The organism is Sinorhizobium americanum (assembly GCF_001651855.1).
In the GTDB taxonomy this organism is placed as follows: Bacteria; Pseudomonadota; Alphaproteobacteria; order Rhizobiales; family Rhizobiaceae; genus Sinorhizobium; species Sinorhizobium americanum.
Genome location: NZ_LNQC01000034.1, coordinates 1 through 57671, shown reverse-complemented (window position 1 = coordinate 57671; position 57671 = coordinate 1). Strand labels below are relative to the sequence as shown.

Below are 57671 nucleotides of genomic sequence, written 5' to 3'. Positions count from 1 at the left end.
AATGACGCCGTTCACCGCGACGCGCTCCAGCGTTTCCACGAAGCCGGGCTCAAGATTGCCGGTGACGCCCTGGTAGACGCGGGAGGAGTCCATGAAGCGGTCGCAAAGAACGATCCTCCCCTGCTCCAAGGCGGGACGGATGACTTCTTCGACATGGTCGCTGCGCGCCGCCGCGAAGAGAATCGCCTCCATGCGGACGCCGAAGGGTTCCGCCGCGCCTGACAGCAGGACGTGGCGGACCGCCTCCGCCCCGATGGAGCCACCGGGCTCACGGGTGGTCAGCACGTCATAGCCTCGGGCGCTGAGCGAATCGGCAAGAAGGCGCATCTGGGTCGATTTTCCCGCCCCTTCTCCACCCTCGAATGTTACGAACAATCCCTTTGTCAGCGACACAAGTTCTTCCAGATCGGCGTGCATACCGGTTCTGTTTAGCCGATTGATCTGGCGGAAGGAACCGCCAAGCGCCGCATTTGTCACAGCCAGAAGAACAGAAGTTCCTGCAGGGCGTCGAGCGCCCGGCTGCTGAGCGTCCCGGGCCCGACCGCCTCGGCAGTTCTGACCGGCACTTCCCTCAAAAGCTTGTCTCCGTTCCAGAGCTTGACGACGCCAACCTGCTGGCCGGCTGCCACCGGCGCCGTCAGCGGCCATTTATAGACGATCCTCGCCATCAGCCGTTCCGGATTGTTGACCGGCAGCAGCAGGTCGACCGGGCCGCCCGCGACCAGCGAGACACGAGACGCCTCGCCGCCATAAACGCTCGCCTCGCCGATCGTCTCGCCTTCGGCGAAGATGCGCCGTTTCTCGAAATTCGTCATTGCCCAGTCGAGCACGCGGCGGCTTTCCTCAATCCTCTCCTTGTCTGTTTCGAGGCCGGCCATCGCCAGGTAAACCCGGCGGTCGCCGCGCTGCATGGAGGCGGCAAGCGAGAAGCCGAACCCTTCTGCAAAACCGGTCGCCAGTCCATCGACGCCAGCATTGGCGGCAATCAACGGGTTCTTGTTGCGCTGAAGGATCTTGTTCCACTCGAATTCAGGCTGAGCATAGAGACGGTAGAATTCCGGATGCGCCTCGCGCAGATGGCGTGACAGGGTGACGAGTTCACGCATTGTGATGCGGTTTCCCGGATCCGGTAGTCCCGTCGCATTCTTGAACGTCGCAACCGGCATGCCAAGCGCGCGCGCGCGTTCGTTCATCCGTTCGGCGAAGGCAGCCTCGCTGCCGGCCATGCCTTCGGCTAGGATGATGCAGGCGTCATTGGCCAGCTGCACCGTTGCGCCTTGAATGAGCTCTGCAACGCGGATCTGGGATTTGATCGCGGCGAACATCGTGGCCGTGCCGGAGGGCGCGCCGCCGGTTCGCCAGGCATGCTCGGTAACCGTGAAGGTCGTCTCCGGCGTCAGTTCCCCCTTCTCCAGCGCCTCGAAGACCACGTCCATTGTCATCAGCTTGGCAAGCGAGGCGGGCGGCACCGGATCGTCTTCGCCGCGCGCGAAGAGCACGGTGCCGGTTTCCGCATCGACGAGGTAGATTTGCTTCGCCTTCGTATTGAAAGCCGCCGTCTGCGCTGCCGCCTCCCCCTGAGCGATCGCCGCCAGGATGCCCACGATCGCGAACCACTTCATGCGCATGAGAAACTCCGGTTTCTCACACGGGCATAGCAGTGCGGAGACCCCCGTTCAATCGGCATCGAGCGGATCAGATGGCGCCTTAATGCCGCTTTGCATAGGCAAGGATCGACTCGGGAGTGAGCGGATTGGAATCGACCATTATCGCTTCGAAGGGAGAGGCCTTGTCGCTGACACGCACTTCGACATAGGCGGCCGCATAGGCCATGCTGCCATCCGGCAGCGGGATCAATTCGGGCCGCTCGGTCGGAACCGGTCCGATTTCCGGCAGGAGCACGAATTCGGTCATGGCACGCGGCGTCGGGAAGGCTTGCGCCGGTGCGGCCAGAGCGTTCACAGGGACGCCTGTGCCGCGCATCGACTTGGCCGGGACCGGGACGATGCCGAGGTCTTGTGCCTGATTGCGCAGCGGTTCGTTCGAGGCGACCATGACACCCGTCGCAATCTGTCCCTCCGGCCTCACACCCGGGCTGCGATCGCCTTTGGTGACGTAGGACGCCATGAGATAGGGCATGTCGTTGCCCTCGAGCGGCGCCCGGCCGACATATTGAACGCGGACCTTGGCGCTCCCCTTGCGCTTGATGTCCAGCATGTCAGCCGTCTTCGAGGAGACATCGATGATCCGGCCGTACTCATAGGGACCACGGTCGTTGACGCGGACGATGACCGACGTGCCGTTCTCCATGTTGGTGACCCGGGCATAGCTCGGCAGCGGAAAGGTCGGGTGCGCGGCCGACAAGTGATACTTGTCGTAGACTTCGCCGTTTGCCGTCAGGCGCCCGTGAAAGGCTGATCCGTACCACGACGCTACGCCGGTCTTGTTGTAACCGAAATCCTCTTTCGGCTGGTACCACCTGCCCTTGACCTGATAGGCCTTGCCCACCTGATAGCGGCCGCCCCCCTTTGGAATATTGCGTCCGGTCGCGACCCGCGGACTGGCTTTGACGCCATAGACGGATTCGGCGAAGTATTCCTTGCTTCGCGACTTGCTCTTCTTGACACTGGATGTCGTCGATCCGCAGGCGGCAAGTGCCGCGCACAGCAACGGAACTGCAGCGAGCCGAATTCCCCTCGCAATGTATGCCGCTTTTCTATCAGATGTCATCTGTCCCACAAGATCATTCGCAATGCCGCACCGAAATGATCTGCACTAGCCCCCGCGCAGAATTCCGCGTTCCGAAACGGAACAATCAAAGTAATCATGACAACAACAAGGCGAAATTGCGAACTGGATGGCGAAAGCGCGATAGAAATCTCGCCTTATGGTTTACGAAGGGTAAATTTCAGGGCTGCAGGAATGCGGAGCGCCCGGCCTGCCACCTCAACAAAATCAGGGATGGTTCATGCTAAAACTTGCAAACCTCTTTTGCTTCGGGCAATAACGCGGCTGCCCGGAGGAGTGGCCGAGCGGTTTAAGGCAGCGGTCTCTATATAAGACGGATCGTCATCACCGCTGCATTTGAAGGGCAATGCCACAGCGATGTGGCAAATTCGGCATCGATTCGGCACTCTGAACGCATCGATGTCAAAACGGGCAAGGACAGGTGGCCGAGTGGTTTAAGGCTCTGGTCTTGAAAACCAGCGTACGGGAAACCGTACCGTGGGTTCGAATCCCACCCTGTCCGCCATCTAGCTCCAGATACGACTTGCCATCTATTGGAGCTCCCCAATGCCGCGAACCGCAATGGCCTTTGAGGCAGAAATCGTCCATGATCTGCCTGACGAGTTGGCCGCACTTGTTGGCCGCGTGGTTGTGACATTCGCAAAGCTTGAGCACAAACTGACGGCATTGAGCGGGCTGCTGCTGCAATTGAATAAGGCTGAAGCTCGAATTGTGCTGAAGACGCCCCGGGCCGCGGAACGTCTTGATATGGCGCCAGACCTCTTCGCCGTTAAGGATATCAGTATCGAGACCGACTCTGTATGGCTGCGCAAGTTGGTGCAGGAGGTGAACGAGGAACGCGATTTGATCGCGCACAGCATATGGCTCAAGCACCCAGTTACAGGCGAGCTATTCTTGCGCAGGACACGCGGGCGGTGGCCACGGCACCTAGCTACACAAGGCCCGGTGAAGTGGGTGATATTTCCGCAGTCGGAGGCCAATGGCGCGGCTGAGTGCCAAGAAGCGCTCGATAAGATCGTACAAGCCATGGCGGCTGTTGAACAACTCGGAGCCGAACTTGATAAGGCGATTGCAACCTATCCTGACCGCTTTCGGCCGCCGGCCCCTATTGTCAATCCCTTGGGCATCTCGGGTAGTAAGCGCTGACGACATCGACCCAAGCGAGAAACGATAAAGGCAAGTCTTGCCGCTTTCGCGGGCGATAGTGCACGTGAAGGCTATTGTATGATCTCGCGCCGAAAAAACGGTCGCCGGTGCCCGATATCCTGCCATGGCACGGTCGCCGGTGTTAATTGTCGGGACCGACTATGATGGAGCCGACCGCGCCTCCGACGCAAACTAGCTGTTCTGTACCTGCTCGACCGCTTGCGCCAGGAATTCCAGCATGCGGACGCGGATTTCGCTTTCAGACTGAGCCACTCCGGCTACTTCGAAGTCGGTTCTGATCTTGTGCACGATGTCGTCATGGCTCGCATCGTCGATATCGGCGGCAATCAGGTCCCGGGCGTAGGCTTCCGGATCCGATTTGTTCAAGAGACCGGCTGCCCAGAGGCCGAGCATCCTGTTGCGGCGCGCCAAGGCCTTGAACCTCAACTCCTCGTCCAAGGCAAATTTCGCCTCGAAAGCCTTCTCGCGATCCTGCATCGTCGTCATCAATCGATCTCCCTGAAAGTTCCTGCAGAAGCATTCTCACATAATCCGACAGGGCGGTGAATGTGCAACGCGCCTTTTCGTCTTTGGCGACTTTCATGATACCCTAATCTAAATTCGGGGACGAAAAGATACGCCGATTGTGAAATGCGTTCTTTTCAGATATGGACCCGCTGAGAAAATTCCATATGCGCGACCCAAGAGCGCCAACAACCACAGAGAAAAGTCCATGAATCGTCGCCGCCGTATCTACGAGGGCAAGGCCAAGATCCTTTATGAGGGTCCGGAACCGGGCACGCTGATCCAGTTCTTCAAGGATGATGCTACCGCCTTCAACAAGAAGAAGCATGACGTCATCGACGGCAAGGGCGTGCTCAACAACCGCATTTCCGAGTACATCTTCACGCATCTGAACAAGATCGGCATTCCCACGCACTTCATCCGCCGCCTCAACATGCGCGAGCAGTTGATCAAGGAAGTGGAGATCATTCCGCTCGAGATCGTCGTGCGCAACGTTGCTGCCGGTTCGCTGGCTAAGCGTCTCGGCATCGAAGAAGGCACTGTTCTGCCGCGCTCGATCATCGAGTTCTACTATAAGGCCGATGCGCTTGACGATCCGATGGTTTCGGAAGAGCACATCACCGCCTTCGGCTGGGCCAGCCCCCAGGAACTCGACGATATCATGGCACTCGCCATACGCATCAACGATTTCCTGTCCGGCCTCTTCCTCGGCGTCGGCATCCAGCTCGTCGACTTCAAGATCGAGTGCGGCCGCCTCTACGAGGGCGACATGATGCGCATCGTCCTGGCCGACGAGATTTCGCCCGACAGCTGCCGTCTGTGGGACGTCGAGACCAAGGAAAAGATGGACAAGGATCGGTTCCGCCGCGACATGGGCGGGCTGGTCGAGGCCTATCAGGAAGTGGCCCGCCGTCTCGGCATCATCAACGAGAACGAGCCGCCGCGCGGTTCCGGTCCCGTGCTGGTCAAGTAATTTTCGAGGAAGCTTAAAGTGATCAAGGCACGCGTAACCGTGACGCTGAAGAACGGTGTTCTCGACCCGCAGGGCAAGGCAATCGAAGGCGCGCTCGGCGCGCTCGGCTTCGACGGCATCGGCCAGGTTCGTCAGGGCAAGGTGTTCGACCTGCAGCTCGAGACCGCGGATAAGGCAAAGGCCGAAGCTGAGCTCAAGGCAATGTGCGAGAAGCTGCTGGCGAACACCGTGATCGAGAACTACAGCATTTCCCTCGCTTGACAGCGAGGGAAATCACCCGCCGGTCGCCTCGATCGAACGCAACCGCAGATCGGTTCACCGGCGTTTCCAAGCATTGAAAAATCGCCCGCGCCGCTCATGCCCGTGGGGTCTAGGCAAGGTATTTGCGCCATGAAGTCAGCCGTCGTTCAGCTTCCAGGCCTCAACCGCGATCGCGACATGATCGCGGCGCTCACGAAGATCTCCGGCAAGGCTCCGGTCACCGTGTGGCAGACCGAGACGGAAATGCCGGATGTCGACCTGATCGTCATTCCCGGCGGTTTTTCCTACGGCGACTACCTGCGCTGCGGCGCGATCGCCGCGCGCATGCCGGTGATGCAGGCGATCAAGGCCAAGGCCGAGCAAGGCGTGCGCGTCCTCGGCGTCTGCAACGGCTTCCAGATCCTCGTCGAGGCGGGTCTGCTGCCGGGCGCTCTGATGCGCAATGCCTCGCTGAAATTCGTCTGCCGCGAGGTCAAGCTCGAGGTCGTCAACGCGGACACGGAGTTCACTCGTGCCTATGCCAAGGGCCAGGTGATCCGCAGCCCCGTCGCGCACCATGACGGCAACTATTTTGCGGACGCAGAAACCCTGAAGGCGGTCGAGGGCAATGGTCAGGTCGTCTTCCGTTATGCAGAAAGCACCAACCCGAACGGCTCGATCAACGACATTGCCGGCGTGGTGAATGACCGGGGCAATGTTCTTGGCATGATGCCGCACCCGGAAAACCTGATTGAAGCGGCCCATGGCGGCTCGGATGGCCGCGGCATCTTCGCCTCGGCGCTCGACGTAATCGCTGCTTAACCATATCGCTGCTAGAAGGCGACATCGATCGTTCCCGCGCGAGGCCGCCTATGCCATCCATGAAACGCAGACATTTCGCAGCGCTCGGCTGCGTCGCCGCAAGCCTCGTGCTCGTCGGCGGCTGCCAATCCAACCGCCCAGCCTCCGCGCCCGCGAGTTCCGCCGCGCTCCCGACGATGGAGCGCGTTGCGCTTGGCGCCAATGGCTGCTGGTTCAAATCAGGCGACCCGGCCTTCAAAGCCTATCGGCTGGCGCCGGAACTCAACTCCTTCTCCGGGCGCCCGCGCATTCTGCTCGTGCCGCGCAAGTCGCCCGAGTCACGCCCCCTCGCGGTCATTCAGGCCGAAGGCCACCCTGCCCGGCTGCAGGCATTCGGTCCGCTTCTCAGCGAGCCGGTGGGCACGCGCATTGCGTCGGACGTGCGGCGCTGGGCCGCGGGCGGCCAAGGCTGCAGTTGAGCTTGGGCGACTACCCGATCTGGGCTCGCCTGCCTTGCGCAACCAGCGCCAAACTCCACAGTCACCCGACTCCCAAAGGCAGCAGTCATGCGGGCAGCGGCTAGCGCCAGAATGGCACGGCAGCCTCCCGCCGCGCTTCGGCCTCGCTGATCCCGATGTCTTTCAACTGGTGGGCGCTCAAGTCGCCAAGCACCAGACGGCTGCGCCTTTTCGCAGCCAGCGCGCAGTAGAAGCGCCATAGCCAAGTGAGAATATTCAAGTTGCTGCGTCGCCCCCGACGGCTGGGGCTCTCGGCATGCTGCGGCGACAGCTGGATTGTATTAATTGTATCCATTGCACCTAACCTCAACGCCGTTTTGTCGCGTAATCTTGTGATAATTGACACGGCAATTGAGGCAATATAGATAATTGTCACTATGACAACTTGGCTTCCGGACATACAGCAGGGATACGGACCGCTTTACGCGCGCATCGCCGACCAGATCGAACAGGCGATCGGCAACGGGGCGCTGCCCGTCGGTACCAAGCTGCCGCCGCAACGCAATCTGGCATTCGACATCGGCGTGACGATCGGCACGATCGGCCGGGCCTACAATATCGTGCGCGAGCGCGGGCTTGTGAGCGGCGAGGTCGGCCGCGGCACCTATGTGCTGGACCACCCGGAGAGCAGACCGCCAGAACAGGCCGACCCGCTCACCACGTCGCTTGCCGGCACCCGCCCGATTGTCGCGCCTCCCGGCAAGCTGCGCTTCGACAGCACGGCGGCGCCGGACATCGGTCAGGGTGACATTCTGGCAAAATTGCTCGGCGACATCAGCCGAGAGCATCATGCGGACATTGCAAGCTATGCCCGCAATTTTCCGGATCATTGGTTCGAAGCAGGTGCACAATGGCTGGCGAGCGGCAGCTTTCGTCCGGCACCGGAATGCATCGTGCCGACACTCGGCGCGCACGCCGCCGTCATTGCCGTGATTTCGGCAGTCACCTCGCCGGGCGACCGCATCGCCTTCGAAACGCTTACCTATTCGCAGGTAAGCCGCAGCGCCGGGCTGATCGGGCGGCGGATCGCGCTGATGGCAAGCGACGAGTCCGGGCTGATCCCGGAGGATTTCGAGCGCGTTTGCGCCCAGCAGCATCCCAAGCTCGCCTTCCTGATGCCAAGCGCGCAGAACCCGACGGTGGCGATCATGCCGCTCGAGCGGCGTCAGGCTGTCGCCGAGATCGCGCGCAACTACGGCGTATGGCTGGTCGAGGACAATCTCTATGGCTCGATGACCGGTGATCCCATTCCGCTTCTCGCCGAACTAGCGCCGGAGCGGACTTTCCTCGTCGGCGGCCTGTCGAAGTCCGTTGCCGCCGGTGTCCGTGGCGGCTGGGTGGCCTGCCCGCCGCATTTCAGCCAGCGCATCCGCATCGCCCACAAGATGATCAGCGGCGGCCTCCCCTTCCTGTTGGCCGAGCTCTGCGCGCGTCTGGTCCTTTCGGGAGCGGCATCCTCCTTGCGCAGCCGCGGCGTCGAGGAAATCGGCGAGCGCGTCGCGATGGCGCGCGAGATCTTCGCGGGCTTCGAGTTCAACGACCATCCGAAGGTGCCCTTCCTCTGGCTGAAGCTCCCGGAGCCCTGGCTGTCGGGAACCTTCAAGCAGGCAGCCCTCCAGGAAGGCGTGCTGATCGATGACGAGGACGAATTCAAGGCGGCCCGGTCCGACCGCGTCTTCCACCGCATCCGCGTCGGCTTCTCCTCGCCGGCCAAGCGGAGCGACGTGCAAACCGGGTTCCAGGTCCTGCGGCGTCTGCTCGATAGCGGCCGTACTGGATACGACAGCTTTGACTAAATCCCTGCCAGACGACTTTCGCGCAAGCGACGACGATTTATAGTTGTCAGCGTACCGCCTGAGTCGATTCGTCTTTCCAAGGGATCTGGCATGCTCTCTTCAACTTGGCTTGCTGCCCGAAACTCGATACTCGGTTCCGTCGGAGCCTTCGCGCTCCTGGCATGTCTTGGGGCAACACCCGTCCACGCAGCAGAGCCGATCTTCGACGAACTCCGTTTCGGTGCGACGACCTCCATCGGCGACGGCGACAATCAGGAGAACGGCGTGTTCCCATCCGTGACCGTCTTTTTCGACCCGTTCGGTGCAGACAGTGCTACTGGCTTTATTGAAAAGGTCCTGCGGCCACGGGTGCATGCCGGAGCCTCGATCGCAACCGGGTCGAACGGCGTCAACCAGGTGTATGGCGGGTTCAGTTGGGACGTCGACATCACCGAGCGTTTCTTTGTCGAGCTCGGTGCCGGCGGCACGGTTCACGACGGCGATCTGAACGATGACGGAACGAACGGGCCGAAGCTTGGCTGTCGGCTGATGTTTCACGAATATGCCGCCGCCGGGTTTCGCTTCGACGATCACTGGAACCTGTCGGCAACGGTGGAACACTCCTCCAATGCCAATCTTTGCAACGGTCCCAACGACGGTTTGACGCGTTCGGGACTGATGCTCGGCTACAAATTCTAACGACTTCCAATCGGAAATTTCGGTCAAGAGCGCGTCGACCGGCTCCTGTTGATCTGTGGTATTTTTCTGTCGCGCCGCGGCGCGGCATAGGCTAAAGAAGCCGCAAAGCGCCCCCTGTTTGTGTTGCGGTTCGCACGCGCCGTGTCCCTGTCGGAAGGGGTGCGCGCCGCCCGAAGGATTGACGGTCGACGATGACGATTTCCAACACCCGCCCCATCACCCCGGACCTCATCGCCTCGCACGGGCTGAAGCCCGACGAATACGAGCGCATCCTGAACTTGATCGGGCGCGAGCCGACCTTCACCGAACTCGGCATCTTCTCGGCCATGTGGAACGAGCACTGCTCCTACAAGTCTTCGAAGAAATGGCTCCGCACGCTTCCGACCAAGGGACCGCGCGTCATCCAGGGGCCGGGCGAGAATGCCGGCGTGGTCGACATCGATGACGGCGATTGCGTCGTCTTCAAGATGGAGAGCCACAACCATCCTTCCTATATCGAGCCATATCAAGGCGCCGCCACCGGCGTCGGCGGCATTCTACGCGACGTCTTCACCATGGGCGCCCGCCCGATCGCCGCGATGAACGCGCTGCGTTTCGGCTCGCCCGATCATCCGAAGACACGCCACCTCGTTTCCGGCGTCGTCGCCGGCGTCGGTGGCTACGGCAATTCCTTCGGCGTGCCGACGGTCGGCGGCGAGGTCGAGTTCGACGCGCGCTATAATGGCAACATCCTCGTCAACGCCTTCGCGGCGGGTCTCGCGAAGAGCGACGCAATCTTCTATTCGAAGGCGGAGGGCGTCGGCCTCCCCGTCGTCTATCTCGGCGCCAAGACCGGCCGCGACGGCGTCGGCGGTGCCACCATGGCATCGGCCGAGTTCGACGAGTCGATCGAGGAGAAGCGCCCGACCGTGCAAGTCGGCGACCCCTTTACGGAAAAATGCCTGCTCGAAGCCTGTCTCGAATTGATGCAGACCGGCGCCGTCATCGCCATCCAGGACATGGGCGCCGCCGGTCTCACTTGCTCCGCGGTCGAGATGGGCGCAAAGGGCGATCTCGGCATCGAGCTCGATCTCGACAAGGTGCCGGTGCGCGAAGAGCGCATGACCGCCTACGAGATGATGCTTTCCGAGAGCCAGGAGCGCATGCTGATGGTGCTGCGCCCGGAAAAGGAAGAGGAAGCCAAGGCGATCTTCGTCAAGTGGGGCCTCGACTTCGCGATTGTAGGCAAGACGACCGACGACCTGCGCTTCCGCATCCTGCACCAGGGCGACGAAGTGGCAAACCTGCCGATCAAGGAACTCGGCGACGAGGCACCGGAATATGACCGCCCCTGGACGCCGGCCAAGAGCCCCTCGCCGCTCGCGACCAACGACATTCCCCAGTCCGATGTGGCCGAAGCGCTTCTGAAGCTGATCGGCTCCGCCAACAATTCTTCGCGGCGCTGGGTTTACGAGCAATACGACACGCTGATTCAGGGCAATTCGCTGCAGTTGCCGGGCGGTGACGCCGGCGTGGTCCGCGTCGAAGGCCATGAGACGAAGGCGCTCGCCTTCTCCTCGGACGTCACCCCGCGTTATGTCGAGGCTGATCCGTTCGAGGGCGGCAAGCAGGCGGTGGCCGAATGCTGGCGCAACCTGACGGCAACCGGCGCCCTGCCGCTGGCCGCAACGGATAATCTGAACTTCGGCAACCCGGAACGACCGGAGATCATGAGCCAGTTCGTGCACGCCATCAAAGGCATCGGCGAAGCCTGCCGGGCTCTCGATTTCCCGATCGTCTCGGGCAACGTATCGCTCTACAACGAAACCAACGGCCAGGCCATCCTGCCGACCCCGACGATCGGTGGCGTCGGATTGGTCAAGGACTGGTCGAAGATGGCGCGCATCCGCTTTGCCGCGGCGGAAGAGACCATCCTGCTTGCCGGCGCGCCGGAAGGCCTGGGCAGCCACATCGCCCAGTCGGTCTATATGCGCGACGTTCACGGCCGCACCGATGGTCCGGCGCCACACGTGGATCTGGCGCATGAGCGCAAGGTCGGCGACTTCGTTCGCGACCTGATTTCGGACGGACTGCTCACCGCCGTGCACGACTGCTCTTCGGGCGGCCTTGCTCTTGCCGTCGCGGAAATGGCGATCGCCTCGGGCATCGGCGCGACGATTGCGGCTCCGGAGAACGATCCGATTGCGGCCTTCTATGGTGAGGATCAGGGTCGCTATGTCGTGACGGTCACTGCCGATAAGCTCGATGCGGTCGCCGCTCGGGCGGCAGTCGCCGGCATTGACCTGCCGGTTATCGGCAAGACCGGAGGCGAAGCCGTGAAACTCGGCGATGCAAAGGCGGTCTCGGTAGACGAATTGCGCTCCGCGCACGAAGCCTGGTTCCCCGCCTACATGGGCAGCGATCTGGCTCCGGACAATTGACGGCAGACGGGGCGGAAAACCGTCAAATCATCATTTGCGTTCCGCCCCTGAATCGTGGTTCCCTTGAGGCTACGAGCGGTGATGGGCCCCTGCCCCCGCAGAAGAATAACAAAGGGAGTTGGCATATCATGCCCATGACACCAGGCGATATCGAAGACATGATCAAGGCCGGAATCCCCGGCGCCAGGGTCACGATCCGCGATTTGGCCGGTGACGGCGACCACTATGCCGCCGAAGTCGTGGCCGAAGCGTTTCGCGGCAAGACCCGCGTGCAGCAGCACCAGATGGTCTACAACGCCTTGAAGGGAAATATGGGCGGCATACTACACGCGCTCGCCCTGCAGACGAGCGCGCCGGAGTAAGTCCCCATGGCGGACCTGATCAAGGAACTCGTCAGCGGTGTCGTCGACAGTGCGCTGAAGGAGATTCTGAAAAAAACCGGCGCCAGGAAAACCGCGACGCGGCGGACGAAGCGTCGGTCCAGGCAAGCGCCAGGCGCCGGCGGCATCCTTGCCGAGATCATCGAGGCCGCCATCCGCAAGCCGGCAAAGAAGCAGGTGAGCCGTCGCCGCAGCGCTGCATCCCGGAGCAAGCTGCGCCGCCGCTCCGCCTGAGGTGGTTTGAAAGCCACATTTTGAGGACCATCAACATTTTTGCGAATTGGGTGGGTGAAAACCGCACCCATGCGTGCTATTTAAGCAGCAAAGCGACATCCGGTCCTTGAAACCGGCCAGGAAGGAAGACAACATGAGCGGAATTCACGATTTCATCGACAACGAGATTAAGACGAACGACGTCGTTCTCTTCATGAAGGGCACGCCGCAGTTTCCGCAGTGTGGTTTCTCCGGACAGGTGGTGCAGATCCTCGATTACATCGGGGTCGACTACAAGGGCATCAACGTGCTCGCCGATGCGGATCTGCGCCAGGGCATCAAGGATTACTCCAACTGGCCGACCATTCCGCAGCTCTATGTGAAGGGCGAATTCGTCGGCGGTTGCGACATCGTGCGCGAGATGTTCCAGGCAGGCGAGTTGCAGGAGCATCTTCAGGGACAGGGCATTTCCGTAAAGGGCGCTGCGTAGCATCCGCAATAGTAAACAGGTCACGGAAAAGGCGGCCTGACCGCCTTTTTTGATTCCGGAACTATATGCCGTCCGGCTAAATTTCGATGCACTCCTTGAGCAGGCGGCGAAATTCACCGGCTCCGGATGGGTCGCCTACGGCTGCGCACCAGCAGATTTTCGACCGCCCCACGGGGCGATCGATGCAGCCGTTGCCCTGGTGCGCACGCTCGCAACCCGCCTATTCATAGCATCGAGGTCGGTGCAGGCTCGACCTAGGACTGAATTTTTACAGACAGATCAATGCATTGAAGAACTCTGCGCCTGCATACCGGCGGCGCATTCTGTGCCGGACGCCGAGCGGACGGTCAGCGGGATTCACGAAATGACAAAACCGATAGATCAAGCGGCCATGCTTTCCGGCCTCAGCAAGAGCCAGTTCATCGCCCTGATGGCGATGCTGATGTCCATCAACGCGATTTCCATCGACATCATGCTCCCGGGCCTCCAGGAGATTGGTGCAAGCCTCGGCGTCACCAACGAAAACGATCGCCAATATATCCTGTCCGCCTATCTGTTCGGCATGGGGTTTGCGCAGCTTTTCTTCGGACCGCTTTCCGACCGCCTCGGACGGAAGGCGCCGCTCCTCGGCGGCCTGGCGCTCTATGCCCTGAGCGCGATCGCGATTGTCTTCGTGCCGACATTCGCGGCGCTGCTGTTCTTCCGCTTCGTTCAGGGCGTCGGCGCGGCTGCCATTCGCGTCGTGACCGTGTCGGTCGTCCGGGACATCTATGGCGGACGCCAGATGGCGGAGATCATGTCGCTGGTCATGATGGTGTTCATGATCGTCCCGGTCATCGCTCCGAGCATCGGTCAATTGATCATGATTTTTGCAGAATGGCACATGATCTTCGTCGTGATCGCGTTCTACGCGCTTGCCGTCACGGCGCCTGTCGCCGTGCGCCTGCGGGAGACTCTCGCCCCTGAGAACCGGCGCCCATTCACGGCGTCTGCGATTCTGGACGGCTTTCGTATCGTCGTGACGAACCGAATCGCCCTTTTCTATACGCTGGCAACGTCCGTGATCTTCGGCGCGCTCTTCGGCTTCATCAATTCGGCACAGCAGGTCCTCGTCGGCATTTACGGTCTCGGCGTGTGGTTCCCGGTCGTCTTCGCGGCCTTTGCCGGCCTCATGGCGGTCGCGTCCTTCACCAATTCGCGTCTCGTGCAGCGGTTCGGCATGCGGGCACTCTCACATGCCGCCCTTCTCGGCTTCACCTTGGCGAGCTTCGTCTGGATGGGCGCATCGCTCGCGGGACCGCTGCCGCTGCCGATCTTCGTGGTCCTCTACGCCGCGGCAATGTTCCAGTTCGGGGTAATCTTTGCCAATTTCAATGCCATGGCCATGGAGCCGCTCGGGCATGTGGCCGGTACCGCCTCATCGGTCCTCGGCTTCGTGCAGACGATCACCGGTGGCGTCATCGGTGCCTTCATCGGCCAGGCCTTCGACGGCACCGTGACACCACTTTCCGTCGGCTTCTTTACGGTCGGCGTTCTTGCGCTCCTCTTCGTGCTCATTGCAGAGGGCGGCCGGCTTTTCAAACCGCACAATCCCGCCGGCTAGCCGGATGCCCGGTGTGGCACGACGGTCGGATTGTTCCTCCCAAATCTGCCTATTGTGGATATTCCAATGACTTCAATCTTAGAAGACACCCTCAACGCCCGACAACAACCGGAAGATACCAACCCGGTTTCCGGTGCGGCTCGTATCGGCATGGGCCTGGTCGAATTCATCGTGACGATTGCCGTGATGACGGCAAGCGTGGCGCTCGCAATCGACAGCATGCTGCCGGCGCTTTCCAGCATCGGTCAGTCCTTCGACGTTGCCAATGCCAACGACGCGCAGCTCGTCATCGGCATCTTTTTCCTTGGATTCGGTTTTTCGCAGATTTTCTTCGGCAGCCTTTCGGATGCCTTCGGCCGCCGTGTGGTGCTGCTCGGCGGCTTGGCCTTCTTCACCGTCTCGAGCTTTGCCGCCTCGCAGGCGACAAGCTTCGAAGCGCTACTCGTGCTGCGCTTCATCCAGGGCATCGGCGCCGCGGCGGTGCGCATCACCACCATGGCGGTCGTCCGCGACTGCTTCGGCGGTCGCGAGATGGCGCGCGTCATGTCCTATGTGATGATCGTCTTCATGATCGTGCCGATCGTCGCTCCGTCGCTCGGACAGGTGGTCATCGTCTATGCCGATTGGCACTGGATCTTCATTCTGATCGGCGTGATCGGCCTCGTTCTTTTCCTTTTGGCACTGACACGCATGTCGGAGTCGCTCCCGGCCGAGGAGCGCCTGCCGCTCTCCGTCGGCGCAATCCTTTCAGGCTTCCGCACGGTCCTGACGAACCGGATCACCTGCGGTTACATGATCGGCCTGACGCTGTTCACGGCGGTCATCTGCGCCTACATCGTCAGCGTGCAGCAGGTCTTCGGCGAAATTTACGGTCTCGCCGACTGGCTGCCGATCGCCTTTGCCGGAACGGCCGGCGGCATCGCGGTCGCGAACTTTGCCAATGGCTTCTTCGTCCGCAGCTTCGGCATGCGCCGCATCTCGCATGCCGCGCTGATCCTGTTCACGCTGCTTGCAGCCGCGGGTTACGCGCTGTCGCTGGCCGGCACGCCGGCCTTCGTCGTCAGCTACGTGATGTTCTCCGTGCTGCTGATGTTTTTTGCCGTGATCGCCACCAACTTCACCGCCATCAGCCTCGAGCCGATGGGACATCTCGCCGGCACGGCAACGGCAATTACCGGCTTCATCTCGACGACCGCCGGCGCCCTCATCGGCAGCGCCGTCGGCCAACTTTTCAACGGAACGCTGCAGCCCTTGTTCGGCGGCTTCGCGCTTTTCGGAATTCTGACCATTGCCGCTACGCTCTGGGCGGAAAAAGGAAAACTCTTCACGCATCCGGGCGACCAGGCCGCAGGTGGCGATCACGGTGGCGGACATATGTAACAACAAAGCCCGCTCGGCGATCCGGGCGGGCTTTCTCTATTGTGACGTCTGTAGCGTCCTTGATCAAACGGTGAAAACCTCGCGGCGCAGCGCCTCCCAGCTTTCCTTGTCGGTGGCGAGAAGCAGCCCGCCATTGGTGTGGGCCGGCAGATAACGCGATCCATCGAAGCGGGCCGCATAGGCGCCGGCCTCTTCAGCGATCAGCGTGCCTGCGAGGTGATCCCACGGCATGAGCTTCTGGTACATCAGGAAGTGCAGATGGCCGGCTGCGAAGATGCGATACTCATGCGCGGCGCAGCGATAGCTCGTGGCGATCCTCACCTTGGCCAAATTGCCCATGACGACCCGGCGGTCAGCTTCCTGGTAGAATGCCGTCGAAGCGCCGCCGACCATGCTGCCAAGCGGCACGCCGGCGGTGACCGACAGTCTCTCCTGCGACCCGTTCGGGCGGCACATCCAGGCGCCGGAACCTTTCTCGGCAATCACCCAATCATTGCCGAGCGGATCGTAGATGATGCCCGCAACGGTCTCGCCGTTGGCGACGACGCTCGCCATCACCCCGAAGAGCGGCAGGCCGGCGGCGAAGTTGAAGGTGCCGTCGATCGGATCCACGACGATGGCAAGATCGGCATCCGCCAGCTTGTCGAGGAGAGCGGGGTCGGCCGCGACCGACTCCTCGCCGATGAAGACTGCGCCCGGCGCGATCGTATCGATCTTCGCCTTGATCAGCCTCTCGGCGGCCTCGTCGCCCTCCGTCACCAGATCGATCGCCTCGGACTTCGTCCGCACATCGCCCGATTCTAGATTCCGGAAGCGAGGCAGGATTTCCTTGACCGCCGCCTCCTGCAGAAGATTGGCAAGGGCGGCGATATCGACGGGCTGGCTCATTCTTTGGGCTCCGGAGAAAGGGACTGGAAATCGAAAAGCTTCGGATCGAGCAGGTGCGACGGGTTCACATGGCCGAGGGCGCGCAGCATCGTGTCTTTGCGGCCAGGCATGCGCCGCTCGATGTCGGCAAGCATCGCCTTCATGGCATTACGCTCGAGACCGTCCTGCGAGCCGCAGAGATCGCACGGGATGATCGGGAATTCCATCGCCGCGGCGAATTTCGAGAGATCGTCCTCTGCCGCATAGGCAAGCGGCCGCAAGACCGTCAAATCGCCCTCGTCATTGAGAAGCTTCGCCGGCATCGACGCCAGCCGTCCGCCATGGAAGAGGTTCATGAAGAAGGTTTCGAGAATGTCCTCGCGATGGTGCCCGAGCACCAAGGCGTCGCATCCTTCTTCCCGCGCGACGCGATAGAGATTGCCGCGTCTCAGCCTGGAACAGAGCGAACAATAGGTCGCGCCCGTCGGCACCTTCTCCTTCACGATCGAATAGGTATCGCGATATTCGATCCGGTGCCTCACGCCGATTGAGGCGAGATAGTCCGGCAGGATGTGTTTCGGAAAGTTCGGCTGGCCCTGGTCGAGATTGCAGGCGATGAGCTCGACCGGCAGAAGCCCCCGCCACTGCAGATCCATCAGCAGCGCCAGCAAGCTGTAGCTGTCCTTGCCGCCGGAAACGCCGACAAGCCAACGCCTCGACCCTTTGAGCATGCCGAAATCGTCGAAAGCCTGACGCACCTGGCGCAGCAAGCGCTTCCTCAGCTTGTTGAAAGAGACGGAAGTCGGCATCCGCGCGAACAGCGGATGAGCACCGGTGTCTACGGCATCTTCCGCATTGGGAGCAGCGTCCATTATCTCGCGCTCGGACGATAGTGAGAATTCCATGGGGGCAATCTCGGAATCTGCGGGCGCAATGCAGCGCCCAACGGTCTCCACCAGCACTTGCCCCGTCCAGTCGGGAAGATCAAGGAAAAACGGGAAACCGCTCCTTCGTCACGACCCAAATACCGACCAGCCGGTACGGGCCGCGAGCATCTCGAGCGCCAGCGAGCCCAAAAGCGAATTGCCGTTCTCGTTGAGGCCTGGCGACCAGACCGCAATCGAGGCTTTGCCGGGCGCAACCGCCATGATGCCGCCGCCGACGCCGCTCTTGCCGGGCAGACCGACGCGATAGGCAAAGTCACCGGATCCGTCGTAATGGCCGCAGGTGAGCATCAGCGCATTGATGCGCCGGGCCCGCAGGCGCGATACGACGGAATGGCCGGTCAACGGGTTGGTGCCGCCCGCCGCCAGAAACAGGCCCGCCTTGGCAAGCTGACTGCAGGTCATGGCGAGCGCGCAGTGATGGAAATAGACGCCGAGCACATGCTCGACCGGGTGATCGAGCCGTCCGAAGGACCGCATGAAACTGGCAAGGGCGAAATTGCGGAAGCCGGTGGCCGTCTCGGAACGGGCCACCTCGTGGTCGATGACGATATTCTCGTCGTCGGCCAAGTAACGGACGAAGCGCACGATCTCGCCGATCAGCTCCCTCGGCGTGTGGCCGGCGAGAATGAGGTCGCTGATCGTGATCGCCCCCGCATTGATGAAGGGGTTGCGCGGTTTTCCGCCCTCATGCTCCAGCTGCACGATCGAGTTGAAGGCCGACCCCGACGGTTCGCGCCCGACACGATGCCAGATATTTTCGCCATGCTTGCCGAGCGCCAGCGTCAGCGTGAAGACCTTCGAAATGCTCTGGATCGAGAACGGTACTTCCGCATCGCCGACCCGATGCACCTCGCCGTCCGTCGTGACGATCGCCATGCCGAAATGCTGGGGATTTATGCGGGCAAGCTGGGGAATATAGTCGGCAACCTTGCCTTCGCCCAGCCGCGGCGTCAGCTCGCGATAGATGTCGTCAAGGATCTGTTGCAGATCCTGAGGCGCTTTCTGCTCCGGCATGCGGCACTCCTCGATCTGGGTCGCTCCGGCAAATTTCTACAAAAAAACCGCCCGTCTCCGGGCGGTTTTCGAATTCACGAGGCCGAGCCCGGATTAACGCGAATAGAATTCGACGACCAGGTGCGGCTCCATGACGACCGGATAGGGAACGTCGGTCAGAGCCGGAACGCGGACGAAGGTCGCGACCATCTTGTTGTGATCGGCTTCGATATAGTCCGGAACGTCGCGCTCAGCGAGTTGGACCGATTCGAGGACCGAAACCAGCTGCTTCGACTTGTCCTTGACTTCGATGACGTCGCCCGGCTTGCAACGGTAGGAACCGATGTTGACGCGAACGCCGTTGACCTTGACGTGGCCGTGGTTGACGAACTGGCGGGCGGCAAAGACGGTCGGAACGAACTTGGCGCGGTAGACGATCGCGTCGAGGCGCGACTCGAGCAGGCCGATCAGGTTTTCCGGGGTGTCGCCCTTGCGGCGGGAAGCTTCTGCGAAGATCGCGCGGAACTGCTTTTCGCGGATGTCGCCGTAGTAGCCCTTCAGCTTCTGCTTGGCGCGCAGCTGCACGCCGAAGTCAGAGAGCTTGGACTTGCGGCGCTGGCCATGCTGACCCGGGCCGTATTCACGACGGTTGACCGGGGACTTCGGACGGCCCCAGATGTTTTCGCCCATCCGGCGGTCAATTTTGTACTTGGACGATTCGCGCTTGCTCATCGCATTTCCTTTCAATCGGTTACACCGGTTTGTTGCCAAGCCGGATCAAGGAAACACGCCCTCCTCTGAACTCATTTTGGGAGTTCTGACAGGCTTCTCACGATCACGCTGCCGGAGAAACCACGGGACATGTCAAATGAAACACCGGGCATCGCTGCCCGGCGTTGGGCGGGTCTTTACGCACTGGGCGGGGAATTGTCAAACGGATTTACGCAAGAAACGCAGGGATTTCCGCCAATCCCCTTCCGAGAAAAATCACTCCGCGGCCGCGCGCTCCGACATGCCGGCATCCGGCGCATTCGCATCACCCGGACGGGTCTCTTTGCCGAGGTCAGGGAAAGCGACGATTCGTTTGCCAGCAAAATCCGCATGCACGACGATCAGCCCCTGCTCTTCAAAATAGCCCAGCAACCGTCGCGCCCGCCGGGCGGAATGCGTGCCGTAAGCGCGCGCGATCATCGCGTCAGAAGGGCATGGCGAGCCACGCACCGCCGCCTGCGCCATCATCAGGAACACGCCCTGCAGGTCCTCCGTCACCCGATCGGCGAGCCGGAGAGCCGATGCCCAGCTTTCGGTCGCCGCCGTTTCGGCATCGACTCCAGACCGCGCCACGGCCATCTTGCGACGAAAAGCACTAAGTGACGGCGCAGACCCGGGCACGCGGCGAATCCGGCAGCGAACAAGGAAATCCTGGTACAGCTCGGCGTCTGGCCGGAATGCCGCTTCCGGGTTTGCAAGAATCTCGCCGAACACGCCATCGAGCAACGCCTCCCGCTCCTCGACGGAGAGTTCCGGCTGGGCGGGTTTCGATTCGACCGGTGTCCCAGGTTCCGGCCGCGGCCGCGACAATTCCGCGAGAATATCGCTTGCCGGACGCGGCTGCGGCGCTGCGCGGCGAACGATCGGCCGGCTCAATTCTTCCGGATCGGGCGTGAAGATCAGCTCCTCGACGTCCTGCGGCGCCTCCGGCAGCGGCATCAGCTTCGGGCTCGTCGAGCGCGCCGAAGTCTCGACCGCTCCGATGGTGACCTTCAGCGGTCGACGGGAAAGGGCCGGGCCGAGCGCCACGAAGGAGCCGCGCTTCAGGTCGCGGAACATTTCGGCGGTGCGCCGGTCCATGCCGAGCAAATCGGCGGCGCGCTGCATATCGATATCGAGGAAGGTGCGCCCCATCAGGAAGTTCGACGCTTCCGCCGCGACATTCTTGGCAAGCTTCGCTAGGCGCTGCGTGGCGATGACCCCGGCCAGCCCGCGTTTGCGGCCGCGGCACATCAGGTTGGTCATCGCCCCGAGCGACACCTTGCGCGCCTCTTCCGTCACGTCGCCACCGACGGAAGGCGCGAACATCTGCGCCTCGTCGACGACGACCAGAACCGGATACCAATATTCGCGATCCGCATCGAACATCGCATTCAGGAACACGCCGGCGCTGCGCATCTGCTGCTCGATGTCGAGTCCTTCAAGCGAAAGGACGCAGGAGACGCGATGCTGGCGGATGCGCGTGGCGATGCCGATCAATTCCGCATCCGTACGCTCACCCTCGACCACCACATGGCCGAACTTGTCGGCAAGGGTCACGAAATCGCCTTCCGGATCGATGATGCACTGCTGCACCCAGGTCGCGGACTGCTCGAGCAAGCGGCGCAACAGGTGCGACTTACCGGAGCCGGAATTGCCCTGCACTAGGAGACGCGTCGCCAGAAGCTCTTCGATATCGAGCGAGGCCGAGGTCCCTTCGGACGTCGTTCCCATGTCGATGCCGACTTTCATTCCCACCTCTTCGCACGGATTGATTCGCGATCCGCCGGGATCGTCAAACCAGCGACACCTAGCACGGTTTTGGCCCCGGTCAGGACAGCCATTCAGACAACTCACAGGAATACGCTAGGGAGTTAGCAGAAATTGCTTCGTTGAAAAAAGCGCGCAAAAGTTGAAAGCGGATAGATTCGCTCCTATGTCAAATGAGGGTCGCCTGATGACAGGGCCCAGATAGGATGTGAAGAAGCTGATGTCCCAGTACGAAACCGAGAACCACTTTCAGTTCGACAGGCAATTGCGCGAGGCGGGCAAGCGCCCTTACTGCGTCATTTCGCGGGCGGAAGCGCGGCGCTCCTGGATCAGCCTCGCCCTTGCGATCGCTATCGTCCTTGCAGTCGCCGCTTTCATCCTGCCGACAGCGTTCTGACGCTCATGCGGAATGCACGGTGAGCCCAAACCCTTGCATCAACCGTCGCGTTGCGAAATTCGGCGTGCCGGAGGTGAAGATCGCCGGATCCTCGCCGTTCAACGGTGCGAAACCGTTCGGCAACGGCACGAGCGAACGCGCCCGCCGCGCGATTGCCTCGGCTGGATCCAGCCAATCGACCGGCCAGGGCGCCAGCCGCCGGAAGACGTTCGCCATGAACGGATAATGCGTGCAGGCGAGCACGACGATGTCGGTCTTCCGGCCGTCCATCTCGACAAAGCAGGGGGCGATCTCCGCCAGCACGGCCTCGTCCTCCAGCTTATCGCCGCGGATATAGGCTTCCGCCATGCGTGCCAGCTTCTCCGAGCCGACGAGACGCACGTGACACTGCGAGGCGAAGGACTGGATGAGATCACGCGTATAGGCGCGTTTCACCGTACCGGGCGTTGCCAGAACAGAGACGAGACCTGAACGTGTCCGTTCGGCCGCCGGCTTGATTGCCGGTACCGTGCCGACGAAGGTCATTTGCGGATAGGCGCCACGCAAATCCGCTCCGACCAGTGTGAAGGCCGTATTGCAGGCTATGATGCAGATTTCCGGATCGTGCTCTCTGAGCAAGTCGCCGAAGAGCGCGATCACCCGCTCCTTTAGCGCCCCCTCCTCCCAGCCGCCATAGGGAAAGCCGGCATCGTCGGCGACATAGATGAAGTGCCGCTCCGGCATTAGCACGCGCGCCTCGCGCAGCACCGTCAGACCGCCGATGCCGCTATCGAAGACGAGGATGGGTTTCAGCTCAGTCGTCGTCACCGTCGCCTTGCACTTTCCTGCTGCCGGCCGGCGCGCCCGAGCCACGCGGGTTTTCGCGCGTGAACCGGTCGAGCGATGAGATGACGCCGCGCAGCACCTGGATTTCGGACTCGCTGAAGGATGGCCTTGTCAGAACAGCGCGGAGATTTTCCACCAATTTCGGCTTTTTATCGGCGGAGCGAAAATAGTTGCGTGCCTCGAGCGCCCCCTCGAGATGGTCGAACAGCCCCTGAAGATGTTCCTTCGTGGCCGGCCGCTGCTCGATCGCCTGGAACGAAGTCTCGTCCTCGGACTCCATGCCGGTCTTCATCCACTCATAGGACATCAACAGTACGGCTTGGGCAAGATTGAGCGAGGCGAAAGCGGGATTGACCGGGAAGGTTACGATCTCGTCTGCGAGCGCCACTTCCTCATTGGTCAGCCCCGTGCGCTCGCGGCCGAATATGATGCCGACCGCCTCTCCGGTCTTGAAGCGCTCGCGGAGCGAACGGGCAGCAACGATCGGCGAGCGGACGGGCTTGTAGCCATCCCGATCGCGGGCTGTGGTGGCGTAGACGAAGTTGAGGTCGGCGATCGCCTCCTCGAGCGTGTTATAGAGTTTGGCCCCGTCGATGACATGATCGGCGCGGCTGGCGGCCGAACGCGCCTTTTCATTCGGCCAGCCATCGCGCGGATTGACGATCCGCAGTTCCGACAGGCCGAAATTCGCCATGGCGCGAGCAACCATGCCGATGTTCTCACCCAGCTGCGGATAAGCGAGAATGATCGCCGGACCCTCCGTCAAAAGTTCGCGCTCGCTGTTAGTGCCTGCCATTATGATCCCTTGACTCTATTCGCCGCTTCCCTCGCACAAAAACCGTCGAAATTAAAGCCGGAACACCAAAGTTGGCGACGCCCCTGCTGCACCCAAAGTTTCGGCCAACTATGCTTTGCCTTGCCGGTCCACAGTGCTATAGGGCTGTGGATTTTTCCACCGCAGGGGCGTCGGCCACGGCGTCTCAGAAAGCACGAGGCATATTCATGGCAAAGATCAAGGTCGCCAATCCGGTCGTTGAGCTCGACGGCGATGAGATGACCCGCATCATCTGGCAGTTCATCAAGGACAAGCTGATCCACCCCTATCTCGATCTTGATCTCGAATATTACGATCTCAGCGTCGAGAACCGCGATGCGACCGAAGACCAGGTGACGATCGATGCCGCGAACGCCATCAAGAAGCACGGCGTCGGCGTCAAATGCGCGACGATCACGCCGGATGAAGCACGCGTCGAGGAATTCAATCTGAGGAAAATGTGGAAGTCGCCGAACGGCACGATCCGCAACATCCTCGGCGGCGTCATCTTCCGCGAGCCGATCATCTGCAAGAACGTGCCGCGCCTCGTACCCGGCTGGACCAAGCCGATCATCGTCGGTCGCCACGCCTTCGGCGACCAGTACCGCGCCACCGATTTCAAGTTCCCGGGCAAAGGCAAGCTGACGATGAAGTTCGTCGGCGAAGACGGCAAGGAAATCGAATACGACGTCTTCGACGCACCGTCGGCCGGCGTTGCCATGGGCATGTACAACCTCGACGATTCGATCACCGAATTCGCCCGCGCCTCGTTCAACTACGGCTTGCAGCGCAAGGTTCCGGTCTACCTCTCGACAAAGAACACTATCCTCAAGGTCTATGACGGCCGCTTCAAGGACATCTTCCAGAAGGTGTTCGACGAGGAATTCGCCGAAGAGTTCAAGGCCGCCAAGCTCTGGTACGAACACCGCCTGATCGACGACATGGTCGCCTCGGCGCTCAAGTGGTCCGGCGGCTACGTCTGGGCCTGCAAGAATTATGACGGCGACGTGCAGTCGGACATCGTCGCTCAGGGCTTCGGCTCGCTCGGCCTGATGACCTCGGTGCTGATGACGCCGGACGGCAAGACGGTCGAAGCCGAAGCCGCACACGGCACGGTAACCCGCCACTACCGCCAGCACCAGAAGGGCGAGGAAACCTCGACCAACTCGATCGCCTCGATCTTCGCCTGGACCCGCGGCCTTGCCCACCGCGCCAAGCTCGACGGCAATGCCGAGCTCGCCAAGTTCTCCGAGACGCTGGAACGCGTCTGCGTCGAAACGGTCGAAGCCGGCTTCATGACCAAGGACCTGGCGCTGCTGATCGGTCCCGACCAGCCGTGGCTCTCGACCACCGGCTTCCTCGACAAGATCGACGAGAACCTCAAGAAGGCAATGACCGCTTAAGCGGTCAGCCCAACAGCCCCCCAACTGCGAAACCCGGCCTTGTGCCGGGTTTCGTATTTGAAGCGTCGAAATGAAACGAGGCCGCATCACTTGAGCGGCAGATAGATTTCCGTGAGCAGCTCGGTCGGGGCCACTTCGCGCGGGTTGTTCAGATACTTCTCGAACATGATGCTGTCGCGGATTTCACGGCCGGAATTCGGCAGCCAGGTCCCATAAGCCATTGATAGGCCCTCGGCATGTCGGCATAGGGCCCCCTGTGCCGCAGCACGGCATAGTGCCCGCCGTCGATCCTTTGCGCGTAAGCGGCGCCTCGGCCGCCTGCTGACCGTTTACCGTTACGCAGGCGAAGGATCGGAGCTTGTCCGTTTTCACCAGTTCCGCGTCATCCAGGTAGATTCCGATCATCTCCATGTCCGGCCGGAACAGGTTCCGCTCGAATAGGGTGGCGTAAAGCGTTTCGAAGGCCTCCCCGATACCCATATAGGAACCGGAATGGGCGACACCGGCCAGGAACAGAGGCTCTATGGTCCTCAAGTCAACATCGTACATGACAGCATTTCCTTCCATGGAAGCGGTTTCAAAGGCCTTGTGGCTCCCCTCCTTCCTGTAGCGCGCCGGCGGAAGGTCATAGGCGGCCTTGAAGGTGCGGTTGAAGGACTGAACATTCGGGTAGCCCGAGCGTCGCGCAATCGCTTCGACGGAAAGACCGGTCTGGACGAGTTCTGCCGCCGCCCGCTGCAGCCGCAATCGCTTGACGGTGGCCGCCAAGGTTTCGCCATGCACCGCCCTGTAGATGCGGTGCCAATGGTGCGGCGAAAGACAGGCGATCTCCGACAGCCGATCGAGATCCAGTTCCTCATCGAGATGCCCGTAGATATAGGCCGAGACGCGGTGAAGCCGCTTCTCATATGTCGCCCAAGCACCGCCCGTCATATCGAACCTTTCGCGCTTCGCTCGACCACGTTCAAACCACGTATCGATTTGACAAATCCTGCGGACCTGAATGCTGCCCGCTCAGCTTGTGCGGCATGGCGACTCAGATAGGCTGAGAATGCCGGCACGTACGATCCAGCCAACGTGGCGGATCTCGAAAGTTCGCCGATGTCCGATTCTCTTATCCCGAAAACTCTGAGCGTGTTCGCCGAGGGATACGGCAGCGCCAGGCTGAAAGCGGACGCTTTGGCCGGCCTGACCGTCGCCATCGTCGCCCTGCCGCTTTCGATGGCCATTGCCATCGCCTCCGGCGTAACCCCCGACCGCGGCCTCTACACCGCAATTGTCGGCGGATTTCTCGTTTCGCTCCTCGGCGGCAGCCGGGTCCAGATTGGCGGTCCAGCCGGTGCCTTCATCGTTCTCGTCGCTGCGACCGGCGCCAGGCATGGTATCGACGGCCTGTTGCTTGCGACGGCGACGGCCGGCCTCATGCTCGTTGCGGCCGGCTACTTGCGCCTCGGACAGTACATCAAGTTCATCCCCTACCCCGTCACGGTCGGCTTCACGGCCGGGATTGCTGTGATCATCTTTGCCAGCCAGCTGCGCGATCTTTTCGGGCTGACATTACCAGGCGGCGAACCGGGGCCGATTGTTGAAAAGATCGTGGCACTCGGCCGGTCCGCCGATACGGTCAATCGGGCCGCGGTGCTGACCGCCACCATGACCGTCGGCATCATTCTCGCGCTGCGCCGGTTGCGGCCGCATTGGCCCGGAATGCTGATCGCCGTCGGCGCCGCATCGGTCGTCGTCGCCGTCCTGCACCTGCCGACGGACACGATCGGCACTCGCTTCGGCGGTATTCCGCGGGGACTGCCGCTTCCGACCTTGCCGCCATTCTCACTTGAAAAAGCCGTTGCGGTGTTCCCGGATGCGGTCTCGTTGGCTCTTCTCGGCGCGATCGAGTCACTGCTTTCGGCCGTGGTCGCTGATGGCATGACGGGACGCAGACATCGGTCCAGCATGGAGTTAATTGCCCAGGGGGTAGCCAATCTGTGTTCGGCGCTCTTCGGCGGCATCTGCGTCACCGGGACCATTGCCCGCACGGCAACCAATGTTCGCGCCGGAGGCACAAGCCCCGTTTCCGGCATGCTGCATTCAGTCTTTCTGCTGCTCTTCATGCTGCTTGCCGCACCGCTCGCAAGCTATATCCCGCTCGCTTCCCTCGCCGGCGTGCTTGCGGTCGTCGCCTGGAACATGATCGAAAAGCCGGCTTTCATGGCGCTCTTGCGGTCGTCCTACGGTGATGCCGTCGTGCTGCTCGCAACCTTTTTCGTCGTAGTCTTTCGCGAACTGACAGAAGGGATCGTGATCGGCGTCGCGCTCGGCGCCATCCTGTTCATCAATCGAATGGCGAAAAGCATCTCGGTCGGTGAAATGAAGCCGCTGGAGATGCTGCAAGCGGGGAACAGCGACGAAGAGCACCCGGTCATCGGCGATGATCCGGAAACGGTGATCTATCGGATCGCAGGCATCTTCTTCTTCGGCTCGGCAGCCACCGTTGCCGCGGTGCTCGATCGGATCGCCGACCAGCGCCGAAACTTCATTCTCGACTGCTCGGAAGTCCCTTTCATGGATTCGACCGCCGCCAACATCATCGAAGGCACGTTGCGCAAGGCAGAGAGGATCGGCGTGCGCTTCATCATCGTCGGTGCCAATACGCAGGTTCGCCGCGCCCTCTATCAACACCACGTGCGTCCACCGCGTGTCTTGATGCGCGGCTCGATCCCGGCGGCGCTCGAGACCATCCGCAGCGAAAAGAGCGCATGAAAAAGGGCGCCGCAGCGCCCTTTTCTCGTCCTTCAAGACAAAGCCATTCAACCAGCCAACGCGATGGCGACCGCCTCGATCGCTTCGGCAGCGCGCCCGCCGTCCGGACCGCCCGCCTGGGCCATGTCGGGCCGTCCGCCGCCGCCCTTGCCACCGAGCGCGGCCGAGGCAACACGCACCAGATCAACGGCGTTGACCTTCGACGTGAGATCGTCGGTCACGGCGACCACCGCACTGGCCTTGCCATCACCGGACACGCCGACGAAAGCGACGACGCCGGATCCGAGCGTCTTCTTGCCGTCGTCGGCAAGGCTCTTGAGGTCCTTCGGCTCTACGCCGGAAACCACCTTGCCGAGGAACCGGACGCCGCCGATCTCGCGGGCCGCGTCGCCCGAGCCGTTCTGGCCACCGCCGACGAGCGCGAGCTTCTTCTTCGCCTCGGTGAGTTCGCGTTCAAGCTTGCGCCGCTCGTCAAGAAGCGCCTCTACCCGCCCGAGGACATCGGCGGGTTGGACCTTCAGGGCCGATGCCAATGTCTTGACGCGCTCATCCTGTTCGTTGAGGTAGGCTCGCGCGGCTTCGCCGGTCAGCGCCTCGATGCGGCGCACGCCGGCGCCGACAGCACTTTCCGAGACGACGCGCACAAGGCCGATGTCGCCGGTCGCGGAGACATGCGTGCCGCCGCAGAGTTCGACTGAATAGGGCCGGTTGGACTTCGAACCGCGAATCCCCTGACCCATCGACACGACGCGCACCTCGTCGCCGTATTTTTCGCCAAAAAGCGCCATGGCGCCCTCGGCAATCGCATCGTCCACGCTCATCAGCCGTGTCGTGACGGGCGTGTTCTGGACGATGATTTCGTTCGCCATCTCCTCGACGACCTTCAGTTCCTCCGCCGACATCGGCTTCGGATGCGATACGTCGAAACGCAGCCGCTCGGGCGCGACGAGCGAGCCCTTCTGCGCCACATGGGTACCAAGCACCTCGCGCAGCGCCTCGTGCAGCAGATGGGTCGCCGAATGGTTGGCGCGCAGTCGCGAACGGCGGGCATGATCGACGGTGAGCGCGGCCGCCTCGCCCGTCTTCATGACGCCTTCCGAGACGGTTCCGTAATGGACGAACAGCCCTTCGCCGCGCTTCTGCGTATCTGTGACTGTGACCTTCCCAGTCTCGGTGACGATGACGCCCGTATCGCCCATCTGGCCGCCGGATTCTCCGTAGAAGGGTGTCTGGTTCAGAATTAGCTGGACGCTCTCGCCCTTGGTGGCGGACTCGACGACGGCGCCGTCGCGAACGATCGCCTGGATCACCCCCTCGGCCGATTCCGTATCGTAGCCGAGAAAATCGGTGGCGCCGTGTTTTTCCTTGAGTTCAAACCAGATCGTCTCGGTGGCCGCTTCGCCGGAACCGGCCCAGTTGGCCCGGGCTTCCGCCTTCTGCCGCGCCATGGCCACCGAAAACGCATCCGTATCGACGGTGATCCCCTTGGCACGCAGCGCGTCCTGCGTCAGGTCGAGCGGGAAGCCGTAGGTATCGTAGAGCTTGAAGGCCGTTTCGCCGTCAAACTGGTCGCCTTCGGAAAGGCCCACCGAAGCGTCCGCCAGAAGGCCCAAGCCGCGCTCCAGCGTCTTGCGGAAGCGGGTTTCCTCGAGCTTCAACGTTTCGGAGATCAGCGCTTCGGCGCGCACCAGTTCCGGATAGGCGCGACCCATCTGGCCGACGAGCGCCGGCAGGAGCTTCCACATCAGCGGCTCCTGCGCGCCAAGAAGCTGCGCATGACGCATGGCGCGGCGCATGATGCGGCGCAGCACATAGCCGCGTCCCTCGTTCGAGGGCAGCACGCCATCGGCGATCAGGAAGGCGGAGGACCGCAGGTGGTCGGCGATAACGCGGTGGCTCGCGCGGCGGTCACCCTCCGCCTTGACACCGGTCGCCTCCTCGGAGGCCGCGATCAGCGCGCGGAACAGATCGATATCATAATTGTCGTGCTGACCCTGCAGCACGGCGGCGACGCGCTCCAGACCCATGCCGGTGTCGATCGACGGCCGCGGCAGGTTGATCCGCTCTTCCTTGGTGATCTGCTCGTATTGCATGAAGACGAGGTTCCAGATCTCGATGAAGCGGTCGCCGTCTTCCTCGGCCGAGCCGGGAGGGCCACCCCAGATCTGCTCGCCGTGATCGTAGAAGATTTCAGAGCACGGACCGCAGGGGCCGGTATCGCCCATCGCCCAGAAGTTGTCGCTGGTCGGGATACGGATGATGCGGTCGTCGCTGAGGCCGGCGATCTTTTTCCAGAGGCCGAAGGCTTCATCATCGGTGTGATAGACGGTGACGAGCAGGCGCTTGGAGTCGAGGCCGTATTCCTTGGTGATCAGGTTCCAGGCAAGCTCGATCGCACGTTCCTTGAAGTAATCGCCGAAGGAAAAGTTGCCGAGCATCTCGAAGAAGGTATGGTGCCGGGCCGTATAGCCGACATTGTCGAGGTCGTTGTGCTTGCCGCCGGCACGCACGCATTTCTGCGCCGTCGCCGCGGTCGAATAGGGGCGCTGCTCGAGGCCGGTGAAGACGTTCTTGAACTGCACCATGCCAGCATTGGTGAACATCAAGGTCGGGTCGTTGCGCGGCACCAGAGGGCTGGACGGCACGATTTCGTGACCGTTCTTGCGGAAATAGTCGAGAAACATCGACCGGATTTCATTCACGCCGCTCATCTTGCGTCCTATCTGTGCACATGCCGGCTGCAACCCACGCGTTTTTTCGCGCCTTGCGCCGTTTTCCTTCAACCCCGCGTCTATCACGCATAGCCGCCTCGCCGATGACGCCGTCACCGGAACCACAGGCTTTTATCTTCCGCATATCATGCTGTCCAGACGGCAGCAAAAACCGGCCGATCTGATCGATGGCCGGTTGATGGGCATCCAAACTGAAACGTCTGGCTCTTACATGTCGGCGGCTTCGTCGCCTTCGCTCTCCGGCCCGCCATTCTCCAGGAACCGGTCGGCAATCAGCCCGGCGTTCTGCCGCAAAGCCATCTCGATCTCGCGAGCAAGATCCGGATTGTCGCGCAGGAACAGCTTGGCGTTCTCGCGGCCCTGGCCGAGACGTTGACTGTTGTAGGAGAACCACGCGCCCGATTTCTCGACAATCCCGGCCTTGACGCCGAGGTCGATCAGTTCGCCGGTCTTGGAAACGCCTTCGCCATACATGATGTCGAACTCAACCTGCTTGAAGGGCGGCGCCATCTTGTTCTTAACCACCTTAACGCGGGTCTGGTTGCCGACGACCTCCTCGCGCTCCTTGACCGAGCCGATACGGCGGATGTCGAGGCGGACCGATGCGTAGAACTTCAGTGCGTTGCCGCCCGTCGTCGTTTCCGGCGAGCCGAACATCACGCCGATCTTCATGCGGATCTGGTTGATGAAGATCACCATGCAGTTGGACTTGGAGATCGATGCGGTCAGCTTGCGCAGCGCCTGGCTCATCAGGCGGGCCTGCATGCCCGGCAGACTGTCGCCCATCTCGCCTTCGATTTCGGCACGCGGCACAAGCGCGGCCACCGAGTCGACGACAAGCACGTCGATCGCGCCGGAGCGAACCAGGGTGTCGGTGATTTCGAGCGCCTGCTCGCCCGTGTCGGGCTGCGAGATCAGGAGGTTTTCCAGGTCGACGCCGAGCTTGCGTGCATAGACCGGATCAAGCGCGTGTTCGGCGTCGACGAAGGCGCAGATGCCGCCCTTCTTCTGCGCCTCGGCGACTGTCTGCAGCGCCAAGGTCGTCTTGCCCGAGCTTTCCGGTCCGTAAATCTCGATGATGCGGCCTTTCGGCAGGCCACCGATGCCGAGCGCAATATCGAGGCCGAGCGACCCGGTCGAGACGGTTTCGATCTCGACGACGCTGTCCTTCGATCCGAGCTTCATGATCGATCCCTTGCCGAACGAACGTTCGATCTGGGAAAGAGCCGCTTCAAGTGCCTTGCTTTTGTCCACCGATTTGTCCTCTACGAGCCGCAAAGAGTTTTGTGCCATTGGGTCCACCTTTAGGTTATTGGAGCTATCGAGGCAATGAAGCCGCCGCAGGAGATTTTGTACATGTTTTGTTCCACTTTGGCAATGCTCCTTCAAACTCTTGAATTAAAGTAGATATCTCCTGAGTGTTCGATTCCTGTTCACGGGATATTGTACCTCATTTCCACAGGTTGCGCGGCAACTCGGTGCGGCTTCTCTCCATGGCGCCGATTCGCCGATAGAGGTGTTCGAATGACGAAGCGGGAAATCACCGTTCTGGGCGGCGCCCATATCGACCGGCGCGGCCGTATCAGCGGCACGACGGTGCCTGGAGCGAGCAATCCCGGAACCTGGTTCGAGGAGGCGGGAGGCGGCGGTTTCAACGCTGCCCGGAATCTCGCGCGTCTGGGTCATCGGGTGCGGATGATCAGCCCGCGCGGCGGCGATCCGGCCGGTGACCTGGTTGCAGCCGCGGCCGCCGCCGCCGGCGTTATCGATTGCCCGTTCATCTTTCTCGATCGCAAGACACCGAGCTACACGGCAATCCTCGAACGGGACGGCAACCTTGTGATCGCCCTTGCCGACATGGATTTATACGCGTTGTTCTCGCCGCGCCGGCTGCGGCAGCGTGCGACGCGCGAAGTCCTCGCGGCGAGCGATCTCGTGCTCACGGACGCCAATCTGCCACAAGAGACGCTGACGGCGCTGATCGATGCGGCAGCCGGAACGAACCGTATCCTTGCCGGCATCGCCGTTTCGCCGGCCAAGGTTGTCCGGTACGGCCAAAGTCTGGCCGGGCTCGACTTGCTCTTCATGAACGACGCGGAGGCCAGGGTGCTGACCGGCGCCGAGGCCGCCGACGTAGAGGAATGGCCGTCACTGCTGCGGTCGGCGGGCCTTGCCGCCGGCGTGGTCACCCGCGGCGGCAAGGCTGCAGTTGCCTTCGACCGCGAGGGTGCCTGCCTGGCCACCCCACCTGCCCTGCCCGCCCTTGCAGACGTGACCGGTGCCGGCGACGCGCTGGCTTCGGGCTTTCTCGCCGCCAGGCTCGACGGCATCGGTCTAGCCGGTTGTCTCCGGCACGGCATCGCCGCCGCCGTCCTGACGCTTCATTCGCCGTTGGCTGCCGCCGAAGAGATGTCGGCGGACAATCTTGCGCGGGTGCTGACCCTTGTGCCGGAGCCCCAAATGCTGTCATGAAATCCGCAGCCGAATTCCAGGCGGAAGTACACGGCCACTCCCGCCCGCCTCACGCTCCCGTCATCAGAAGCGAACGACCATGACAAAATCCTCCTCGCCCTTCCTGCCCATTGAGTATTCCGATGAAGTCGCCGCCGCCAAGGCGCGCGGTGCGCCCATCGTGGCGCTGGAATCGACGATCATCACGCATGGCATGCCCTATCCGGGCAACCTCGCGATGGCGCGCAGTGTCGAGGCGATCATCCGCGACCAGGGAGCCATTCCTGCCACGATCGCGGTGATTCACGGCGTTCTTCATGTCGGCCTCGATGATGCGAAGCTTGAGGCCCTTGCGAGAACCGAGGGTGCAATGAAGCTGTCGCGCGCCGACCTCGCCTTCGCCCTCGCCGAACGCCGCACCGGGGCTACGACGGTCGCCGCGACGATGATCGCGGCCGCCCGCGCCGGCATCAGCGTCTTTGCGACCGGCGGCATCGGCGGCGTCCATCGCGGCGCCGAACAGAGCTTCGACATTTCCGCCGATCTGGACGAGCTTGCCCGAACCGGGGTGATCGTCGTTTGCGCCGGCGCCAAGGCCATTCTCGACATTCCGAAGACGCTGGAAGTGCTGGAAACCAGGGGCGTCCCGGTCGTCACCTATGACAGCGAGACCTTCCCCGCCTTCTGGTCGCGCGATTCCGGCATCAGGAGCCCGCTGATGCTGAACAGCCCGGCAGCTATCGCCAATTTCCAGCGGATGCGCGAATTGCTCGGCATCGACGGCGGCTTGCTGGTCGCCAATCCGGTCCCGGAAGAAAACGAGATTCCGCGCGAGGAGATGGAAATCTACATCGCGCGCGCTCTGGACAATGCGGCGAGCGACGAGATCACCGGCAAGGCGGTGACCCCCTATCTGCTCGACAATCTCTACCATATGACTGAGGGCCGGAGCCTCGAAACCAATATTGCGCTGGTCGAAAACAACGCGCGCCTGGCGGCCGAGATCTCCGTCGCATTGGCGGCCAGCCAGGCGAAATAGAAGAAGTCAGCGCCCGGCGCCCGCAGGCGTCGGGCCTGGCAAATTCTCAGGAATCGAGCATTTCACGGACGGCCACTGCCAGTTGCTTCAGCGAGAACGGCTTCGGCAGGAAGCCGAACTTGGCATCGGCCGGCAGGTTGCGGGCAAATGCATCCTCCGCATAGCCCGAGACGAAGATGAACTTGAGGTTCGGGTATTTCTTCCGCAACTCGCGCAACAGCGTCGGTCCGTCCATCTCCGGCATCACCACGTCCGAAACGACGATATCGACCGCTCCGTCGAGTTCGTCCATGATTTCCAGCGCCTCGACGCCCGATCCGGCCTCATGCACCGTATAACCGCGGGTTTCGAGCATCCGCTTGCCGCCGCGACGGACCGCCTCCTCGTCCTCGACGAGCAGCACGACGGCAGAGTCACCGGTGAGGTCCGCAGGCTCCGCCTGTGCAGCCGGCGCGGCGCCTGCTTCGCTTGCCGGTGCCGGCGCGACCGCGGCAGTCGCTTCACCGGGGATAGCCTCCTCACGCGCTTCGGCGATTTCCTCATGGCGCGGCAATAGGATGCGGAAAGTCGTGCCCTTGCCGACTTCCGACTCGGGATAGATGTAGCCGCCCGACTGCTTGACGATCCCATAGACCATCGACAGACCGAGGCCCGTGCCCTTGCCGACCTCCTTCGTCGTGAAGAAAGGCTCGAAGATCTTGTCCATGATCTCCGCCGGAATCCCGGTGCCCTGGTCGGAGACTTCCACCGTCACGAAGTCGTCTTCCGGCAGTTCGCGGCGTCCGAGCGCGGCGACTTCGCTCGCCGGCAGGTTTCGCGTCCGCAAGGTGATAGTCCCACCCTCGGGCATGGCATCGCGGGCATTGACGGCGAGGTTCAGCAGCACCTGCTCGAACTGGCCGAGATCGGTCTTCACCGGCCAGAGGTCGCGGCCATAATCGACCTCCACCTTGACATTGGTGCCCGTCATCCGGTCGACCAGCATGCGTAGATCGCCGATGACGTCGGTGAGGTTGAGGACGGTCGGCCGCATGGTCTGCTTGCGCGAGAAGGCGAGCAATTGCCGCACCAGCACTGCGGCGCGGTTGGCGTTCCGCTTGATTTCCATCAGATCGGCGAAGGTCGCGTCGGCCGGCCGCGCCGAGAGGAGCAGATGGTCGGCAGAAAGCAATATGGCCGTCAGCACGTTGTTGAAATCATGCGCAATGCCGCCGGCGAGCGTCCCCACCGCATTCATCTTCTGCGTCTGTGCCATCTGGTTCTCGAGCGCCTTCTGCTCGGTGATCTCCAGCGCATAGACGATCGCCGCCTCCTCCGGCGCCTGGTCGCTCTGGTCGATGACGGCATTCACGTAGAAGCGGAAGTGGCGTCCTTCATCCGCCGGGTGCAGCGAATCGATCGGCGCGATGTCGCCCTGCCGGTCCTTCGCGGCGGCGAGCGCCTCTCCGAGCTGGGTCCGCTCGGAATCGTGCAGGACGGCGTCGATCGTTATGCCGCGCTCGACGTCGTCCTGCGAGACGAGCCCGGCGAAGAGCTTCAGGAACGGAGCGTTGGTTCTGAGGATCCGCCCGGCGCCGTCCACCGAGGCGATGGCCATCGGCGTGTTGTTGAAGAATCGCGTGAACCGCATCGCCGCGTTCGATGCCGATTGATCGCTGTCGTCGCCCTCGCGGGACATGACGATCGTCCGGCTCTCGCCCGGCGCACCGTCGCGCGTCGAGGAAACCCGGTGGATCAGCCTTACCGGCAGGCTCTGGCCGTTCCCCTTGCGCAGGTCGAGATCCAGGACCTTGGTCTTCTTGAGACCGGGCTCGGCCTGCACCGACTGGATGAGCGTAAGCCCCTCGCCCGCGACGAGATCGGCGATGCTGATCGACCCCGGTTGGAACTTGGTGAGATCGATCCCGAGCCAATCGGCAAGCGTGGCGTTGATATAGAAGATTTCGCCCTTGCGCCCGGCCGAGAAAAAGCCGGCCGGAGCGTGATCCAGATAGTCGATGGCGTTCTGCAGTTCCTTGAAAAAGCGCTCCTGGTCGTCGCGCTCGGCCGTAATGTCGGCAATCTGCCACAGATAGAGCGGGTTGCTGTTGGCGTCCTCCAACGGCAGCACGCGCGCCTTCAGGCGAAACCAATGCGCTCCCGATCCGGTCATTGCGCCATTCGCCAGAGGTTTGAGGAGTCGGAATTCCTCGTGCCCCTGCTTGCCTTCGTGCAGGCCGTTGGTCAGCCGGTAGATCGCCTCGGTCGCCTCCCTGTTGCGCGACAGAATGGTCTCCAGCGATTGGATGCCGGCAGCGCCTTTTGCTCCGGTCAAAGCCCCATAAGCCGCATTCGCATAGACGATGCGCCCCTTGCGATCGGTCACCACGGTGCCATCCTCGTGGGCGTCGAGAAAGGCGCGCGCCAGTTCATCCGGCCGCGACTGCGGCATGACCTCGATGAAGCCGATCACCGACGAAACCAGGAAGAATATCCCGACCATCGCCAGCACGCCAAGAATGCCGAGGACGATTTCGTTCTCGAGTTGGTTCTTGAAGACGACGAAGGCAGCAGCGGACGCGGTCAGCACGATCGCCAGCACGATGATCCTGAACACGGTACCCGGCCGAACGCCCCGGTCAACGACCGGCATCTGGTAATCACCTGACTGCCGCAATTTCGTCATCGGGTCCTCACCTGCTGGCGGACGCCCGCCGCTACATCGGCACCCCGCTGACTTGACGTTGCGCGCATCCCGCGGACGCTCAAGGGCTACCGTAATCCGTTGAAATGCTGCGTAATTTATCCCCAAAACCGTCCCGGTTTAAGGTCCTATGCAGTCGCCAGCATCCGCCGAGGCTTCGCGACCACCGGGTGCCGCAGCCGCTTCGTCGAACTGGAATCATCTTTAACAATCAGAGATAACAGCAGAAAGCGTCTCGACGGAAGCGTGGCGGTCAATTCACAGGGAATGTCGATCGCAACCTTGTCCCGGCCCGAAAAAAGCCGTCAAATGTTGCAATTCGACCGGTAAAAGGAGTTCAGCCCATGATGGAAACGTTGGTCGGGGACAACGGTAGCCGATTCATCATCGCCGCCGGAGCCGTCGCCATCGGCCTTCTGTGCCTCGTGGCGGTGCTCTGGATCATGCGGAACAGGCCCTCGTCTCCCTTCGTGCGCGGCGGCAAGAACCGCCAGCCGCGGCTCGCCGTGCTCGATGCCGCTGCCGTCGACACGCGCCGCCGGCTCGTGCTCGTCCGCCGCGACGACGTCGAGCATCTGATCATGATAGGCGGACCGACCGATATCGTCATCGAGAGCCGCATCGTGCCGGATGACGCGGCGGCAGCCGCCGCTCCCGTCGCCGCGACGGTGGAACAGCCGGCCCCCAAGTCCCCGGTCGCGCCCGAGCAGGCGGCGCCAGCCCCTCAACCCGTTTCGGCGTCGATACCTGCGGAAGCCGCAAAGCAAGAGCCGGTGCGTCCGGCGGGGTCGGATGAGCCGCCGCGGGCCGTGCCCGTGCGGGAGCCGGAGCCCGCGCCAAAGCCCTCGGAAACCGTGCAGCAACGTCCCCTGCCGGGCGAACCGCCGCCTCGGCCGGAACCCGTCGTCAGGACCTCGCCGCCCGCCCCTGCCATCCTCCCGGTGTCCGCCCCGCAAACGCCCCAAGACATGCTGAGGGCGGCGCGCGAGCGGATCGTTCCCATGACCCAATCCGCTCGCGATGAGCGGTTTCCGCAGCCAATGGCGGCGACGCCGGAGCCTCCGCGGCCCGTCCAGCTTCCGTCCGTTCCCCGACCAGCCCAACCGCTTGCCGTCGAGAGTCCGGCCGCGGTGGAGAGACCGGTCGCCGTCGACAAGGCGGCGGACTTCGAACGGTTCCTCGACGCGGAGATCAGCGGTGATCTCCAGCGGCTCTCATCCACGGTGGCGCCCAAGCCGGAGGCCCGCCCAATGGCCGCCGCCCGCCAGGAACCGATCCTCGGCCCGCCAGTGGAAGAAGGCCGCAAGGAAGAGTCGATCGAGGAGGAGATGAGCCGGATGCTGGCTGATATCTCTGCTGGCCGCAAACCCTGAACTGCGGCGCAGACATACCTGTTTTCCCATCGGACAAAAAAACCGGCGCGACCATGTCGCGCCGGTTTTTTGTAGTCTCCAAGCTCGGGCTTACTCGTCGCGGTAGACCTTTTCGCGACGTTCGTGACGCTCCTGCGCTTCGATCGAAAGCGTCGCAATCGGCCTGGCATCCAGGCGCTTCAAGCCGATCGGCTCACCCGTTTCCTCGCAATAGCCGTAGGTGCCTTCATCGAGGCGCTGCAAGGCGGCGTCGATCTTGGCGATGAGCTTCCTCTGACGATCCCGGGCGCGCAATTCGATCGCACGGTCTGTTTCTGAGGAGGCTCGATCTGCGAGATCCGGATGATTGGCGCTCTCCTCAGCCAAATGGTCCAGAGTCTCACGAGCTTCGCGAAGGATATCGTTTTTCCAGGCATTCAGCTTTGCACGAAAATATGCCCGATGGTTGGCATTCATGAAATCCTCGTCCTCGGAGAGGACATAGGTACTAAGATCGATCTTCTCACTCAACGCGATTCTCCTGAAGAACATCTCATTGCGGCGGTGTATAGACCTATGAAGGGCTTGATTCAAGCCTCGCGGAGGACACCTACGCTTATTTTAACAATGCTTGCATTCCAGGCTAACTGGCGAATATTTCATCAAAATTACACATGAAACACTCTCCATAATATTCCCGCCGGCGCTCGGCAGCAAGCCTGCGCCGTCACCTAGAGTGGTGTCTGCGTCGCGCCTCAACTACGTTGCCAATTGCGACATCTGGTGTGCGGGGTGCGGCATGTCAATGCTGCCGTGCTTGCCGCGCGAAATCCGTGGAGAACGGCTTGATCTTTGCGCCGACAGAGAGACAAGTTAGCGATGCGACGATAATCCGTCAAAGATGCAACGCGCGGCACTTCGGCGGCATCAGATTCGGATGGATATATGCAAGACAGTGCTCCGGCATTCCGCCTCATCCTCCTGCGTCACGCCCGCTCCGGCTGGGCGCTGCCCGGGCAACGGGATTTCGACCGCACGCTGGACGAGACTGGCTATGCCGAGGCGGAGCTGATTGCGCAAGGTGCGGCCGATCATGGGCTTTGCCCGGATCTCGTTCTGTGCTCGACCGCGGTGCGCTGCCGCCAGACCGCCGAACCGTTCCGCCGGGCGCTTGGCGAAGACATTGACATCCGCTACGTCGACCAACTCTATGCCGGACCTGCAGCCGTCTACACCGACCTTATCGAGATTCACGCGGACAGGACGTGTCTCATGGTGGTCGGACACAATCCCATGATCGAGGACGTTTTTCGCAGCTACCTTGGCGAGCAGCAATCCGCAACAGCCTTGGAGAACGGCTATCCGCCTGCAGGGCTGGCGGTCATCGATTTCTCGGCACGCTCAATTGCCGGGCGCATCTCGGCTGCGGCGCTTTCGACATTGCTGCTTCCGAAGCCCGAGGAAGTCGTCAGGCGATAGACCTCGCCGCTTTCCAAACAGCTGTGCGTCATTGCGCCGACCGAAACACTTCCTATATCGCCAAACACGTGGATGCCCGTAACCCGATGGGATATCGGCAGCAGCAATGGAAAGATCGAACCCAAGGGGCGGAAACATTTGGCGTCCTTAGTGACCAGCTTCAAAGGCGGCGCCCTGATCGCCTTGGATAACCTCGCCGATCGCGCGGCCGGGCTCGTCAGCCCGTCCCTCCGGCTCGGCGTGACCGGTCTGTCACGGGCAGGCAAGACCGTCTTCATCTCCTCGCTGGTGCATAACCTGCTGAACGGCGGGCGCCTGCCGCTTTTCGAACCGGTCCGTTCGGGGCGGGTGTCCAAGGTAAGACTCGAGCCGCAGCCGGACGATGCGGTGCCGCGCTTTCAGTACGAGGACCATATCGCCGCTCTCGTGCGTGACCGGGTCTGGCCGGACTCAACGAGGGCCATCTCGCAATTGCGCATCACCCTCGATTACGAAAGCGCCAGCGGCTGGAACCGGATGTTTTCCGCCGGGCGCTTGTCGATCGATATCGTCGACTATCCGGGCGAGTGGCTGCTGGATCTGCCCCTGCTCGCGCTCGATTTCCGGCAGTTCAGCGAGACGACCGTCAAGCGGGCGCGAATCGGCGCGCGCGCCGCACTGTCTCGCGAATGGCTGGCACTTGCCTCGGCGAGCGGCGCTGAAACCGCGGCCGACGAAGGCACCGCCCGCCGCCTCGCCGAAAGCTTCACTGCCTATCTGAAGGCGTGCAAGGAGGACGACCACTCGCTCTCCACCCTGCCGCCCGGCCGTTTCCTGATGCCCGGCGATCTCGAAGGGTCCCCCGCACTCACCTTCTCGCCGCTTCCGAACCTGCCCGAAGGCCGGTCGCCGAAGGGTTCGCTCTGGGCAATGATGGAACGTCGGTACGAAGCCTATAAGACGCATGTGGTGAGCCCGTTCTTCCGCGAGCATTTTGCCCGGCTCGACCGCCAGATCGTGCTCGTCGACGCGCTGCAGGCGATCAATCGCGGCCCGGAGGCTTTGAGGGATTTGGAACAGGCGCTCGCCGACGTGCTTGCCTGCTTCCGGCCGGGCACCAATTCCTGGCTCTCTGCCTTCCTCACACGGCGGATAGATCGGGTGCTGATCGCCGCGACGAAGGCCGATCACCTTCACCATGAGAGCCATGATCGACTCGAGCGAATAGCCACGCGGCTCGTCGGCCGAGCTGCGAACCGCATCGGCATGAGCGGCGCCGGCCTGGAGGTCATGGCGCTCGCCTCGGTCCGGGCGACGCGCGAGGCAACGGTCAATCATGACGGACACGCCCTGCCAGTCATTGTCGGCACGCCGATTGCTGGTGAGCGGATCAATGGAGACGTCTTTGATGGAGATAGAAAAACAGCGATATTTCCTGGTGATTTACCGGAAGATCCTGAAGTTCTTTTTCAGGAATTTGGCGGCAGTCCCGTCTCTGCCAGATCAATGCCGGAGCTGAATTTTGTGCGCTTCCGCCCGCCCCACCTCGAGGAGACGCGCGGCGGCTTGAAACTCTCCGTGCCGCATATCCGGCTCGACCGGGCCATGCAGTTCCTGCTCGGAGATCGACTGGCATGAACGACGAATCCAATCATCGCCCCCGCAAGCCTGCGGTTTTCCCGATCGAATCCGAAACGCCTACGGCGCAGCACACGCAGACGCCAGCGCGGACACCCGCAAGTTTCAGCGACAAGGTCATGTTGACGCCCGACGCAGAGGACCCGTTCATTGCGACGACCGCTGCAGTCGAGGCGCTCGATCCGCCCGAGGCGCGGCCGCGCCGCCGTCGCTTCTCCTTCGGCAAGGTGGCTGCCTCGGCATTCGCCCTTATCCTGTCGCTCGCCGCGGGATTGTGGATCGACCACCTCGTGCGCGATCTCTTCTCGCGCGCCGATTGGCTCGGCTATACGGCGATCGCCGCCGTGTCGATCGGCACCCTCGCCTTCCTCGTCGTCGTCGTCCGCGAACTCGGTGGCCTGATGCAACTGACGGCGATTCAGAAACTCAAATCAGAGGTCGCCGACGCAACGGCGCTCGGCAACAGCAAGGCCGCACGAGCCACGGTCGGGCGATTGGTCCATCTGCTTGCCGCCAACCCACGTACCGCCAAGGGCCGGGCGCGGCTGGCGGAAACCGAGGGCGAGATCATCGACGCGCCGCAGCTTGTCGATCTGACCGAGCGCGAGCTCCTTGCCCCACTCGACCGCGACGCCCGCCGGATGATTCTGGCCGCTTCGAAACGTGTCTCGATCGTCACCGCCGTCAGCCCCCGCGCACTCGTCGATCTCGGTTACGTCCTCTACGAGTCGGCGCGGATGATTCGGACCATGGCCGAACTCTACGGCGGCAGGCCCGGCACGCTCGGGCTCATACGGCTGATGCGCGACGTGATCGCCCATCTGGCGGTCACCGGTTCTATTGCGGCCGGCGATAGCCTGATTCAGCAGATCCTTGGCCACGGTCTGGCGTCCAAGCTCTCCGCGCGGCTCGGTGAAGGCGTGATCAATGGCCTGATGACAGCCCGTATCGGCATTGCCGCCATGGATTTATGCCGGCCGATGCCGTTCCGCGCTTTGAAGCGTCCCGGAATTGGCGATTTTCTGGCGGATCTGACGCCCGGCGCCTCGAAGTCCGAGGGCCCAAACGGCACCTGATGCATGCTTGTGGAGGCGGCACGGAAACCCTCCATTAACCATTTTAGCGCAAATGTGGTTACCAGATTTCGACGTTGACCCATCAAGGATCGATCATGTTCTCGCGCCCTTCTTTGATTGTTCGCGGCGTTGCCGCCATCGCGCTTGCAGCCACTGTCGGTATTGCGACGCCAGCATCTTCCGGCGCCCGGGACAAGGCCTTCTTTGAAAAGGTCGCCGGCCAATGGAAGGGCCCCGGCGAGATCGTCGCCGGCAAATACAAAGGCACGAAATTCACCTGCGATCTCACAGGCGAGCCGACCGCAGGCAGAGAGGCCGGGATCAAGCTCGACGGCTTCTGCCGCGTCGGCGTTTTCAAGCAGCCGATGTCGGCGATGATTACCCAGAAGGGCGGCAGCTACACAGGAAAATTCCTCGATGGCGCAGACGGTAAGGGTCTGGACGTCGTTTCCGGCAACGTCGCCAGCGACAAGGTCGTCGTCGGTATTAACCGCAAGAAGTTGAATGGCGCGATGATTGCCCGTCTGCAGGACGCTGAAACGATGAACATCACCATCTCCGTCAAGGTCGAGGAGACGATGGTGCCGGTCATCGGCGTCAGCCTCAACAGGCAGATGGACGATATCGCCGTCGGCTCGATCAAGTAGCTGCAGCGAATGGCTCTGAACATTAACGGAGCCGGCAGTTATACGAGGTCCAGGAAGGCTGTGATCTTCGCAAGGCACAGGCTCAGCGCTTGCCCCTCGTTGGCGTAGAAGTCGTGACCAGCGTCGGGGACAATATAACTTTGCACAGCCGACCCTCTCGCCCACTGATCCGGAGGGCGGTTCGGATCATTTTTGCCAAAAACAACCAAAGACGGCTTCGGCATCATCGAGGCTCTGACGTCGCGCAGCCTCGTCGAGGATAGGCAAATCAGGCGGTCAACGACTAAACCGCGCAGCACGCCACGCCATAGGGCGGTGCCACCGGCGCTATACCCCAAGGCAACATCGGCAGTTTCTGAAAGGCCGGCCAAGCGTTCAGCCGCCCGGTCAAATCCATGGTTTTCGACAAGCTCGCGATGAAGGCGCTCGCCCGTATAATCCACATCAAGCAAATCCGAGAGGCTGATGGTACGAGCGATCGACCGCTCGACACCAGTCAAACGGCGCGACAGGCAATGATTGTGTCCCGGCCGCCCGTGGATATCGGTGACGATCAGTAAGCGCACGACGGCCCCTCAGAACTGGTGTGGAGCAGCGTTGCGGTCTCGCCACCAGTCGGCCCTCTCGTCGGCCACCTCTATTCCACTCACATCTGCGTCCGCCAGCCACTCGCCGACCGTACTGCCGGCGACTTCCAGATCGGCCGCGAAATCGGCGAGAGGCATCAACACGAAACCACGCTCCGTCATACGCGGATGCGGCAACTGCAGCCTGTCACCGGCCACATTCGCCCCTTCGAAGGTCAGGAGATCGATATCGATCGTGCGCGGCCCCCAGCGCTCCTTGCGGACGCGCTTCATCACCCGCTCGATCTCCAGGCAAACTTCAAGAAGGGCCTCCGGATCGAGCGTCGTTTCGACCGCTGCGCAGGCGTTGAAGAACCAATCCTGGTCCGTCTTGCCCCAAGGCGGCGTCCGGTAGAGCCGAGAGACTGCCGTGACACGGCAGTCCGGTCGCTCGTCAAGCGCCAGCAAGGCATCGGCCATGGCGCCGCGCGGATAGCCGATATTGCCACCCAGCCCCAGCGTGGCGCACCGCCACTTCCTATTCGGCGACATGTTCGACCGTGACTTCAACGTAGTCCAGGACGCCCGGGACCGGCGCGTTTGGCTTACGAATGGACACTTTGGCCCGCCGAATCTGCTGGAACCGCGCACACAATGTCTTGGCGACTTCGAGAGCGAGAGCCTCGATCAGGTAGCGCCTGCGCCCCGTCACGATCCTTTCGATCTCGGCAAAGGCGATTCCGTAATGCACCGTGTCGTCGATACAGTCTTCGGCCAGCGCCGTGCCCTGCTCAACCTCGAGTTCGGCATCCACGAAGAAGCGCTGGCCGAGAAATTCCTCCTCGTCGAGCACGCCATGGCGGGCAAAGAAGGCGCAGTTCTTCAGAGTGATCGTGTAGGTCGCAGTCATGGCTTCATGTCCCGTCGGCTGTTCTTTGCGTCGAGCATAGCATCCGCCACCGCCAGTGCATCCCTGTTGATTGCGACATCATGCACCCGAAAGATCGCAGCCCCGGCGATTCTAAGGAGCGCAGTCGTCGCCGCGGTACCGGCGTCGCGATCTTTCGCATCGCGACCGGTAACGGCGCCGATGAAGCGCTTGCGCGATGTGCCGACCAGGAACGGCAGGCCGAACCGATGCAATTCCGCAAATCGCGCCATGAGTTCCAGATTTTCATCCGCGTCCTTCGCGAAGCCGTAACCGGGGTCAAGGACGATCCGGTCGCGTGCGACGCCTGCCTCGGAGGCTATCTCCAGCGAACGGTTCAGAAATTGGAACTGATCCTCGATGACGTCGTCGAGCTTCTGCCGATCGCGCCCCGTATGCATGATGCAAAGCCCGGCGCCCGTCTCGGCGGCGACTTCCGCGATCGCCGGTTCTCGCTGCAGGCCGTGCACGTCGTTGACGATATGGGCGCCGGCTTCGACGGCTAGGCGCGCCGTTTCGGCGCGATAGGTGTCGACCGAAATGATCGCATTGGTCCGGCTGGCCAATGCCTCGATGACCGGCAGAATACGTGACTGCTCCTCGGCCGCATCGACCGGATCCGCATCGGGCCGGGTTGACTCGCCGCCAATGTCCAGGATCGCCGCGCCGTCCTCGATGGCGCGCATCGCCACGTCGACCGCCGCGGCGGCGTCGGCAAACCGGCCACCATCGGAAAAGGAATCCGGCGTCACATTGATGATCGCCATCAGGACACCGCGCGGTCCCAGTTCCAGGGTGCGCCCGTGCGCCAAAGGCCAAATGGATCTTTGGAATGGATCGTAGGTCATCATCTTTGCCCGTTCCGCGGCTTTGAGAGGCGCCATCCCAGGTCGGCAATGCGGAAGAGCCGGTGCGTTTGAAAGCAAAGGGTTAGCACGATTCTTTCACGCAGCTGTAGATTTGTCGAATTCGGAATGCGCCGATTTTGTGTTGCGCTTGACCCGGCTATGCCCCAAGCTTGCGCCAACTTCAATCCACGAGTGCCGACCAATGTTCCGAGTTCGCAATCCGCTGAGAGCCGCCCTGATCGCATTTCTCGTCGGCCTTCCGATTGGCCACGCCTCGGGCGAGACCTTGATCAGCAAAACCGTCACCTATTTCTCGATCGGCGGACGGACGGCGGCAGAACTCGACAAGGCCCTTGCCGCCAGCGGCCCGCTGATGAAGAACACCGGCACGCGCCACCCCGGCGCCACACGAATCAAATTCGGCGGCACGATAACCTATGTCAGCCGCGGCGAACGCTGTGCGGTCGGCACGGCGCGCGTAACGCTCAGCACGAGCATCATCCTGCCGCGCTGGAAGTATCGCCGGCAGGCGGGCCGCGATCTCGCTCTCGTCTGGGATACGCTGGCGGCCGACATCAAGCGTCATGAAGAGCGCCATGCCGAGATCGCGCGCAATCACGCCCGTCACATGGAGCGGGCGTTTCTCCGGCTGAAGCCGGAGGCAGATTGCGATCATATGCAGGCTCGGGTGGCTGAGGTGAGTGCCGCGGAAGTCGCAAACCACGACAAGGACCAGGCGCGCTTTGACCGCACGGAGGCCGCGAACTTCGACCGCCGCATGATCCGGCTGCTGCAATACAGGCTGGATTCACTGAAGAAGACAGAGCGCTAAGCGTTTTGCAGTCGGGTGAAACCACCTGAGATGCCGCCACAGGAACAATCAGATGAAGCGGCGGTGCGAGTTCGCCGCGGCCCACCAGCCAGACGCCGGCGAGAGCCGATTACTCGGCGCCTGCCATCCATTCGCGGAATGCCAGGTTCGCCTTCGCGCCGATCGCCGTGAACGGCTGAGGCGGCAGGGCTTTGGGTGCGTCAAAACGTCGATAGATCTCGGTTAGTTCGGAGCTGTCACCCAGCACCAACTCCGCGGCCGCTATGCCGGAAGCCGTTGCTTTCGAAGCGCCAACGCCATTGCATCCGCAGGCGGCAAATACACCACGCTCGATCTCGCCGAACGCCGGCACCGCGTTCCAGGTCACCGCCATCGCGCCGGCCCAGCGATACTCCATGCGGATGTCGCCAAGGTTGGGGAAACGCGTCCCGAATTTGCGGTCATGCAGGGCGCCTGCCCGTTTGAGCGATCCTTCGCCGACCACCTGGCCGGCGTGGTAGGTGTAGCGCGAGCGAATGAGGATGCGATCGCCACCTTGCCCCGGAATGCGGCGGACCGACGTGCCCATCGGCAGAGCCGGCGTCGCCGCCCATTTTCTGTCGCCGGGCAAACGGCTGGGATCGAACTCCTGCGTCATCGAGGCGTAGGTGAATATGTGCAGGAGACGCCCTTTGAAGAAGCCGAAGCTCTCTGCATGTCCGTTGTTGGCCAGGATGATCTTGTCGCAGCGGATCGACCCCTGAGGCGTCTTTACCAGCCATCCTTGCCGCATGCTCTCAAACGCGATCGCCGGCGTTCTCTCATACACTGCGATTGGGTGACGGAGGGAGTCGGCGACACCGCGTATGTACGCAGCAGGCTGGACGATGACGGTGCCTGGGGTAAACAGAGCGGACGTATAGGAATGCGCACCTGTCACCTCCGAAATCTCGCGTGCGTCCAGCAAGCGGTGCTTTTCGCCCAGCTTGGCGAGCTGCGCCGCATAGGTGACCAGGTGTTGGTCACCTTCATCGGTGATGGCGACGCTATACCGGCCGCATGGATCGAAGATGTCGTGGCTCCATCCTTGCTCCGCGGCAATGGCGCTCGCCAGCCCGATCGCCCTGCGACCGATGAAAATCGCCTCCTTGCTGTTGCTCATGGAGTCGCCGCCGTAATCGTCGGAGGAGACTTCGTGGGGCAAGTCAATGATGAAGCCGGAGTTTCGCCCGGCGGCGCCTTCGCCCACGACGCCAGCTTCGAGAAGCGCGACCCGAATGCTGGGATCGATTTCTGATATTCGCCGTGCCGCAGAGAGCCCGGCAAAGCCGGCGCCGATCACGACGACATCGGCGGTGACTGAGCCCTCGAGCCTTGGCTTTTCGCTCCGAGGCGGAAGCATAGCGACCCAGGCCGAAACGCCCGTGTGTTTCGGCAGTTTCGACGCCACGAACACCCTTTTCGCATTCGCGCCCACTCGCTCAGGCTTCCCGCGCGACGAGATCGCCGAGAGCGGCCCGCAGAACTTCGATCCGGTCGCCAGACAAGCCTCTCAGCGGCTTGCGGGGACTGCCCGCTCCATAGCCGGTCAGTTCGGCGGCCGCGTAGACCGATTGAACATAATCCCCTTCCCAAAGCAGCGACATGACAGGCTCGAGCGCGGACCAGATTTCTCGCGCTTCTTCCCATTTTTTGGCCGACGCCGCCGCCACCAGGGCGAGGCAGGTGCGCGGAGCAAAGTTTGCGCCGCCCCAGATGAGGCCGCTGCAGCCGGCGTAGAGCGCATAGGGCACGAGCGAGTCGGCACCGTTCATCACGGGAAGTCCCGTGCGGATGAGCGCTGCCTGCTTCCCGAGATCGCCGCTGCTGTCCTTGACGGTGCAGAAATTCGGAATCTCGCAAAGCTCCTTCAGCAGCGACGGGGTGACCGCGACGCCGACCGCCTGCGGCACGTTGTAGCCGATGACCGGCAGTCCCGCTTGCGCGACTTCGGCATAGAAATCGAGGATGCCGCGATCGTCTGTAGGGCCCTCGAAGAAAGGAGGCAGAACCATGACCCCGTCGGCCCCGTAATCAGCGGCGTGCCGAGTGCGTTCGACGACGTCGTCAGAGAGAAGGGCAGACGTCTGCGCAATGATCTTCGCGCGGCCGCCGATGATCTTCGAGCCGCGCTCGACGAGCTCCTTCGATTCTTCCTTTGAAAGGTAGACATGCATGCCGGTGCCGGAGCTGAGGACGAAGCCGGGAACGCCGAGCGCCAAGTAGCGTTCGATGTTTCGCTCAAATCTGGCGAAATCAATGCGCCCTTGCGCATCGAACGGCGTCGCGATTGCGAGGTTCAGTCCGGGAAACGGGAAATTCGTCATCTTAAAGCTCCTTAAAGCTCCGCAGCTTCGGCGCCGGAAAGGTCCCGCGCTGGTTAATACGCTTTGAGGGCCGGAGGCGCTCAGATTTGAAATGGCATGTCCAACCCTTCCGGGGTCGCGTACATCGCCATGTTGCGGCGCGACAGGTCGATGTGGGCAAGGGTAATATCGCCGGCTTCAACCGCATCCCGTCGCTCAAGCGCATCAATGATTGCGTCGTGCTGGTTGGCGGCTGTTTCCAGGTCGTCCTGCATCTGCTTGTTGTTGGGATGCTGGTAGAAGATCTTGCCGATGCGGGCGTGATCGATCAGGCAACGTCTCAGGCTTGGCAGCAGGTAGGCGTTGTGAGCCATCTCTCCAATCTGCTGATGGAATTGGTCATTGAAGAATACGCGCCCTTCGACATCGAGGTCGTTTATCGCAGCGCGAAACCGCTTCTGCGTTCTCTTCAATTCTTCGAGATCTCCGGGCGTGCCGTTTTCCGCAGCGAGCTTCGCCGCCGCGACGTAAACCATCGGCGCGAACAGAAAATAGGCACGCAGAGACTGATAACTCAACGCGGTGACGCGCGCAGGCCGGTTCGCCTCGAGTTCTATGTAACCCTCCCCGGCCATCTGCCGCATCAATTCACGGACCGGCGGTCGGGAGAGACCGAATTCTTCGCTCAGCGCCACCTCGTCGAGCACGGATCCCGGCGCGACCTGCATTGTGAGAATGCGCCTGCGAAGCGCGTTTCCGAGGGTGGCCTTCCTGTCGGGTGTGGCTCCGGCTGGATCGGCACCATTGTCTGGCTTGTTGCTCATTCCTACGCCTCCATACTACAATAGGTAGACATTAGGTAGGCTGACGTCAACCTTATTATTCTATAATAGACAGGACACTGCGTGCGATCGGACCCGGGGCCGGCCACTCTGACGAGAATCCCCGCTCATCCTGCGTGAAAATCAACCTCAGCGGCAGTCTCCTTGAAGCGACCGCATTCTCTGTCCTCACTCGGGCAGCGAATGGAACCCGTGCCATTGCCTCAGCCACTCGAGCCCAGAATGTCGCGAAGTGTTGCGAGCGGCAAAGCTTCGTCGTCGGCCCAGCGGCATGAGGGAGATGAAGTGATCGGGAGCAAGTCACGGTTTTTTGGACCGGCCTCGGCCCTGTCCACCTGCCGCGTCGGCACCATTTCCACGGAGACACCCAAAGAACAGCATGATTTATGCCTGCACGCTCTCGGGCACGCGAGGGCGAAAACCCACAGTATTTTATTGGTGGATTCTAACGATAGCCGCCAGTAAACGACTCAGCTATATTAATATCATGAAACGAGTGGCAGAACTGAAGTTCAACCGCTCGACGGTATGGCCGGTTATTTTCAAATCGACAGTAAAAAGTCGCATTTGGATCGTTGATTAAGTGCTGAAATAGGGTTCGCTTCATTGCTGCCGGGTGACTGAGACAGACCTGCGCGATGAGGCAAAACAGGTTCTCCTGGCGTGTCTCGGTGCAGCAGGTGCTCCCTCCCTCATCTGTATGCGATACGCCCCCCTTGCCTCGCTCGTCGTTGTGACCAGCGAGGCATTTTTTTCGACATCTTCGTGAAGGATAGAAATGGCTCTAATTTAGGCTTGGCGCTCGGGCACGTGTACGATCAGCCCGTCAAGCGCCTCGCTCATCTTGATCTGACAGGAGAGCCGCGAGGTCGGCCTGACGTCATAGGCAAAATCCAGCATGTCTTCTTCCATGGCTTCCGGAGCGCCGACGGCCGCAGACCAGGCGTCGTCGACATAGACATGACAGGTTGCGCAGGCACAGGCGCCCCCGCACTCGGCCTCGATGCCGGGCACGGAATTGCGCACCGCATTCTCCATGACCGTGGAGCCGTTTTCGACATCGAGGTCGTGGCGCGTGCCGTCAAAGGCTACGATCGTAAGTTTTGTCATTTCTCTTTCCGGAATGAATGGATGGGATCCGCCCGCGAGCACCAGCCGCCGCGGCAGGCGCGGCCAGCCTGAATTCAGGGCCGTTTCTTCCAACAAATCGACCGGCCAGTCAACACGAGCCGATGCCCGGTTGCGGGACCTTCCCGAAAAACGGCAATGATCGCGCATTAAAGTCGCGGATCAGCGGCACAGCCTGAGGATGAAAAGCTCGGCTTCGAGCACGGCTGCGCCGAGTGCGGCGCGCAGGGTCCAGTCGGCGGGCCGCTGCTCTATGGCAGTGGCGGCGCGAGCCACACGCATTGCCCCGACCGCAAGTGCCGCCCCCTTCAATCGATGCGCCGACTGGCCGCATGCGTCGGCATCCGCGTCGTTGATCTCGGCCATTGTTTGCCGCGCCTGGCGGGCAAAAAGCTGAAGCACCTCGATCTCGAGGCTCTTGTTCCCCATCGTTTGGCCGGACAGATGCACAAAATCGATCGGCGGCTTTCCGGGAGGAGACGCGTTTGCCGGATTGTCCGGCGTTTCGAAAGCGACCTTGAGTGCCGACATGAGCCGATTTCCTTAATTGACGATGCATCCCATGCTATTTGACAATGCATCGGGCAACCGCACCGTTTTCAGACATGCATCATCCGGCAGGTGCGCTGCCATCGGCTTAATGCCATGGCGCTCACGGCGGAAATCTGGCGGCATGGTTAATGTTTGCTAAACAGGCTGATTCCCTTGGCTTTTCGGACCGCGGCATCGGCGGCCCGTTAACAATTCATTAGGATTCTAACGAATGCGGATTGCGCTTAATTGTAAGAACCGGGCTAATGTGTCACTACGATACGATTAGGAACAGGTCTGCATATGAAAGTGGCAACTGTTCTGGTGGATAAGCTGCGCGCCCGGTGTCCTGAGACGAGAGCTGCGGTTATTCCATCGAGGCGATGCAATGGTGACCAGTGGCGTATAGCGCAGATGTCTTGCGCGTAGCTTGCGGGTGACCGCCCTGGTTGAGGGAGTCTATTGGTCCGGTATCGGGCCCAATGAGGCGGCCATGAGCGGGCAATAGTAGTGAGGCGTATCCCTATGGCGACGAAGAAGAGCAACGAGTCGATCGACGAAAAGGCCTTCCAGGCTCTGGAAGCTGCCCTGAAGATCGATTTTGACGACCTGAAGTCGGCCTTGAACGACAAGAATTCCTTGGATGATCCGGAGGAAAAGGTGTCCGAGCCCAGCAAGAAGGCTGCCGCGTCCGAGCATAAGCGCACCATGAAGGACCAACCGGAAACACAGAAGGCACGGACGAGTGAGGCGTCTCGCAACCTTGCGCCGGAGCCCGCCCCGAAACAGCCGGCGCTTTCCCCGGCCAATGACGATACCCGCAGATCGCCTGCGGCAATGCTCCGCTCCCTCGAAGTCCGATCCAGCCGCGCGGCGATCCGCGTTGCGGCGCTGATCTCGTTTGTGTGGGCGCTTGCCGGGATAGCAATCGGCCACCTCCTCTATGCACCCCAAATCTGGCAAATACGCTCGCTCGGCGATCTCGCAGCCACGCCCGGCGCGATCGGCATCATGATCGGCATCGCCTTGCCGATCATGCTCTTCTTCTCCTTTGCGATCATGATTGCGCGCGCTCAGGAACTGCGCAATGCGGCCCGCTCGATGGCCGAGGTCGCCCTGCGGCTGGCCGAACCGGAAACGGCGGCGGCCGACCGCGTTATGGCCGTCGGCCAGGCCGTTCGGCGCGAAGTGTCGGCCATGAACGAAGGCATCGAGCGCACCATTGCGCGGGCCACCGAGCTGGAGGCGCTTGTCCATTCCGAAGTCAGTGCGCTTGAGCGCAGCTACAGCGAAAACGAACTGCGTGTTCGCACCCTCGTCCAGGAACTGGGGCTGGAGCGCGAAGCCATTGTCGGCCATTCCGAGCGGATCCGCTCTGCGATCGCCGGCGCCCACGGCAAGCTGAAGGACGACCTGGAGCTCGCAAGCGAAGATATCGCCTCTCGTATCGCCCTATCGGGCGAAGCCTTTGCTTCGCTGATCGACACGCGGGCCGCAGCTCTCAGCGAAAAATCCGATCATGCGCTGCAAAGCCTCGGCAGCATGCTGGATACTCGCACGGATGCGCTGCTTTCCGGGCTGACGAATGCCGGCGTGACACTCAGCAAAGAGTTCGATGTCCGCCTCGATGCGCTTAGCGAGAACCTGACGAAGCGCGGCGAGCACTTGCTCAGCCAATTCGAAACCCGTGCCTCGACGCTCGATGCGAATACCGAGAAGCTGAACAACGCCCTTAACGAGCGCGCCCGCCAACTCAACGAAACTCTGATCGCGCGGACCCGCGATCTCAACGAGAGCTTGAATGTCGGCCAGCACGCGATTGCCGGCGGCCTCGAGGACATGCTTTCCTCGCTCAACGCGGCCCTGGACGAGAAGGGCGCGAGTTTCCGCCAGAGCCTCAAGACGAGCGCCGACGATGCGATCATGGACCTGGACCTGCGCGGCGGCTTCTTCGAAGAGAAGCTGCAGACGACCGTCGGGCATCTGGCGACCGCCTTCGACGAACGCTTCCACGAATTCGCCAGCGCCTTCGACAAGCGGGCGAGCCTGCTCGATAGCAAGTTGATGGAGAGCCTGCACAGGATCAACGAAACCGTATCCGGCGGCTCGGATGCGATCGGCACCGCCCTGGACAGCAGCGTCGAGAAGATCAGTTCGGCGCTCTCGGATCAGTCGCTGACGCTCGCCACCGCGCTTGGCGCAACGCAGGATTTCATCGAAGAGACGATCGGCAGCCGTACCTCGGAGCTCAGCAATCTCATCGGCGATGCGCACAGCCGCATCGATGGCGTGCTCTCCGAAAAAACCAGTTCGCTGATGGGCGCTCTGACGGAAGCACAGGAGCGGATCGAAGGCGGCTTCGGCCAGCGCGCCGATGCGCTCGCCAACGCGCTGACGACGAGCGAGCAGCGCCTGACCGAAGGCCTGGATTCCCGGACTTCGGCCTTCATCGACGGCTTGCAATCTGCCCATACGCGCATCGAGCAGACGCTCACGGGCTCCACCGACGAGATCACCAGCGCGATTGCCGCAAGCCAGCATCGGCTGGACAACACGCTTTCGGAGCGCACTGCCGCGCTTTCAGCCGCCCTCACCTCCGGCGCGAGCGCGCTCGAAGACGCCGTCGGCGGCACGGCCGACCGGCTGGAGCGCGTTCTCTCCGAACGTGGCCAGACGATCTCCTCAGCCCTCATGAGCCAGACGACAACGCTGGAAGGCGTCTTGTCGGAGCGCAGTGAGGCGATCTCCGCGGCGCTCACCAGTCAGACGACGACACTGGAAGGGGTGCTGTCGGAACGCAGCCAGGCGATCACCGACACGCTCGCCAGCCAGACGGCCGCCCTCGACGGCGTGCTCTCCGAGCGCGCCGCGCAAATCAACACGACCATGTCGACACGCGCGACTGAAATGGCCGACACGCTCAGCCGTCATGCCGAAGACGTCGCCGACAACCTCACCTTCCGCGCGATGGCCGTCGCCGAAACGATGACCGACCGGGTCGGCGAGATCGAGAACAAGCTTTCGCAGAGCGTCTCCGAAGTCGCCGAAAATCTTGGCGGCCGCGTCAGCCAGATCGCCGATACCCTCACCGATACGAGTGCGCGGATCGCCGAGGATCTCAGCAGCCGCGTCGGGAAGATTTCGGACTCGCTGGCGGGAACCAGCGCCGAGATCGCCGAGGCGCTTACCGCCCGCACCACCGAAGCAACGGCGTCGCTCGCCGGCAGAGCGACCGAGATCGAGCAGACGCTCTCCGGCAAGGCCGACCATCTGCGCGAGACACTGACGACGACGCACGAGCAGATCCGCTCGACGCTCGACGACCGCATCAAGGCGATCAACCTCGCCGTCGGCCAGGGTCGCGACCAGCTGGAAGAGCTCCTTTCCGACCAATCGATGGCGATGGCGACGACGCTGGCGACGAGCGCCAGCATGCTCGAAATGTCGCTCGAGGAGCGGCAGGCCTCGATCGCCGGCGCGCTGGAGCGCGGCACCGAAGCGCTCTCCGCCCGAACATCGGAAGCAACTGCGTCGCTTGCCGGCAAGGCGGCCGAGATCGACCAGGCGCTCTCCGGCAAGACCGCACAGCTGCGCTCGACGCTCGACGAGCAGGTCGATAGGATCAACCTTGCCGTCGGCCAGGGCCGCGAACGGTTGGAAGAGCTGCTGTCCGACCAGTCAATGGCCATTGCAACGACGCTGGCGACGAGCGCCAGCATGCTCGAAATGTCGCTCGAAGAACGGCAGAACTCGATCGCCGGCGCAATTGATCGCGGTACCGAGGCGCTCGATGCCCGCATGCGCTCGACGACCGGCAACATTGCCGAGCGCCTCGCCGAGACGGCGGATCAGATCAGCCTCGCGGCCGACACTCTGACAAATCGCGTCGATATTTCGCTCAACGGCATCAACAGCCGTCTCGACGAAACCGGCACAAGGATCGAATCGAGCTTCGCATCGCTCGAAGACCGAATTCGCGGCGGCGTCAGCAGCGTCAGCGCGATTGTCGACGATACCGGTGGCCGCATCGAAACGACACTCGGCTCCCTCGAATATCGTGTCCGCGACAGCGTTAGCACCGTCAGCGCCGTCGTCGACGACACCGGCGGTCGCATCGAAACGACGCTCGGCTCCCTCGAGAATCGCATCCGCGATAGCGTCGAAACCGTCAGCACTATTGTCGACGATACCGGCGGCCGCATTGAGACGACGCTTGGTTCTCTCGAAAATCGCATCCGCGACAGCGTCGGCAGCGTGAACGCCATCGTCGACACTGCCGGACAGCGGATCACGGAAAGCCTCGCCGAGCGCGCTGGCGAAATCGACAGGATCAGCGAGACCGCGGCGGCCCGTATCACCACCGCCATGGACGACGGAACCGGCCGGATCGCCTCCGCGATGGAGGCCGGTGCGGGCCGCATCGAGGAGCGCCTCGGGACGATGGACCGCGCCCTCACCATCGGTCTCGAAAACGTCAATCGGACGATCGAAGGCAAGGCGGCGGCGCTCGTCACGAGCCTGCGCGGCGCCGTCAGCGATGCCGCCCAGGAGATCGACGCGGAGGCGGCGCGCTCGACAGAGCTGCTCTCTAAGGCCGGTGCTGATTTCGCCAGAGCCTTGGCTGCCCGCAACGCCGAATTCGCGAATTCGATCGAATCGACTGCCTCGGCGACGGCGACCCGCCATGCCGACCTTGCCCGGATAGTCACGGAGGCCGCCGACTCCGCCTCGGCCCGGCTCGCCTCGACCAGGGATCAGATCGCCAGCCATACGGCGAGCATCCAGCAGAGCCTGACGGAGGCGGAGAAAGCGCTTGATGCACGCGGCCAGTCGATCCGCAGCACACTCGACGACAGCACCCGCGAATTGAATTCCATGCTCGCGGGCCGCTCGCTCGAACTCACCCGTCTTCTCGACGAGCAGGCGCGTCCGGTCATCGAGCAATACGCGGCCACGGGCAAGGAAGCCGCCGGACGCATCGCCGCCCTCACCCAGGAAAGCGCCGACCGACTGCGTGCGGAGAACGCCGCCCTCGTCAACGCCATCACGGAGCGGACCAGCGAGACGCTCGATGCAATCTCGCTGCGGGCGGAGGAAACCGCCAAGGCGATGAAGATGGTCGAGAACCGCCTGCAGTCGACTGCCATGGGGCTGATCGACCAGCTCTCGATCAACAATTCCGCCATCGCATCGGTCATCGAACAGGCGACCGGCAGCCTCGGGGACATGGACCAGCGCCTGGAGGCAGCCGCAGCGAAGGTTTCGGAATCCACACGGCATGCGTCCGACATGCTGTCCAGTTCCACCCGCCTCATCGAAGGCCGCGTCGACAAGCTCTCGGATATCGCCTCATCGACGCTCTCGCAGATCGGCGGCATCGTTGGCCGCTTCGAGGATCACTCCAAGGTGCTCGGCCAGGCCTCCAATCTGCTGGCCGCCGCCCAGTCGAACCTCGTCAGCACGCTCGAAGAGCGCCAGGACGCCCTGCGTACGCTTTCGGTTGGTCTTGTCCAGCGTTCGGAGGAGATCGAGCGCACCATGCGCGCGCTCGAGGGCTTCGTCGACGGCGCCTTCCAACGCGCCGAAGAACGCTCCGGCCAGGTCGCCGGCAACCTACGCAATGGCATCCAGTCGTCCTTCGCCGATGTCGGCCGGCTTCTGTCGAACACCGAGCAACGTGCCGCGGAAGCGGCCGAGGCGATGCGCAACACTCTTGCCGAGGCAGGCGGTGAAGCTGCAGCCTCCGTGGAGGGTGTGTTCGCCCACGCCGAAGAGCGGTCGCGCCAGATCGCCGAGACGCTGCGCTCCGGCGTCGAAACCTCGATCGCCGGTGCGAACGAGACGCTGTCCGAGATCGAGGGCCGTGCTGTCACCGCCTCCGAGGCGCTGCGTCAGGCCGTCGCCAAGGCCGGCGACGAGGCGAGCCAGGCGCTCGAAGGTGCCTTCTCCAGTGCCGAACAGCGCGCCAAGGACGCGGCTTCCCGCCTGCGCGGCAGCATCGGGGCTTCGGTCTCCGACGTCGAGCGGATGCTGGCTGAAAGCGGCAAGAAGTCGGATGGCGTTGCCACACAACTGCGCGAGGCCGTGCGCCAGGCGATCGACGAAGCGATCAACCGCTTCAGCGGCGCGACCGACGACATCCGCCGCTCCGCCGGCGAGATCCGCAAGGAACTCGACATGACCCGCGAGGAGCTGAAGCGCGGCGCCTTCGACCTGCCGGAAGAGGCCAAGGAGAATGCAGCTGTGATGCGGCGTGCCGTCGCCGAGCAGATCAAGGCGCTGCAGGAGCTCTCCGAAATCATCGGCAAGTCTTCGACGCATCTCGAGGTTGCCCAGCCGATGCGCCAGCAGCCGGCGCTGGCAGCGCCCGTCCCTGTTGCTCAGGCATCCGTCGCACCGCAGCAGCCCGTGGTGCAGCAACAGCCGGCAATCCAGCAACAGCCGGCGGTCCAGCAGCCTGCCGCGCCGACCCCTGCGCTGCGGGGCAGCCTGGGTCTCGAGCAGGCGACGCGTCCGTTGCAGCCCGCCCGTCCGTCGGCGGCCGAAGAGCGCGTCGAGGAAGGTGGCGGCTGGATGCGCGACCTGCTGCGCGCCGCCTCCCGCGAGGAAGAGCCGCAGCCCGCGCGTCCTCGGCCGGCCGAGGGCCAGCCCGTGGCCCGCGCCGGAGACAGCCGCAATCCGCGTCACGTGGTGGAATCGCTGAACTCACTCTCGGTCGACATCGCCCGGGCGATCGACCACGACGCATCGGTCGAGCTGTGGCGCCGCTACCAGCGTGGCGAGCGGGATGTCTTCACCCGCAGGCTCTATACGCTGAAGGGGCAACAGACCTTCGACGAGATCAAGCGCAAGTATGATCGCGAACCCGAGTTCCGCACCGCCGTCGACCGCTACATCGCCGATTTCGAAAAGCTGCTTGCAGACGTCGCGCGCAACGATCCAGACAAGCGCATCACCCAGACTTACCTGACGTCCGATACCGGCAAGGTCTATACGATGCTCGCCCACGCCGCCGGACGCTTCAGCTGAAGCTCTGCCTTAGACTGAATCGGAAGATCATCAGGGCCCCGTCGCAAGGCGGGGCCTTCTCTTTTTGGGCTGGGTCTGTCAAGCAAAGGACATCCTCTCCGCGCCTACAAGGCGCGGCGTCGGTCGTTGT

At 62.3% G+C, this 57671-nt stretch carries 50 protein-coding genes, 1 tRNA gene and 1 pseudogene (1 of these 52 running past the window's edge); 26 read left to right on the top strand and 26 right to left on the bottom strand.

The window, feature by feature from the left end; genetic code table 11:
- The 3 genes from tmk to ATC00_RS02070 form a co-directional block, all read right to left on the bottom strand.
- Positions 1–417, bottom strand: partial view of a dTMP kinase gene (gene tmk, locus ATC00_RS02080; RefSeq protein WP_037386031.1) — the 5' portion only. It extends 285 nt beyond the left edge of the window; the window shows 417 of its 702 coding nt (coding positions 1–417); its start codon is at positions 415–417; its stop codon lies beyond the left edge, outside the window.
- 56 nt (positions 418–473) lie between these two features.
- Positions 474–1628, bottom strand: a complete 1155-nt coding sequence (locus ATC00_RS02075) for a D-alanyl-D-alanine carboxypeptidase family protein (RefSeq protein ID WP_064251810.1) — start codon at positions 1626–1628, stop codon at positions 474–476.
- 79 nt (positions 1629–1707) lie between these two features.
- Positions 1708–2730: a septal ring lytic transglycosylase RlpA family protein gene (locus tag ATC00_RS02070; protein ID WP_064251809.1), complete on the bottom strand. Its 1023-nt coding sequence runs from the start codon at positions 2728–2730 to the stop codon at positions 1708–1710.
- A 433-nt stretch (positions 2731–3163) separates the two neighbouring features.
- Here ATC00_RS02070 and ATC00_RS02065 point away from each other — a divergent pair.
- Together ATC00_RS02065 and ATC00_RS02060 are read left to right on the top strand one after the other, a co-directional pair.
- Positions 3164–3253: transfer RNA gene (locus tag ATC00_RS02065), tRNA-Ser, on the top strand.
- A 41-nt stretch (positions 3254–3294) separates the two neighbouring features.
- The gene (locus tag ATC00_RS02060; protein ID WP_064251808.1) at positions 3295–3894 is read left to right on the top strand and encodes a hypothetical protein; all 600 of its coding nucleotides are present in this window, start codon (positions 3295–3297) and stop codon (positions 3892–3894) included.
- A gap of 192 nt (positions 3895–4086) precedes the next feature.
- On the opposite strand, the gene ATC00_RS02055 is transcribed toward ATC00_RS02060, so the two are convergent.
- Positions 4087–4401: a DUF1476 domain-containing protein gene (locus tag ATC00_RS02055; RefSeq protein ID WP_064251807.1), complete on the bottom strand. Its 315-nt coding sequence runs from the start codon at positions 4399–4401 to the stop codon at positions 4087–4089.
- 226 nt (positions 4402–4627) lie between these two features.
- Between ATC00_RS02055 and purC the strand changes: the two genes are divergently transcribed.
- The 4 genes from purC (at position 4628) to ATC00_RS02035 (ending at position 6912) form a co-directional block, all read left to right on the top strand.
- The gene (purC, locus tag ATC00_RS02050) at positions 4628–5392 is read left to right on the top strand and encodes a phosphoribosylaminoimidazolesuccinocarboxamide synthase (protein WP_018239850.1); all 765 of its coding nucleotides are present in this window, start codon (positions 4628–4630) and stop codon (positions 5390–5392) included.
- An 18-nt stretch (positions 5393–5410) separates the two neighbouring features.
- Positions 5411–5653, top strand: coding sequence for a phosphoribosylformylglycinamidine synthase subunit PurS (purS, locus tag ATC00_RS02045; RefSeq protein ID WP_012708154.1), 243 nt, complete (start codon positions 5411–5413; stop codon positions 5651–5653).
- 129 nt (positions 5654–5782) lie between these two features.
- Positions 5783–6454: a phosphoribosylformylglycinamidine synthase subunit PurQ gene (gene purQ, locus ATC00_RS02040; protein ID WP_064251806.1), complete on the top strand. Its 672-nt coding sequence runs from the start codon at positions 5783–5785 to the stop codon at positions 6452–6454.
- A gap of 50 nt (positions 6455–6504) precedes the next feature.
- Positions 6505–6912 carry a hypothetical protein gene (locus ATC00_RS02035; RefSeq protein WP_037385928.1) on the top strand — a complete coding sequence of 136 codons (408 nt, stop codon included), beginning with the start codon at positions 6505–6507 and terminating at the stop codon, positions 6910–6912.
- Positions 6913–7012: 100 nt separating this feature from the next.
- On the opposite strand, the gene ATC00_RS02030 is transcribed toward ATC00_RS02035, so the two are convergent.
- Positions 7013–7327: a DUF1127 domain-containing protein gene (locus ATC00_RS02030; RefSeq protein ID WP_234782234.1), complete on the bottom strand. Its 315-nt coding sequence runs from the start codon at positions 7325–7327 to the stop codon at positions 7013–7015.
- 1 nt (position 7328) lies between these two features.
- Here ATC00_RS02030 and ATC00_RS02025 point away from each other — a divergent pair, with 1 nt between their 5' ends.
- The 8 genes from ATC00_RS02025 (at position 7329) to ATC00_RS01990 (ending at position 15911) form a co-directional block, all read left to right on the top strand.
- A complete protein-coding gene (locus tag ATC00_RS02025) occupies positions 7329–8747 on the top strand; it encodes an aminotransferase-like domain-containing protein (protein ID WP_064251804.1) in 1419 nt (472 codons plus the stop codon).
- Positions 8748–8837: 90 nt separating this feature from the next.
- Positions 8838–9425: an acyloxyacyl hydrolase gene (locus ATC00_RS02020; RefSeq protein WP_064251803.1), complete on the top strand. Its 588-nt coding sequence runs from the start codon at positions 8838–8840 to the stop codon at positions 9423–9425.
- Positions 9426–9616: 191 nt separating this feature from the next.
- On the top strand, positions 9617–11845 hold the full coding sequence (gene purL, locus ATC00_RS02015; RefSeq protein WP_064251802.1) for a phosphoribosylformylglycinamidine synthase subunit PurL: 2229 nt from the start codon (positions 9617–9619) through the stop codon (positions 11843–11845).
- A gap of 128 nt (positions 11846–11973) precedes the next feature.
- Positions 11974–12207, top strand: coding sequence for a BolA family protein (locus tag ATC00_RS02010; protein ID WP_037385938.1), 234 nt, complete (start codon positions 11974–11976; stop codon positions 12205–12207).
- Between the two features lie 6 nt (positions 12208–12213).
- The gene (locus tag ATC00_RS02005; RefSeq protein ID WP_037385941.1) at positions 12214–12459 is read left to right on the top strand and encodes a hypothetical protein; all 246 of its coding nucleotides are present in this window, start codon (positions 12214–12216) and stop codon (positions 12457–12459) included.
- A 133-nt stretch (positions 12460–12592) separates the two neighbouring features.
- Positions 12593–12928 (top strand): Grx4 family monothiol glutaredoxin, encoded by a 336-nt coding sequence (grxD, locus tag ATC00_RS02000; protein ID WP_037385944.1) that lies wholly within the window; start codon positions 12593–12595, stop codon positions 12926–12928.
- A gap of 364 nt (positions 12929–13292) precedes the next feature.
- Positions 13293–14531 carry a multidrug effflux MFS transporter gene (locus tag ATC00_RS01995; protein WP_037386034.1) on the top strand — a complete coding sequence of 413 codons (1239 nt, stop codon included), beginning with the start codon at positions 13293–13295 and terminating at the stop codon, positions 14529–14531.
- Positions 14532–14681: 150 nt separating this feature from the next.
- Positions 14682–15911, top strand: coding sequence for a multidrug effflux MFS transporter (locus ATC00_RS01990; RefSeq protein ID WP_052035550.1), 1230 nt, complete (start codon positions 14682–14684; stop codon positions 15909–15911).
- 63 nt (positions 15912–15974) lie between these two features.
- On the opposite strand, the gene ATC00_RS01985 is transcribed toward ATC00_RS01990, so the two are convergent.
- From ATC00_RS01985 to ATC00_RS01965, 5 genes are all read right to left on the bottom strand, one after another.
- Positions 15975–16799 carry an inositol monophosphatase family protein gene (locus tag ATC00_RS01985; protein ID WP_064251801.1) on the bottom strand — a complete coding sequence of 275 codons (825 nt, stop codon included), beginning with the start codon at positions 16797–16799 and terminating at the stop codon, positions 15975–15977.
- The gene (ttcA, locus tag ATC00_RS01980; protein ID WP_064251800.1) at positions 16796–17683 is read right to left on the bottom strand and encodes a tRNA 2-thiocytidine(32) synthetase TtcA; all 888 of its coding nucleotides are present in this window, start codon (positions 17681–17683) and stop codon (positions 16796–16798) included. Before ttcA ends, ATC00_RS01985 begins: the two co-directional genes overlap by 4 nt.
- 108 nt (positions 17684–17791) lie before the next feature.
- On the bottom strand, positions 17792–18739 hold the full coding sequence (locus tag ATC00_RS01975; RefSeq protein WP_037385973.1) for a glutaminase: 948 nt from the start codon (positions 18737–18739) through the stop codon (positions 17792–17794).
- Between the two features lie 93 nt (positions 18740–18832).
- Positions 18833–19450: a 30S ribosomal protein S4 gene (gene rpsD / locus ATC00_RS01970; protein ID WP_037385974.1), complete on the bottom strand. Its 618-nt coding sequence runs from the start codon at positions 19448–19450 to the stop codon at positions 18833–18835.
- A 255-nt stretch (positions 19451–19705) separates the two neighbouring features.
- On the bottom strand, positions 19706–21220 hold the full coding sequence (locus ATC00_RS01965) for a helicase HerA domain-containing protein (protein ID WP_064251799.1): 1515 nt from the start codon (positions 21218–21220) through the stop codon (positions 19706–19708).
- A 238-nt stretch (positions 21221–21458) separates the two neighbouring features.
- On the opposite strand from ATC00_RS01965, the gene ATC00_RS32745 reads away from it, so the two are divergent.
- Complete coding sequence (locus ATC00_RS32745; protein WP_153045153.1) at positions 21459–21635, top strand: hypothetical protein; 177 nt, start codon at positions 21459–21461, stop codon at positions 21633–21635.
- 3 nt (positions 21636–21638) lie between these two features.
- On the opposite strand, the gene murI is transcribed toward ATC00_RS32745, so the two are convergent.
- The gene (gene murI, locus ATC00_RS01955) at positions 21639–22442 is read right to left on the bottom strand and encodes a glutamate racemase (protein WP_037385979.1); all 804 of its coding nucleotides are present in this window, start codon (positions 22440–22442) and stop codon (positions 21639–21641) included.
- Complete coding sequence (locus tag ATC00_RS01950; RefSeq protein ID WP_064251797.1) at positions 22429–23256, bottom strand: RNA methyltransferase; 828 nt, start codon at positions 23254–23256, stop codon at positions 22429–22431. Before ATC00_RS01950 ends, murI begins: the two co-directional genes overlap by 14 nt.
- 206 nt (positions 23257–23462) lie before the next feature.
- Between ATC00_RS01950 and ATC00_RS01945 the strand changes: the two genes are divergently transcribed.
- Entirely contained in the window at positions 23463–24677 is a 1215-nt protein-coding gene (locus ATC00_RS01945; RefSeq protein ID WP_037385982.1) for an NADP-dependent isocitrate dehydrogenase, read from the top strand.
- 86 nt (positions 24678–24763) lie between these two features.
- Here the strand turns inward: ATC00_RS01945 and ATC00_RS01940 are convergent.
- Positions 24764–25610: pseudogene (locus tag ATC00_RS01940) on the bottom strand (AraC family transcriptional regulator).
- A gap of 168 nt (positions 25611–25778) precedes the next feature.
- On the opposite strand from ATC00_RS01940, the gene ATC00_RS01935 reads away from it, so the two are divergent.
- Entirely contained in the window at positions 25779–27437 is a 1659-nt protein-coding gene (locus tag ATC00_RS01935; RefSeq protein ID WP_064251817.1) for a SulP family inorganic anion transporter, read from the top strand.
- Between the two features lie 47 nt (positions 27438–27484).
- On the opposite strand, the gene alaS is transcribed toward ATC00_RS01935, so the two are convergent.
- Positions 27485–30148, bottom strand: a complete 2664-nt coding sequence (gene alaS, locus ATC00_RS01930; protein ID WP_064251816.1) for an alanine--tRNA ligase — start codon at positions 30146–30148, stop codon at positions 27485–27487.
- A 228-nt stretch (positions 30149–30376) separates the two neighbouring features.
- Complete coding sequence (gene recA, locus ATC00_RS01925; protein ID WP_037424417.1) at positions 30377–31462, bottom strand: recombinase RecA; 1086 nt, start codon at positions 31460–31462, stop codon at positions 30377–30379.
- Positions 31463–31693: 231 nt separating this feature from the next.
- Here recA and ATC00_RS01920 point away from each other — a divergent pair, with 231 nt between their 5' ends.
- Both ATC00_RS01920 and ATC00_RS01915 read left to right on the top strand, forming a co-directional pair.
- Entirely contained in the window at positions 31694–32641 is a 948-nt protein-coding gene (locus ATC00_RS01920) for a carbohydrate kinase family protein (RefSeq protein WP_037385992.1), read from the top strand.
- Between the two features lie 79 nt (positions 32642–32720).
- On the top strand, positions 32721–33659 hold the full coding sequence (locus tag ATC00_RS01915; protein WP_064251796.1) for a pseudouridine-5'-phosphate glycosidase: 939 nt from the start codon (positions 32721–32723) through the stop codon (positions 33657–33659).
- A 46-nt stretch (positions 33660–33705) separates the two neighbouring features.
- Here the strand turns inward: ATC00_RS01915 and cckA are convergent, their stop codons facing one another.
- Complete coding sequence (cckA, locus tag ATC00_RS01910) at positions 33706–36324, bottom strand: cell cycle histidine kinase CckA (RefSeq protein ID WP_064251795.1); 2619 nt, start codon at positions 36322–36324, stop codon at positions 33706–33708.
- A 362-nt stretch (positions 36325–36686) separates the two neighbouring features.
- On the opposite strand from cckA, the gene ATC00_RS01905 reads away from it, so the two are divergent.
- Entirely contained in the window at positions 36687–37715 is a 1029-nt protein-coding gene (locus tag ATC00_RS01905; RefSeq protein ID WP_064251794.1) for a flagellar biosynthetic protein FliO, read from the top strand.
- 90 nt (positions 37716–37805) lie between these two features.
- Here the strand turns inward: ATC00_RS01905 and dksA are convergent, their stop codons facing one another.
- Positions 37806–38225, bottom strand: a complete 420-nt coding sequence (gene dksA / locus ATC00_RS01900; protein ID WP_012708186.1) for an RNA polymerase-binding protein DksA — start codon at positions 38223–38225, stop codon at positions 37806–37808.
- Positions 38226–38639: 414 nt separating this feature from the next.
- Here dksA and ATC00_RS01895 point away from each other — a divergent pair, with 414 nt between their 5' ends.
- The 4 genes from ATC00_RS01895 to ATC00_RS01880 all read left to right on the top strand — a co-directional run bounded on the left by ATC00_RS01895 (position 38640) and on the right by ATC00_RS01880 (position 42513).
- Positions 38640–39173 carry a SixA phosphatase family protein gene (locus ATC00_RS01895; protein WP_064251793.1) on the top strand — a complete coding sequence of 178 codons (534 nt, stop codon included), beginning with the start codon at positions 38640–38642 and terminating at the stop codon, positions 39171–39173.
- A 138-nt stretch (positions 39174–39311) separates the two neighbouring features.
- Positions 39312–40790 carry a YcjX family GTP-binding protein gene (locus ATC00_RS01890; RefSeq protein WP_064251815.1) on the top strand — a complete coding sequence of 493 codons (1479 nt, stop codon included), beginning with the start codon at positions 39312–39314 and terminating at the stop codon, positions 40788–40790.
- On the top strand, positions 40787–41866 hold the full coding sequence (locus ATC00_RS01885) for a YcjF family protein (protein ID WP_064251792.1): 1080 nt from the start codon (positions 40787–40789) through the stop codon (positions 41864–41866). Before ATC00_RS01890 ends, ATC00_RS01885 begins: the two co-directional genes overlap by 4 nt.
- Positions 41867–41961: 95 nt before the next feature.
- The gene (locus ATC00_RS01880; RefSeq protein ID WP_037386011.1) at positions 41962–42513 is read left to right on the top strand and encodes a hypothetical protein; all 552 of its coding nucleotides are present in this window, start codon (positions 41962–41964) and stop codon (positions 42511–42513) included.
- A 38-nt stretch (positions 42514–42551) separates the two neighbouring features.
- Here ATC00_RS01880 and ATC00_RS01875 read toward each other — a convergent pair whose 3' ends face one another.
- Genes ATC00_RS01875 through folP form a run of 4 tightly spaced genes read right to left on the bottom strand, consistent with a single transcriptional unit; the run spans position 42552 to position 44855 of the window.
- Positions 42552–43079: a dienelactone hydrolase family protein gene (locus ATC00_RS01875; protein ID WP_064251791.1), complete on the bottom strand. Its 528-nt coding sequence runs from the start codon at positions 43077–43079 to the stop codon at positions 42552–42554.
- A 9-nt stretch (positions 43080–43088) separates the two neighbouring features.
- On the bottom strand, positions 43089–43631 hold the full coding sequence (gene folK / locus ATC00_RS01870; RefSeq protein ID WP_037386015.1) for a 2-amino-4-hydroxy-6-hydroxymethyldihydropteridine diphosphokinase: 543 nt from the start codon (positions 43629–43631) through the stop codon (positions 43089–43091).
- Positions 43618–43989 carry a dihydroneopterin aldolase gene (gene folB / locus ATC00_RS01865; RefSeq protein WP_037386017.1) on the bottom strand — a complete coding sequence of 124 codons (372 nt, stop codon included), beginning with the start codon at positions 43987–43989 and terminating at the stop codon, positions 43618–43620. Before folB ends, folK begins: the two co-directional genes overlap by 14 nt.
- Positions 43986–44855, bottom strand: a complete 870-nt coding sequence (gene folP / locus ATC00_RS01860; protein WP_064251814.1) for a dihydropteroate synthase — start codon at positions 44853–44855, stop codon at positions 43986–43988. Before folP ends, folB begins: the two co-directional genes overlap by 4 nt.
- Before the next feature lie 202 nt (positions 44856–45057).
- Here folP and ATC00_RS01855 point away from each other — a divergent pair, with 202 nt between their 5' ends.
- Complete coding sequence (locus tag ATC00_RS01855) at positions 45058–45687, top strand: DUF922 domain-containing Zn-dependent protease (protein WP_037386023.1); 630 nt, start codon at positions 45058–45060, stop codon at positions 45685–45687.
- Between the two features lie 109 nt (positions 45688–45796).
- On the opposite strand, the gene ATC00_RS01850 is transcribed toward ATC00_RS01855, so the two are convergent.
- The 5 genes from ATC00_RS01850 to ATC00_RS01830 form a co-directional block, all read right to left on the bottom strand.
- Positions 45797–47143 (bottom strand): NAD(P)/FAD-dependent oxidoreductase, encoded by a 1347-nt coding sequence (locus ATC00_RS01850; RefSeq protein ID WP_064251790.1) that lies wholly within the window; start codon positions 47141–47143, stop codon positions 45797–45799.
- A gap of 4 nt (positions 47144–47147) precedes the next feature.
- Positions 47148–48032 (bottom strand): dihydrodipicolinate synthase family protein, encoded by an 885-nt coding sequence (locus tag ATC00_RS01845; protein WP_064251789.1) that lies wholly within the window; start codon positions 48030–48032, stop codon positions 47148–47150.
- A gap of 80 nt (positions 48033–48112) precedes the next feature.
- Positions 48113–48835: a GntR family transcriptional regulator gene (locus tag ATC00_RS01840; protein ID WP_064251788.1), complete on the bottom strand. Its 723-nt coding sequence runs from the start codon at positions 48833–48835 to the stop codon at positions 48113–48115.
- An 807-nt stretch (positions 48836–49642) separates the two neighbouring features.
- Complete coding sequence (locus ATC00_RS01835) at positions 49643–49963, bottom strand: 2Fe-2S iron-sulfur cluster-binding protein (RefSeq protein WP_037386040.1); 321 nt, start codon at positions 49961–49963, stop codon at positions 49643–49645.
- Between the two features lie 180 nt (positions 49964–50143).
- Positions 50144–50512: an Hpt domain-containing protein gene (locus ATC00_RS01830; protein WP_064251787.1), complete on the bottom strand. Its 369-nt coding sequence runs from the start codon at positions 50510–50512 to the stop codon at positions 50144–50146.
- A 525-nt stretch (positions 50513–51037) separates the two neighbouring features.
- Here ATC00_RS01830 and ATC00_RS01825 point away from each other — a divergent pair.
- Positions 51038–57541 (top strand): apolipoprotein A-IV repeat region-like domain-containing protein, encoded by a 6504-nt coding sequence (locus ATC00_RS01825; protein ID WP_064251786.1) that lies wholly within the window; start codon positions 51038–51040, stop codon positions 57539–57541.
- Positions 57542–57671 lie beyond the last annotated feature (130 nt).

Coding starts and splice junctions, on each gene's coding strand:
- ATC00_RS02010 (WP_037385938.1), top strand. CDS start 11,974: ATGCCCATGACACCAGGCGATATCGAAGACATGATCAAGGCCGGAATC.
- ATC00_RS02035 (WP_037385928.1), top strand. CDS start 6,505: ATGCCATCCATGAAACGCAGACATTTCGCAGCGCTCGGCTGCGTCGCC.
- ATC00_RS01995 (WP_037386034.1), top strand. CDS start 13,293: ATGACAAAACCGATAGATCAAGCGGCCATGCTTTCCGGCCTCAGCAAG.
- ATC00_RS01905 (WP_064251794.1), top strand. CDS start 36,687: ATGATGGAAACGTTGGTCGGGGACAACGGTAGCCGATTCATCATCGCC.
- grxD (WP_037385944.1), top strand. CDS start 12,593: ATGAGCGGAATTCACGATTTCATCGACAACGAGATTAAGACGAACGAC.
- ATC00_RS01985 (WP_064251801.1), bottom strand. CDS start 16,799: ATGAGCCAGCCCGTCGATATCGCCGCCCTTGCCAATCTTCTGCAGGAG.
- purQ (WP_064251806.1), top strand. CDS start 5,783: ATGAAGTCAGCCGTCGTTCAGCTTCCAGGCCTCAACCGCGATCGCGAC.
- ATC00_RS02060 (WP_064251808.1), top strand. CDS start 3,295: ATGCCGCGAACCGCAATGGCCTTTGAGGCAGAAATCGTCCATGATCTG.
- ATC00_RS01885 (WP_064251792.1), top strand. CDS start 40,787: ATGAACGACGAATCCAATCATCGCCCCCGCAAGCCTGCGGTTTTCCCG.
- recA (WP_037424417.1), bottom strand. CDS start 31,462: ATGGCACAAAACTCTTTGCGGCTCGTAGAGGACAAATCGGTGGACAAA.
- ATC00_RS01880 (WP_037386011.1), top strand. CDS start 41,962: ATGTTCTCGCGCCCTTCTTTGATTGTTCGCGGCGTTGCCGCCATCGCG.
- ATC00_RS01895 (WP_064251793.1), top strand. CDS start 38,640: ATGCAAGACAGTGCTCCGGCATTCCGCCTCATCCTCCTGCGTCACGCC.
- alaS (WP_064251816.1), bottom strand. CDS start 30,148: ATGAGCGGCGTGAATGAAATCCGGTCGATGTTTCTCGACTATTTCCGC.
- ATC00_RS01920 (WP_037385992.1), top strand. CDS start 31,694: ATGACGAAGCGGGAAATCACCGTTCTGGGCGGCGCCCATATCGACCGG.
- ATC00_RS01845 (WP_064251789.1), bottom strand. CDS start 48,032: ATGACGAATTTCCCGTTTCCCGGACTGAACCTCGCAATCGCGACGCCG.
- folK (WP_037386015.1), bottom strand. CDS start 43,631: ATGTCGCCGAATAGGAAGTGGCGGTGCGCCACGCTGGGGCTGGGTGGC.
- ATC00_RS02075 (WP_064251810.1), bottom strand. CDS start 1,628: ATGCGCATGAAGTGGTTCGCGATCGTGGGCATCCTGGCGGCGATCGCT.
- ATC00_RS32745 (WP_153045153.1), top strand. CDS start 21,459: ATGTCCCAGTACGAAACCGAGAACCACTTTCAGTTCGACAGGCAATTG.
- ATC00_RS01950 (WP_064251797.1), bottom strand. CDS start 23,256: ATGGCAGGCACTAACAGCGAGCGCGAACTTTTGACGGAGGGTCCGGCG.
- ATC00_RS02020 (WP_064251803.1), top strand. CDS start 8,838: ATGCTCTCTTCAACTTGGCTTGCTGCCCGAAACTCGATACTCGGTTCC.
- ttcA (WP_064251800.1), bottom strand. CDS start 17,683: ATGGAATTCTCACTATCGTCCGAGCGCGAGATAATGGACGCTGCTCCC.
- ATC00_RS01840 (WP_064251788.1), bottom strand. CDS start 48,835: ATGAGCAACAAGCCAGACAATGGTGCCGATCCAGCCGGAGCCACACCC.
- ATC00_RS02070 (WP_064251809.1), bottom strand. CDS start 2,730: ATGACATCTGATAGAAAAGCGGCATACATTGCGAGGGGAATTCGGCTC.
- ATC00_RS01990 (WP_052035550.1), top strand. CDS start 14,682: ATGGGCCTGGTCGAATTCATCGTGACGATTGCCGTGATGACGGCAAGC.
- ATC00_RS02025 (WP_064251804.1), top strand. CDS start 7,329: ATGACAACTTGGCTTCCGGACATACAGCAGGGATACGGACCGCTTTAC.
- ATC00_RS01915 (WP_064251796.1), top strand. CDS start 32,721: ATGACAAAATCCTCCTCGCCCTTCCTGCCCATTGAGTATTCCGATGAA.
- ATC00_RS02005 (WP_037385941.1), top strand. CDS start 12,214: ATGGCGGACCTGATCAAGGAACTCGTCAGCGGTGTCGTCGACAGTGCG.
- ATC00_RS01855 (WP_037386023.1), top strand. CDS start 45,058: ATGTTCCGAGTTCGCAATCCGCTGAGAGCCGCCCTGATCGCATTTCTC.
- ATC00_RS01935 (WP_064251817.1), top strand. CDS start 25,779: ATGTCCGATTCTCTTATCCCGAAAACTCTGAGCGTGTTCGCCGAGGGA.
- purL (WP_064251802.1), top strand. CDS start 9,617: ATGACGATTTCCAACACCCGCCCCATCACCCCGGACCTCATCGCCTCG.
- ATC00_RS01835 (WP_037386040.1), bottom strand. CDS start 49,963: ATGACAAAACTTACGATCGTAGCCTTTGACGGCACGCGCCACGACCTC.
- ATC00_RS01825 (WP_064251786.1), top strand. CDS start 51,038: ATGGCGACGAAGAAGAGCAACGAGTCGATCGACGAAAAGGCCTTCCAG.
- rpsD (WP_037385974.1), bottom strand. CDS start 19,450: ATGAGCAAGCGCGAATCGTCCAAGTACAAAATTGACCGCCGGATGGGC.
- ATC00_RS01830 (WP_064251787.1), bottom strand. CDS start 50,512: ATGTCGGCACTCAAGGTCGCTTTCGAAACGCCGGACAATCCGGCAAAC.
- ATC00_RS01975 (WP_037385973.1), bottom strand. CDS start 18,739: ATGCCGGAGCAGAAAGCGCCTCAGGATCTGCAACAGATCCTTGACGAC.
- folB (WP_037386017.1), bottom strand. CDS start 43,989: ATGACTGCGACCTACACGATCACTCTGAAGAACTGCGCCTTCTTTGCC.
- purC (WP_018239850.1), top strand. CDS start 4,628: ATGAATCGTCGCCGCCGTATCTACGAGGGCAAGGCCAAGATCCTTTAT.
- ATC00_RS02055 (WP_064251807.1), bottom strand. CDS start 4,401: ATGACGACGATGCAGGATCGCGAGAAGGCTTTCGAGGCGAAATTTGCC.
- ATC00_RS01965 (WP_064251799.1), bottom strand. CDS start 21,220: ATGAAAGTCGGCATCGACATGGGAACGACGTCCGAAGGGACCTCGGCC.
- folP (WP_064251814.1), bottom strand. CDS start 44,855: ATGACCTACGATCCATTCCAAAGATCCATTTGGCCTTTGGCGCACGGG.
- cckA (WP_064251795.1), bottom strand. CDS start 36,324: ATGACGAAATTGCGGCAGTCAGGTGATTACCAGATGCCGGTCGTTGAC.
- ATC00_RS01945 (WP_037385982.1), top strand. CDS start 23,463: ATGGCAAAGATCAAGGTCGCCAATCCGGTCGTTGAGCTCGACGGCGAT.